We start from the raw sequence: 53,933 nt of genomic DNA on the forward strand, positions 1-53,933 counted from the left end.
CCACCCGATCGCGATGGACGAGGGCCTGCGCTTCGCCATCCGCGAAGGCGGCCGCACCGTCGGCGCCGGCGTGGTGGCCAAGGTCATCAAGTAAGACCAGGGCGGCGACCTCCTCCGGGGTCGCCGTTTCGCATAGGCATCGGCCATAGGCTGGTGCCGGCTACGGACTCGCTGCTATACTTGGCAGCTTGTTGACGATCCCGGTGTTGCAAGGGGTCGATACCGCGAAATGAGGCGCAGGATGTGCTTCGAGTTCGCTGGCCGGGAAGGCCCTCGCAACAGACTCCTAGGTCCGCAGAAGACATTCTGTTGACCTATGTGTGTTGCGCGACTTATAATTTTCTGTCTAGGCGAGCCGATTGTGCTCGCCTAGCTTTTTCGCTCAGTGCGCCGTGGCGTGCCGGGCGGCTCCAGAAGGGTTGTGCGGGGCGGTGAGAAGCCACCCCGAAACAAGCATTTGTTCTTTCGATAACAGGACACGGTTTTATGGCGAACCAGAAGATTCGCATCCGGCTCAAGGCGTACGATCATCGCCTGATCGACCGCTCGGCCAGCGAGATCGTCGAGACGGCCAAGCGCACCGGCGCTACGGTGCTCGGTCCGATTCCGCTCCCGACCAAGATCGAGCGTTACACCATCCTGGTGTCGCCGCACGTCGACAAGGATGCACGCGACCAGTACGAAACCCGTACGCACAAGCGTGTGCTCGACATCGTCGACCCCAACGACAAGACCGTGGACGCGCTCATGAAGCTTGACCTCGCCGCTGGCGTGGACGTCCAGATCAAGCTCGGCTGAGCGATAGACAGGATACGAAGATGAGTATCGGACTGGTTGGCCGCAAGTGCGGCATGAGCCGGCTCTTCACTGAAGACGGACGCTCGATTCCGGTGACGCTGATTGAAGCGACCCCGAACCGCGTCACCCAGCTGAAGACCGAAGACAACGATGGTTACACCGCGATCCAGGTCACTGCGGGCGTCAAGCGCGCTTCGCTGCTGACCCAGCCGGTGAAGGGCCACTACGCCAAGGCGAAGGTCGAGCCGGGTCGTGGCCTGTGGGAGTTCCGCGTCGCTGCCGAAGACCTGGGCAAGTACAGCGTCGGTGCCGAGATCAAGGCGGACGAGATCTTCTCGGCCGGCCAGATCGTCGACGTCGCCGGCGTCTCGAAGGGCAAGGGCTTTCAGGGCACCATCAAGCGCCACAACTTCTCGATGGGCGATGCGACGCACGGTAACTCGCTGTCGCACCGCGCGCCGGGTTCGATCGGCCAGCGCCAGACGCCGGGTCGCGTGTTCCCGGGCAAGAAGATGGCCGGCCACATGGGTGCGGTGAACCGCACGCAGCAGGGTCTGGAAGTGGTCAAGGTCGACGCCGAGCGTCATCTGATCGCGGTCAAGGGCGCGGTGCCGGGTGCAACCGGCGGCGACGTCGTGATCCGCCCGACCACCAAGGGTTGAGGAGAGACGCCATGGAACTGAATGTCATTGGCGCCAAGCCGCTCAGCGTGTCCGACGAAGTGTTCGGCAGCGAGTTCAAGCAGGCCTTGATCCACCAGGTGGTGGTTGCGTACCAGGCTGGCGGTCGCGCCGGCACCAAGGCGCAGCTGTCGCGCGGTGAGATGTCGGGCACCACCAAGAAGTTCAAGAAGCAGAAGGGCGGCGGCGCCCGCCACGGCGACTACCGCGCCCCGATCTTCGTCGGTGGTGGTGTCACCTTCGCGGCCAAGCCGCGCAGCTTCGAGCAGAAGGTCAACCGCAAGGCCTATCGCGTGGCGATCCGCTCGATCCTTTCCGAGCTGAATCGCCAGGGCCGCCTGAAGGTGGTCGAGGGCTTCGGCATCGACGCTCCCAAGACCAAGTCGATGCTCGCCAAGATGGCCGAGCTGGAAGTGTCCGGTCGCGTCCTGCTGGTCAGCGAGGATGCATCCGAGGCGCTGTTCCTGGCCGCGCGCAACATCCCGTACCTGCACGTGCTGGACGTGATGGCGCTCAACCCGGTCAGCCTGGTCGGCTCCGACCACGTGGTGATGACCGCCGAGGCGGTGAAGAAGATCGAGGAGTGGCTCGCATGAGCAACGAACGCATTCTCAATACGCTGCGTGCGCCGCACATCTCCGAGAAGGCTGCGCGCCTTGCCGAGAACAACCAGTACGTATTCGTGGTCGCCCCCGAGGCGACCAAGGCCGATGTCCGCGCCGCGGTGGAACAGATGTTCGACGTCAAGGTCGAGCAGGTGAACCTCGTCAACGCCAAGGGCAAGGTCAAGTCCTTCCGTTTCCGCGCTGGCAACCGCCAGGGCAAGCGCAAGGCCTACGTCCGCCTCGCCGATGGCCAGTCCATCGACGTGTCGGCCAAGGCCTGAGCTCAAGGAGTTGAATTGAGATGGCACTGATCACTCACAAGCCGACCTCGCCGGGCCGCCGCGACGCCGTCAGCGTCCGCACCGAAGGCCTGCACAAGGGCGCGCCGTACGCGGCGTTGACCGAGTCGCAGTCCAAGACGGGTGGCCGCAACCACTACGGTCGCATCACCACGCGTCATCGCGGCGGTGGCCACAAGCAGGCCTACCGCATCATCGACTTCAAGCGCGACAAGGAAGGCATTGCCGCCAAGGTCGAGCGCATCGAATACGACCCGAACCGCACTGCGCACATTGCGCTGTTGTGTTACGCCGACGGCGAGCGCCGCTACATCATCGCGCCCAAGGGCGTGGTGGTGGGTGACCGCCTGGTGTCGGGTTCCGACGCGCCGATCAAGGCCGGCAACAGCCTGCCGCTGCGCAACATCCCGGTCGGTTCGACCATCCACTGCATCGAGATGAAGGCAGGCAAGGGCGCACAGATCGCCCGCAGCGCCGGCGCTTCGGTGCAGCTTGTTGCTCGCGAGTCCGGCTACGCCACGCTGCGCCTTCGCTCCGGCGAGATGCGCCGCGTGCCGGTCGATTGCCGCGCCACCATCGGCGAGGTCGGCAACTCCGAGCACAGCCTGAAGAAGCTGGGCAAGGCCGGCGCCAAGCGTTGGAAGGGCATCCGCCCGACCGTGCGCGGCGTGGTGATGAACCCGGTCGACCATCCGCACGGCGGTGGTGAGGGCCGTACCTCCGGCGGCCGTCATCCGGTCAGCCCGTGGGGCACGCCGACCAAGGGCTACAAGACCCGCAACAACAAGCGCACGCAGCAGTTCATCGTGCGTCGTCGCAAGTAACAGGAAACGATCATGCCGCGCTCCCTAAAGAAAGGTCCGTTCATCGACCTGCACCTCGCAAAGAAGGTGGAAGCCGCCGTTTCCGCCAACAACAAGCGCCCGATCAAGACCTGGTCGCGCCGCTCGATGATCCTGCCCGAAATGGTGGGCCTGACCATCGCCATCCACAACGGTCGCCAGCACGTGCCGGTACTGATCAACGAGAACATGGTCGGGCACAAGCTCGGCGAGTTCGCGGTGACCCGTACTTTCAAGGGCCACGGCGGCGACAAGAAGGGCAAGTAAGATGAGCACCGAAGCCAAAGCGATCCTGCGCAGCGCCCGCATCTCGGCGCAGAAGGCACGCCTGGTGGCTGACCTGGTCCGCGGCATGCCCGTCGGCCGCGCCAGCGACGTGCTCCAGTTCACCAACAAGAAGGCCGCCCACCTTGTCCGCAAGGTGCTGCTCTCGGCCGTCGCCAACGCCGAGAACAACCTCGGCGCCGACGTCGACGAGCTGAAGGTCGCGCGCATTTTCGTGGACGAAGGTCCGGCGATGAAGCGCATGTATGCACGTGCCAAGGGTCGCGGTTCGCGCATCCTGAAGCGCACCAGCCACATCACCGTGGTCGTCGGCGAGTAAGAGGACATAGACGATGGGTCATAAAGTTCATCCCACCGGTATCCGCCTCGGCATCGCCAAGGACTGGAATTCGAAGTGGTACGCCAACAAGGGCGAGTACGCCCAGTACCTCGCGGCTGACCTGAAGGTCCGCGAGATGCTGCGCAAGAAGCTGGCGCAGGCCGGCATCTCCAAGATCCAGATCGAGCGTCCGGCCAAGACCGCCCGCGTGACGATCCATACCGCCCGCCCGGGCGTGGTGATCGGCAAGAAGGGCGAGGATATCGAGAAGCTGCGCAAGGAAGTCAGCGACATGATGGGCGTTCCGGCGCACATCAACGTCAACGAAGTGCGCAAGCCCGAGCTCGACGCGCAACTGGTGGCCGAGTCGATCGCCCAGCAGCTGGAGCGCCGCATCATGTTCCGCCGCGCCATGAAGCGTGCGGTCGGCAATGCGATGCGCCTGGGCGCCTTGGGCATCAAGATCAACGTGTCCGGCCGTCTGAACGGCGCCGAGATCGCGCGTTCCGAATGGAGCCGCGAGGGCCGCGTGCCGCTGCACACCCTGCGTGCCGACATCGACTACGGTTTTGCCGAGGCGAAGACCACCTACGGCATCATCGGCATCAAGGTGTGGGTCTACAAGGGCGAGATCTTCGACCTGGCGGCGGCGTCGCAGGAGTCGAAGGACGAGCAGTCGCAGCCGCGCCGCGAAGGTGGCGAGGGCCGTCGTGAATCGCGTCGCGAGGGCGGTGAAGGCCGCCGCGAGCGGACGGCGAAGTAAGGAGAGTTGCCATGTTGCAACCGAAGCGAACCAAATACCGCAAGCAGTTCAAGGGCCGCAACGATGGCCTGGCCCAGTGCTCGAACCTCGTCAGCTTTGGCGAGTACGGCCTGAAGGCGACCACCCACGGTGCGCTGACCGCGCGCCAGATCGAGGCGGCCCGTCGTTGCATCACGCGTTTCGTGAAGCGCGGTGGAAAGCTGTGGATCCGCGTGTTCCCGGACAAGCCGATCACCAAGAAGCCGATCGAAGTCCGTATGGGCGCCGGCAAGGGTGGTGTCGAGTTCTGGGTCGCCCCGATCCAGCCGGGCCGCATGCTCTATGAAATCGAGGGTATCGACGAGGCAACGGCACGCGAGGCGTTCCGCCTGGCCGCCGCCAAGCTCTCGGTGCAGACCCAATTCGTGACCCGGGCGGTGATGTGATGGCCACCAACGATCTGAACACCAAGTCGGCCGACGAGCTGAAGCAGCACCTGCTGGACCTGCGCAAGGAGCAGTTCAACCTGCGCATGCAGAAGGGCACCGGCCAGCTCAGCCAGCCGCACCAGCTGCGCCGCGTGCGGCGCGACATCGCCCGCACGAAGTTCGTGCTCGGCACGAAGAAGTAAGGGACCGCCGACATGAGCGACAACCAGAAGCAGGCGCGCACCCTCGAGGGTCGCGTCATCAGCAACAAGATGAACAAGACGGTGACCGTCCTGATCGAGCGCCAGGTGCAGCACGGCCTGCTGGGCAAGATCATCCGCCGGTCGACCAAGCTGCATGCGCAGGACGACATTGGTGCGAACGAGGGCGACCTGGTGCGCATCGCCGAGTGCCGTCCGCTGTCCAGGACCAAGCATCATCGCGTGGTCGAAATTGTCACGCGCGCAGCGGTCTAAGGGAGGGGTGCAGACATGATCCAGATGCAGAGCACGCTTTCCGCGGCCGACAACAGCGGCGCCAAGGAACTGATGTGCATCAAGGTGCTCGGCGGTTCCCATCGCCGCTACGCCGCGATCGGTGACGTGATCAAGGTCACCGTGAAGGATGCCATTCCGCGCGGCAAGGTGAAGAAGGGCGAGGTCTACAACGCCGTGGTGGTGCGTACCGCCAAGGGCGTACGCCGCCCCGATGGCTCGCTGATCCGTTTCGACGGCAATGCAGCGGTGCTCCTCAACAACAAGCTCGAGCCGATCGGCACCCGCATCTTCGGGCCGGTCACGCGTGAGCTGCGCGGCGAGAAGTTCATGAAGATCGTCTCCCTCGCGCCCGAAGTGCTTTGAGCGGAGATAAGAACCATGAACCGTATCCGCAAGGGTGATCAGGTCCTCGTGATCGCCGGCAAGAACAAGGGCCAGCGTGGCGACGTGTTGCGCGTGGACGGCGACCGGGTGTTCGTCGCCAACGTGAACATCGTCAAGCGCCACACCAAGCCGAACCCGCAGGCCAACCAGGCCGGCGGCATCGTCGAGCGCGAGGCCTCGATCCATATCTCCAATGTGCAGCCGTTCAACCCGGCCACCGGCAAGGGTGAGCGCGTGGGCACCAAGACGCTCGAAGATGGGCGCAAGGTCCGCGTGTTCCGCTCCAGTGGCGAGCAGCTGGACGCGTAAGGAATCCATGTCATGACGCGCCTTGAAAGCTTTTACAAAGAACAGGTCGTTCCGAAGCTCACCGAGCGCTTCGGCTACGAGAACGTGATGCAGGTCCCGCGCATCACCAAGATCACCCTGAACATGGGTGTGGGTGAGGCCGCCGGCAACAAGAAGATCCTCGAGAACGCCGTGGCGGACATGACCAAGATCGCCGGTCAGAAGCCGATCACGACCAAGGCGCGCGTGTCCGTAGCCTCGTTCAAGATCCGCGACGGCTGGCCGATCGGCTGCAAGGTCACCCTGCGCCGCGCCAACATGTGGGAATTCCTGGATCGCCTGATCAACATCTCGCTACCGCGTACCCGCGACTTCCGCGGTGTGTCCGGTCGCGCCTTCGACGGCCGTGGCAATTACAACTTCGGCATCAAGGAACAGATCATCTTCCCGGAAATCGACTTCGACGCGATCGACGCGATGCGCGGTATGGACATCTCCATCACCACCACCGCCAAGACCGACGAAGAGGCCAAGGCGCTGCTGGAAGCCTTCAGCTTCCCGTTTAGGAACTAAAAGACTATGGCTAAGACCTCGATGGTCAACCGCGACATCAAGCGGACCAAGCTCGTCAAGAAGTACGCCGCCAAGCGCGCCGAACTGAAGGCGATCGTGCTGAACCCGAACGCCTCGTACGACGAGAAGATGGACGCGCAGTCCAAGCTGCAGAAGCTGCCGCGCGATGCCAGCCCAGTGCGTCAGCGCAACCGCTGCGAGCTGTCCGGCCGTCCGCGTGGCGTGTACCGCAAGTTCGGCCTGGGCCGCAACAAGCTGCGCGAAGCGACCATGCGCGGCGACGTGCCGGGCCTGCGCAAGGCCAGCTGGTAAGTCTCCAGGCGACGGACGCTTCGGTGTCCGTCGCTTCTCAGGCGGCTCCGGCCGCCCGGTGCATAAATCGCGCCGACGTTCGCTAAAAGTGGAAATAGCTGCTATAGTCGTCGGTCTGCGCAATGCAGGCTGGCTGCGTTTTGCCAGCTCACAATCTGATTGATTTCCGGTTTTATCGGATATCGGTGCACTCTGAAGGATGTTTTCATGAGCATGACTGATCCCATCGCCGATCTGTTTACGCGCATCCGCAATGCCCAGCTCACGGGCAAGCAGGCCGTAAGCATGCCGTCGTCGAAGCTGAAGTTGGCGATCGCCAACCTCCTCAAGAACGAGGGCTACATCCTCGACGCCAAGACTTCCGATGCGGAAGGCAAGCCGGTGCTCGAGATCAAGCTCAAGTATTTCGAAGGCCGCCCGGCCATCGAGGCCATTTCCCGTGTTTCCCGCTCCGGCCTGCGCGTGTACCGCGGCAAGGACGAGCTGCCGAAGGTGCTCGGCGGCATGGGTATCTCGATCATTTCGACTTCCGCCGGTCTGATGACCGATGCGCAGGCCCGCGCCAAGGGCCTGGGCGGCGAAGTCATCGGCCAAGTGGCGTAAGGAGTTCCCATGTCCCGCGTTGCCAAGAAACCGATCAGCCTGCCGAAGGGCGTGGAACTGAAGTCCGATGCCAGCGGCATCTCCGTCAAGGGCCCGAAGGGCACGCTGTCGATCCATGCCCTGCCGGGCGTGTCGGTCGCCGTGAACGACGGCGTGGCGAGCATTGCGCTGGCCGAGGGCGCCGACGACAAGTTCGGCGGCACCGCCCGTGCGCTGCTTGCCAACATGATCAAGGGCGTGTCCGAGGGTTACGAGCGCAAGCTGGAGCTGGTCGGCGTGGGTTACCGCGCTTCGATGGCCGGCAAGGCGTTGAACCTCAGCCTGGGCTTCTCGCATCCGGTCGTGTTCAATGCGCCGGAGGGCATCACGCTCGAGACGCCCTCGCAGACCGAGATCCTGGTCAAGGGCTCGGACAAGCAGCGCGTCGGCGAAGTTGCCGCCAAGATCCGCGCGTTCCGTCCGCCGGAGCCCTACAAGGGCAAGGGCGTGCGCTATTCCGGCGAGAAGATCACCCTGAAGGAAGCCAAGAAGGCTTGAGTACGCTTTTCCTGCGTGTGGAAGCGGCCATCCATGGCCGCACTACTCACAAGAGCACTGCGTCACTACCGCCGATCCGCTTTCGAGGAACAGACAGATGAACAAGAACGAATCCCGCCTGCGCCGCGCCAAGTCCACCCGCGCCCATATCCGCAAGCTCGCCGTGGCCCGCCTGTCGGTCCATCGCACCGGCCAGCATCTCTACGCCCAGGTGTTCGACGCCTCCGGCGAGAAGGTGGTAGCCGCCGCTTCCACCGTGCAGAAGTCGGTGGCCGAAGGCCTGAAGGGCACCAAGAACCTGACCGCCGCCGCGGCGGTGGGCAAGGCCGTGGCCGAGCGTGCGCTTGCCGCCGGCATCGAGTCGGTCGCTTTCGACCGCTCCGGCTTCCGCTACCACGGTCGCATCAAGGCGCTGGCCGATGCGGCGCGCGAAGCGGGCCTGAAGTTCTGAAGGAACCGGGGGCACGACTCCCGGTCCTTGGCAAGTACAACAACAAGCGGCCAAGCCGCAAGCAAAAGTCCCGGATGGTCCGGGCACACGGAATCGGAACATGTCTTCTAACGATCGCGAAAATTCCGACGGCCTGCTCGAAAAGCTGATTGCCGTCAACCGCGTGGCCAAGACCGTCAAGGGTGGCCGCCAGATGAGCTTCACCGCGCTGACCGTCGTCGGCGATGGCGAGGGCAAGGTCGGTTTCGGCTATGGCAAGGCACGTGAAGTGCCGGTCGCCATCTCCAAGGCGATGGAGCGTGCCCGCCGTAATATGGTGAGCATCGACCTGAACAACGGCACGCTGTGGTACGCCATCAAGGCCAACCACGGCGCCGCGCGCGTGTTCATGCAGCCCGCTTCGGAAGGTACCGGCGTGATCGCCGGTGGCGCGATGCGCGCCGTGCTGGAAGTGGTCGGCGTCAAGAACGTGCTGGCCAAGGCGGTCGGTTCGCGTAACCCGATCAACCTGGTGCGCGCCACCATCAAGGGACTGCAGGCGATTGCCTCGCCGAAGCGCATCGCCGCCAAGCGTGGCAAGACCGTCGAAGAGGTGATGGGCAATGGCTAAAAACAACGACACCGCCACCGTGCGCGTGCGCCTGGTCAAGGGTCTGCGCGGCGTGCAGGGGCGTCACCGCCTGAGCGTCAAGGCGCTGGGCCTGAACAAGCTCAACGACGTCCGTGAACTGAAGGACAGCCCGCAGGTGCGTGGCCTGATCAACACGGTCTACTACCTGGTCCGGGTCGAGGAGTAATCATCATGCGTCTGAACGACATCAAGCCGGCTGCCGGTGCACGCAAGACGCGCCTGCGCGTTGGTCGCGGTATCGGCTCTGGCCTCGGCAAGACTGCCGGCCGTGGCCACAAGGGTCAGCATGCCCGCGCCGGCGGCACCCACAAGTTCGGCTTCGAGGGCGGCCAGATGCCGCTGCAGCGTCGCCTGCCCAAGGTTGGCTTCCGTTCCAAGAAGAAGGCCGAGAGCCAGGAAGTGTTCCTGTACCAGCTGGCCAACCTGAAGGCCGACGTGATCGATCCGATCGCGCTGCACCAGGCTGGCTTGGTCGACAGCAAGGCGAAGAAGATCAAGGTCGTCGCCAAGGGCGAAATCGGCCGTGCGGTCAAGCTCTCCGGCGTGCTCGCGACGGCCGGTGCCAAGGCGGCCATCGAGGCTGCCGGCGGCAGCGTGGAGTAAGACGGTGGCGCAAGCCAAGGGCAATGCGCTCGGCGCGCTCGGCAAGCTGACGGAACTCCGCCAGCGCATCTTCTTCGTGATCGGTGCGCTGGTCGTTTTCCGCCTCGGCTCGTTCATCCCCGTGCCGGGCGTCAACCCGGAAGCGATGACGCGGCTGATCCAGGGCGGCGGCGGCCTGCTGAACATGTTCAACATGTTCTCCGGCGGTTCGCTGCAGCGCTTCTCGGTGTTCGCGCTCGGCGTGGTGCCCTACATCTCCGCCTCGATCGTGGTGCAGATGATGGGCTCGGTGGTGCCGAGCCTGCAGGCGCTGCGCAAGGAGGGCGAGGCCGGTCGTCGCACGATGACCATGTACACCCGCTTCGGCACGGTCGGCCTGTCGGCGTTCCAGGCGTTCGGCATCGCCGCGGCGTTGCAGTCGCAGACGGCGGCCGGTGGCGCGCCGGTGGTCTACACCCCCGGCTTCGGCTTCATCCTGGCGTCCGTCGTCGGCCTCACCGCCGGCTCGATGTTCCTGATGTGGCTGGGCGAGCAGATCACCGAACGCGGCATCGGCAACGGCATCTCGCTGCTGATCTTCGCCGGCATCGTGGCGGGCCTGCCGGGCGCGGTATCCAACACCCTGGGCATGGCCAGCAACGGCGAACTGTCGGTGCTGCGGCTGATCATGGTGGTGGGCCTGGTGTTGGCCGTCACCGCGTTCGTGGTGTTCATGGAGCGCGCCCAGCGGCGCATCACCGTGAACTACGCACGGCGCTCAGGCGGCCAGCGGGCGTACATGAACCAGACCTCGCACCTGCCGCTGAAGATCAACATGTCGGGCGTGATCCCGCCGATCTTCGCCTCGAGCCTGCTGATGTTTCCGGCGACCGCGGTGAGCTGGTTCGGTGCCGGCCACCAGTCGCGCTGGTTGCAGGGCCTGACCCAGGCGATCGCGCCGGGCCAGCCGTTGTACGAGATCGTCTACGCAGTGCTGGTGATCGTGTTCGCCTTCTTCTACACGGCGATCGTCTTCAACTCGCAGGAAACGGCCGACAACCTCAAGCGGTCGGGCGCACTGATCCCGGGCATCCGTCCGGGCCGGGCTACCGGCGAGTACATCGACGGCGTGATGACCAGGCTGACTGGCGTGGGCGCGATCTACCTGGTGCTGGTGTGTCTGGTGCCGACGTTCATGCAGAACTACTGGCACGTGCCGTTCTACTTCGGCGGCACCTCGCTGCTGATCATCGTGGTGGTGGTGATGGACTTTACCGCCCAGGTGCAGGCGCACCTGGTCAGCCATCAGTACGAAAGTCTGCTCAAGAAGGCCAATCTCCGCCGCAACTAGTGGCTGCTGGGGCGAACGGGGTTGGTCACGTTGGAAGGCAGGCGGCACGGCGCCGCGGGGCTTTCCTGTTAGGGTAATTCAGGTTAAAATTGCGCGTTTACCGCGCAAGAAACGCATCGGAGAAAGTACATCATGGCGCGCATCGCGGGTGTCAATTTGCCGGTCCAGAAGCATGTCTGGGTCGGCCTGCAGAGCATCTACGGCATCGGCCGCAGCCGGGCCAAGAAGGTCTGCGCGGATGCCGGGGTGGTTCCGACCACGCCGATCAAGTCCCTCAGCGAGGGCGAGGTGGAGAAACTCCGCCACGAAATCGGCAAGTACGTCGTCGAAGGCGACCTTCGCCGCGAGGTGGGTATCGCGATCAAGCGCCTGATGGACCTGGGTTGCTATCGCGGCCTGCGCCACCGTCGTGGCCTGCCGGTGCGCGGTCAGCGCACGCGTACCAATGCACGCACCCGCAAGGGTCCGCGTCGCGCGATCAAGAAGTAACGGACACCCATTATGGCCAAGCCTGTCAAGACCAAGAAGAAGATCAAGCGCGTTGTCACGGATGCCGTGGCCCACGTGCAGGCCTCCTTCAACAACACCATCGTCACCATCACCGACCGCCAGGGCAACGCGCTGTCGTGGGCGACTGCCGGCGGCGCGGGTTTCCGCGGTTCGCGCAAGTCCACCCCGTTCGCTGCCCAGGTTGCTGCCGAGAAGGCCGGCCGCGCCGCTGGCGACTACGGCGTGAAGACCGTGGAAGTGCGTATCAAGGGCCCCGGCCCGGGCCGCGAGTCGGCCGTGCGTTCGCTGAACGCGCTGGGCTACAAGGTCCTGAACATCATCGACGTCACGCCGATTCCGCACAACGGCTGCCGTCCCCCCAAGAAGCGTCGAGTCTAAGGAGTAACCCATGGCCCGTTATCGTGGAGCTACCTGCAAGCTCGCCCGCCGCGAGGGTGCGGATCTCAGCCTGAAGAGCCCGGCCCGTGCGCTGGACTCCAAGTGCAAGCTGGAGAACAAGCCCGGCCAGCATGGCGCCAACAAGCGCATGCGCATGTCCGACTATGCCGTCCAGCTGCGCGAGAAGCAGAAGGTCAAGCGCATCTATGGCGTGCTCGAGCGCCAGTTCAGCAACTACTACGCCAAGGCGTCGACCCTCAAGGGCAACACCGGCGAGAACCTGCTGCGCCTGCTCGAGAGCCGCCTGGACAACGTCGTCTATCGCATGGGTTTCGCGGTTACCCGCGCCCAGGCCCGCCAGTTGGTCGCGCACAAGGCGATCCTGGTCAACGGCAAGAAAGTCAACATCCCCTCGTACCAGGTCAAGCCGGGCGACGAGGTCGCGCTGACCGAGCGTGCGCGCACCCAGCTGCGCGTGCAGGAAGCGGCGACCGTGTTCGACACGATGGACCTGCGCCCGATCTGGGTCGAAGTCGATGCCAAGAAGTTCACTGGCACCTTCAAGTCGATGCCCGACCGCGGCGACCTGCCGACGGACATCAACGAAGCCCTGATCGTCGAGCTGTATTCGAAGTAATTACCGGAGCCCTGCATGGCAGTTTCGTCAACTAGTGTGCTGCGGCCTCGTGGCCTCAGCGTCGAGCAGCTCGGAGCCAACCGCGCCAAGGTGGTGGTGGAGCCGCTCGAGCGTGGCTTCGGCCACACCCTGGGCAACGCGCTGCGCCGCGTGCTGCTCTCCTCGATCCCGGGCAGCGCCATCATCGAGGTTGAAATCGATGGCGTGCTGCATGAGTACACCACCCTCGAGGGTCTGCAGGAGGACGTGATCGAAGTCCTGCTCAACCTCAAGGATGTGGCCATTCGCCAGCATTCGGGCGACGAGGTCACCTTGACCCTTTCCAAGAAGGGCAAGGGCGTGGTCACGGCCGGCGACATCGTGGTCGACCACACGGTGGAAATCGTCAACCCCGAGCACGTGATCTGCCACCTGACCAAGGACATCGCGCTCAACATGCGCCTGAAGGTGCGTCGCGGCGTCGGCTACCAGCCGGCCAGCGCGCGCCAGCATCCCGATGACGAAGCGCGTCCGATCGGCCGCCTGCAGCTCGATGCCTCCTTTGCGCCGGTGCTGCGCGTGGCCTACGAGGTCGACGCGGCCCGTGTCGAGCAGCGCACGAACCTCGACAAGCTGGTGCTGGACATCGAGACCAACGGCACGATCGGTGCCGAGGACGCGGTCCGCAAGGCTGCCGAGATCCTCAACGACCAGCTTTCGGTGTTCGGCGATTTCTCGCGCCGCGAGAGCGCTTCGGACAAGGCGGAAAAGGGCGGTTTCGATCCGCTGCTGCTGCGTCCGATCGACGACCTGGAGCTGACGGTGCGTTCGGCCAATTGCCTGAAGGCCGAGAGCATCTACTACATCGGCGACCTGGTCCAGAAGACCGAAGTCGAGCTGCTCAAGACCCCGAACCTGGGCAAGAAGTCGCTCACCGAGATCAAGGACGTGCTCGGTTCGCGCGGCCTCGCCCTCGGCATGAAGCTGGAGAACTGGCCGCCGCCGGGCCTTTCGCACGGCATGCAGCTGGGTTGATGTTTTACGGCGGCGATCGGGCGATCGCCGCCGAAGTTTGAGCAAGGCGGGAGCCGCTTCTGCGATCCCGCCACTGTTTTTTGGAGCGGTCGCCTTGACTGCCCTCATGGTCGCCAGGCTTGCGACACCATCAGCGGGTTGTCCTACCGCCAGAGCAATAGACGGCCACTCATGGCCGCACTTCTCACGAGAGCCCGTACTGAAAGGGCTCGAAACAGCGGGTAACCGCGGAAAGCCGGAAACGATTGCCGGTTTTTCATAACAACAGACAGAGAGAGTTTTCGCCATGCGCCACCAGAAATCGGGCCGCAAGCTCAACCGCACCAGCTCGCACCGCGAAGCGATGTTCAAGAACATGGCCGCCTCGCTGATCAAGCACGAGCTGATCCGCACCACCCTGCCCAAGGCCAAGGAGCTGCGTCGGGTCGCCGAGCCGCTGATCACGCTGGCCAAGGTGGACGGCGTCGCCAACCGCCGCCTCGCCTTTGCGCGCCTGCGTGACAAGGAAGCGGTAGGCAAGCTGTTCATCGAGCTGGGCCCGCGCTATCAGCAGCGTCCCGGCGGCTACCTGCGCATCCTCAAGTGCGGCTTCCGGCCGGGCGACAATGCGCCGATGGCCTACGTCGAGCTGGTCGATCGCCCGCAGAATGCCGCGGCTGCCGAGGCCGAGTAAGCCTTAGCATATACGGGCGTCCAGACGTCCAAACGATGAAACCCCGGCCGGGTGACCTGCCGGGGTTTTGTTTTTTGCTGCGCCATGCTGACAGCGGTGCGGCAAGCGGGTAATGTCGGCTTTCCGCAACGCAGCAAACCGCCATGAATCCTCTGCACTGGTCGTATCGCATCAGTTTCCTCGCAGGCTTCCTGATCTGCGTCGCCCTGTTGGGATTCGCGCTGTACACCGAGTATGCCTGGGGCCTGGTGCCGTGCCCGCTGTGCATCTTCCAGCGTCTGGGTTTCCTGGTGATGGCGGCGTTCTTCCTGGTGGGTTGCCTGCACGCGCCGCATCGCGGAACTCGGTGGATCTACACCGGAGGCGTGCTGGTCGGATCGCTTTGGGGTATCGCCGTGGCCGGCCGGCACCTGTGGATCCAGTCGCTGCCGGCCGATCAGGTGCCTTCCTGCGGGCCGCCGCTGGATTACATGTTCGACGCGTTTCCGTTCGCGCAGGTGCTGCGCATGGTGTTCACCGGTTCGGGGGAATGCGCCAAGGTCGAGCCGGTGCTCGGCCTGCCGATGCCAGCGTGGACCCTGTTCTGGTTCGTGTTGCTTGCAATCTTTGCGCTGGCGGCGACCGTGCGTCGTCGGCCTGCCTGACGGGACCTGGCAATGACCGTGAATGACCGCCGCCTCCGGGCGACCGAGCCGCCCGCCGACTGGATGCCTTCCTCCTGGCAGCGGCGCGTGGCGTTGCAGCAGCCCCACTATGAGGATGCCACCGAATTGGCGCGCGCCACGACCCAGCTTGCCGCCTTGCCGCCGCTGGTCACCTCCTGGGAAGTGCTGGCCCTCAAACAGGCACTGGCCGAAGCACAGGAGGGCGAGCGCTTCCTGCTGCAGGGCGGGGACTGCGCTGAAAGCTTCTCCGATTGCACCAGTCCGGTGATCTCCAACCGGCTCAAGGTCCTGCTGCAGATGAGCCTGGTGCTGGTGCACGGACTGAAGAAGCCGGTCCTGCGCGTTGGTCGTTTCGCTGGGCAGTACGCCAAGCCGCGTTCGGCCGATAACGAAACCCGCGACGGCGTGACGCTGCCCAGTTTCCGTGGTGACGTGGTCAACGGTCCGGCCTTCACGGCAGAGGCCCGCCGCGCCGACCCTCAGCGTCTGATCCAGGCGCACGCCCATTCGGCGCTGACCATGAACTTCGTGCGCGCGCTGATCGATGGCGGCTTCGCCGACCTGCACCATCCCGAATACTGGGATCTGGCCTGGGTCGAGCACTCGCCGCTGGCAGCCGAGTACCGCCGCATGGTGGCGGGCATCGGCGATTCGCTTCGTTTCATGGAGACCCTGGCCGGACCGATCGCCAGCTTTTCGCGGGTGGATTTCTTCACGTCACACGAGGCCCTGCTGCTGCACTACGAGCAGGCGCTGACCCGGCAGGTACCGCGCAACCCGGGCTGGTTCAACCTATCCACGCATTTCCCGTGGATCGGCATGCGCACGGCAGCACTGGACGGGGCACACGTGGAGTACTTCCGGGGCATCCGCAACCCCATTGCGGTGAAGGTCGGGCCGTCCGTCACACCGGAGCAACTGCTGCCGCTGATCGATGCGCTCAACCCGCAGGACGAACCCGGCCGGCTGACCCTGATCCACCGCATGGGCAACGCTGGCATCGCCCGCGCGCTGCCGACACTGCTGGACGCAGTGCGGCGGGAAGGACGGCGCGTGTTGTGGGTGGCCGATCCCATGCACGGCAATACCGAGAGCACGTCCAACGGCTACAAGACGCGGCGATTCGACAATATCCGCGGAGAACTGGACCAGGCCTTCGACATCCACGCTGCCGCCGGTACGCGGCTGGGCGGAGTGCACCTGGAACTGACCGGTGAGGACGTCACCGAATGCATGGGCGGCGCGCGCGACCTTTCCGAAACGGATCTGAAGCGCGCCTACAAGTCGATGGTCGACCCGCGGCTCAACTACGAGCAGTCGCTCGAGCTGGCCATGCTGATCGTGCGCAAGTCGGAGGGTTCCGCCGGTTGATGGGCGACTGCGCGTTCGCGCGCGTTGGTGCCATGGCCACCGCAGGCGCACGAGTTCATGAAGCGCCTGCAGCCCCTTCCTCGCCTGCATCGGCGGACACGGCACGTCGGCGAAGGAACGGAGCACAGCAATCACGGGGCCCCTGGGTTTCAGCAGCGCGCCGCAGCCGGGGCAGTCATAGAAGAAGAGGCAGGCATCGGTGGGCATGGTTTCCTCCGATCGATGCCCGCACCCGGGGCACGCCCGCAGTCTGGCGGCGCGGGTCCATGGTCTCAAGGAGCAGTCGCGACCGGCTTGCCGGCCACCGTGTCAAGGAAGCGCGGCGGCTGCCATGCCCTGGCGTGTTGCTCGAAGCCGTAGGCGATCGAGATCAGCTTCGGTTCGCTCCACTTGGCGCCGAACAGCACGATGCCGATCGGCAGGTTGTGCGCGAAGCCTGCCGGCACGGTAATCGAGGGATAGCCCGCGACTGCCGCCGGCTGCGAGGCGCCTCCCACGGTCGGATCGCCGCTGACGATGTGGTCTCCCAGCACCGGGTCGGTAACGAAGGCCGGGCCCCAGGAGGGGGCGAGCAGCGCGTCCAGGTGATATTGGGCCAGCGCGGCGTCGATGCCCCCCGCTCCGGCCAGTCGCTTGGCCTTGGCCTGCGCGTCGGTGTATTTCTTATCGGTCAGCGGCCCCTTGGCCTGCGCCTGCTCGAACAGTTCCTGGCCGAACCAGGGCATCTCCTGTGCGGCGTGCGCCTTGTCGAAGGCGATCAGGTCGGCCAGCGTCCTGACCTCGAGCTTGGGTCGGGTGGCGAGGTAGGCGTTGATGTCGTGCTTGAACTCGTACAGCAGCACGGTCATCTCCGGTCCGCCCAGTTCGGAAAGGTGCGGCACGGTCACCGGGTCGACAATGATCGCGCCCTGCGCCTTCATCAGTGCGATCGCCTGCCCGAGCACGCGGTCGGCATTGGGTTCGGCGCCGGCGAGCTGGCGCACCACGCCGATGCGCTTGCCCTTCAGGCCGTCGGGATCGAGGAAACGGGTGTAGTCGGTCGCGTGCCTGTCGGCGTCGGCCGTGGCCGGGTCGCGCGGATCGCTGCCGGCGATCACGCTGAGCAGCGCCGCGGCGTCGGCCACGCTGCGCGCCATCGGGCCGGCGGTGTCCTGACTGTGCGAGATCGGCACGATGCCGCTGCGGCTGACCAGACCCAGCGTAGGCTTGATGCCGACGATGCCGTTGCTCGCTGCCGGGCAGATGATCGAGCCGTCGGTCTCGGTGCCGATCGCCACGGTCGCCAGGCCCGCCGCCACCGCCGCACCGGAGCCCGCGCTGGAGCCGCACGGATTGCGGTCGAGCACGTAGGGGTTCTTCGTCTGCCCGCCGCGCCCGCTCCAGCCGCTGCTGGCGTGGCTGGAGCGGAAGTTCGCCCACTCGCTCAGATTGGTCTTGCCCAGCACCAGCGCGCCGGCCTTGCGCAGCCGCTCGACCAGCCCGGCGTCGCGCGCCGCGGGTGCACTGGCCAGTGCCAGTGAGCCGGCGGTGGTGAGCATGCGATCACCGGTGTCGATGTTGTCCTTGAGCAGCACCGGGATACCGTAAAGCGGGCCAGGCTTGGCCTTGGCGCGCCCGGCGTCGAGCGCGGCGGCCAGCCCGAGCGCGTCGGGGTTGGTCTCGATCACCGCGCGCAGCGTGGGCCCCGCCTGGTCGATCTGCGCGATGCGGTCGAGGAACTGCCGCGCGAGCGTGCGGCTGTCCAGCGTGCCGGTATCCATCTGTTGCTGGAGCTGGACGATCGATGCCCAGGCCGGCGGCGGGCCCGGTTGCGCAGCCAACGCGTGTCCGGCAAGCAGCACGGTGACAAGCAGGGCAAGGTGGACGGGCGATCGTTTCACGGCAGCCTCCGATGGCTCGGTGTGCAATGGGGATCTACGGTGCGGCATGGTGTCGCGCTGGCGCAGCATAGCCGGTCCCGCTGCGTCGTCGTGCGCGGGACGCTACCTATAATCCAGCCCATGAGCCTGCTTCCCTTTCCGCGCCTGGCGCCGGTATTCCTCGCCGCTGCGTTGTTCACCGGTGCCGTGCACGCCGCCGACGCGTCGACCGTGCCCGACACCCTCAAGCAGCGCATCGCCGCCTGCACCGCCTGCCACGGCGAACACGGACAGGGTACGCCCGAGAGCGGTTTCTTCCCGCGCCTGGCCGGCAAGCCGGCGGGCTACCTGGCGCGGCAGATTCGCAACTTCCAGGACGGCCTGCGCAAGTACGCGCCGATGGAATACACGGTGCGCGGCCTGACCCCCGCGTACATGCACGAGATCGCCGGTTATTTCGCCGCGCAACAGGTTCCGTACGAGCGCTCGCCGGTGCCGCGCGTCGACGCCGACGCGCTCAAGCGCGGACAGCTGCTCGCGACCCAAGGTGACCCCGCCCGCAGGATTCCTGCCTGCGCGGCCTGCCACGGGGCACAGCTGACCGGTGTGGAGCCGGACATTCCCGGCCTGGTCGGACTGCCCTACGACTACATCAGCGCGCAGCTCGGCTCCTGGCGCACCCACACGCGAGCGATGGTGACGCCCGATTGCATGGAGACCATCGCCAGCCGCCTGAGCGAGGCGGACATCACCGCCGTCTCGGCATGGTTGGCTACGCAAGACGTTCCGCCCGACGCGCACGCGCAACCGGCTGGCTCGGTGACGCCTCCGCTCGCCTGCGGCGTGCTCGGTGCGAAGGAGGTGGCGCGATGAAGTGGCTGCTGCGCGGCTTTCTTGCCGTTCTCGGACTTCTTGTCGCCGGGGTGGCCTGGTGGCTGTTCGCCCAGCACCACGCGGCCCTGCCGCCGGCGCGCACCACCGCGGCCAAGCTGCAGGACCCACAGCTGATCGCCCGCGGCGCGTATCTGGCTGCCATCGGCGACTGCGCCGCCTGCCATACCGCCCAGGGCGGCCAGCCCTACGCCGGCGGTCGCGCGCTGCCCACGCCGTTCGGCGACGTGCCGGCGCCCAACCTCACTCCCGATGACGCCACGGGCCTGGGCCAGTGGTCGTTCGATGCGTTCTGGCGCGCGCTGCACGAGGGTGTCGGGCGTGACGGCCACGCGCTCTATCCCGCCTTTCCCTACACCTCCTACACCCGGGTGAGCCGGCAGGACGCGTTCGCGCTGTTCGCCTACCTGAGGTCGTTGCCGCCGGTGCGCAGTGAAACAGGCGCGCCGTCGCTGCGCTTTCCCTACGACCTGCGCGCGAGCCTGGCCACCTGGCGCACGCTGTACTTCCGTCCGGGCGAATTCGTGCCCGATCCGAAGCAGTCGGCCGAATGGAACCGCGGCGCGTATCTCGTGCAGGGGCTGGGCCATTGCAACGAATGCCATGTCGCGCGCGACAACCTCGGCGGCCTGCCCAAGGGCGAAACGCTTACCGGTGGCCAGATTCCCGCACAGAACTGGTATGCGCCGGACCTGAGCACCCGTGCCCACGGCGGGCTGGAAGGCTGGCGCGCGGACGACATCGTGGCCTTGCTCAAGACCGGGCAGTCCGCCAAGGGCGCCGCGTTCGGCCCGATGGCGGACGTGGTCACGCAGAGCACACAGCACATGCGCGACGACGACCTGCGCGCCATCGCCACGTACCTGCAATCGTTGCCGCCGCGCCCTGCGCGCGCGGGTGGCGGCAGCGAGGTGGACGCGACTGCGCTGATCTCCCGCGGCGGCAAGCTCTACGCACAGCAGTGCGCCAGCTGCCATGGCCAGGACGGCCAAGGCGTTGCGGGCGTCTACCCGCCGCTGGCCGGCAACGCATCAGTGACCGAACCGACCGGCATCAATGCCATCCGAGTCGTGCTGCTGGGCGGCTTCGCGCCGTCCACCGCGGCGCATCTGCGTCCGTACTCGATGCCGCCGTTCGCTCAGCAACTGAGCGACGCCGACGTCGCCGCCGTGGTGAGCTACATCCGCCACGCCTGGTCGAATGATGCTTCGCCGGTGATGGAGCGGGACGTGGCGAACTACCGGCACACGCCGGTCGAGTGACGGGCGATCGGGTCCGAAAACCTGGCGCGCGTCACGGAATGTGGCGTAAGTGACGTGTTAGGGCAGCGAGCGAAAAGCCTGCGACGCATCGCGTCAAATTGTGTCTGACCGCACTGACGGCGGCATCGATCGATCATCTCACTCCACTTGAGCGGGGTCGCTCTGCGGCGCGTTTTCTCGTGCCCGCATTCGCATTGGCACGCTCGCTGCTTACGCACGTTCGTCGCGTGAAATCCTAGTGAAGGCGCAGGCAGCGTGTTGCCGGCCCCGCTTCCCCTCTCCGACCACACATCCCTGCCTCGTGGGTCCCGCCGGATCCGCGCCGGCCCACTGCACTTATGGGTAGCAAACGAATGAACAAGATTTATCGCGTCGTGTGGAACCGCGCATTGGGCCAGCTCGTGGTCGCCTCGGAAATGGCGAAGGCGGTGCGTGGCGGAAGCGGTGGGACGGAGGATCGCCGTACGTCGGCCCGCCTGCCGCGCGCGCTGCTGTGCGCAGCCATGGCGCTGGCCGGGATCGGTGCCAGCGGCGGCGTGCATGCTGCCGATATCGCCAACGCGAGCTTCGAGGACGGCACGTTGAACAGCTGGGTCGTGGGCGGCGGCAGCGGTTCGCAGTCACCCAGCTACGGCCAGGAGGGCATCGGTGCTTCGGTGGTTACGGGGATGACGGATTTCACGGCGGTGAGTCAGGGCGGCCCGACCAACACCCATCAGTGGACGGTCACGCCCTACGGGAACTACATGGCCTCGCTGCAGGCGACCAGCGATCTCGTCAACGGTACCAACGATTTCGCGACCGGTGCCGGTGCGCTCGGTCTTACGGTCGACAGCCAGCAGGCGATTGCTACCATGTTGTCGGGCGGTGGCGGCAACGGCGATCCGACCAATGCGTCGTGGCTTTACCAGGACCTCGTGCTCAACGCGGGTGATTCGTTCACCATGGCGTGGCAGTACGTGTCCACCGACTACACGCCCTACAACGATTCGTCGCTCACCTCGCTGGTCAACCTCGGCGACGCGTCGTCGCTGGCGACGGTGAACAACCTGGTCTCCCAGTATGCATTGCTGGGCGCGACCAACCCCGGTACGGGCAGCTATTCGACCGACAGCTTCGGCGCGACCGGCTGGGAGGTCGCCACCTATTCGGTCGCGACCGCGGGCACCTATCGACTGGGTTTCCTGTCGTTCAACCTGACCGACGAGATCAACAGCCCGATCCTGCTGATCGACCAGCAGCCGGGCCAGACCTTCGACCACGGCGTCCCGTTCAATCCGGTCGCGCCCAACGAGGGATCGGGCGCCCCGACCACGTCGACATCGACAACGATCGATTCGACCACCTCGACCACGGACCTGGGCAGCACCGATGGCGCCTTCGACGGCGGCACGCTGGCCGCCGATGGCGACACCACGCTCGACCAGAACTTCACCATCGACGGCAACGGCGGCACGATCGATCAGGCCGGCCACCAGGTGACGGTCAACGGCGCCATCACCGACGCCGACGTGGGAGGCGCCGGCTCGCTCACCATCACCAACAGCGGCAATGGCGGCGGTGTTTCGCTGTCGGGCATCAACACCTACACCGGCACCACGACGATCGATGACGGCGCCACGCTGTCGCTGATCGGCGACGGTTCGATCGCGGATTCGGCCGGTGTGACCGACAACGGCACCTTTGACATCTCGGGCGCCAATGGCGATGCCAGCATCACCACGCTCGACGGCAGCGGCACGGTCGACCTGGGCGGCAACGGCCTCGACCTGACCGACGCCTCCGGCACCTTTGGCGGCACGATCACTGGCACCGGCGGCGTCAACGTCGGCGGCGGCAGCGAGGCCCTCTCCGGCGCCAACACCTACACCGGCACGACCGTGATCGACAGCGGCGCGACGCTCTCGCTCACCGGTGACGGCTCCATCGCCGAGTCGGCGGGCGTCACCGACAACGGCACGCTCGACATCTCGGGCGCCAACGGTGATGCGAGCATCGCAACGCTCGACGGCACCGGCGCGGTCGACCTGGGCGGCAACGGCCTCAACCTGACCGACGCCTCCGGCACCTTCGGCGGCGCGATCAACGGCACCGGCTGCGTCAACGTCGGCGGCGGCAGCGAGGCCCTCTCCGGCGCCAACACCTATACCGGCACGACCGTGATCGACAGCGGCGCGACGCTCTCGCTCACCGGTGACGGCTCGATCGCCGATTCCGCCGGCTTGACCGACAACGGCACGCTCGACGTCTCGGGCGCCAATGGCGATGCCAGCATCAGCACGCTCGATGGCAGCGGCACGGTCGACCTGGGAAGCAACGGCCTCAACTTGACCGACGCCTCCGGTACGTTCGGCGGCGCGATCGCCGGCACGGGTGGCGTCAACGTCGACGGCGGCAGCGAGGCATTCTCCGGCGTCAATACCTACACCGGCACGACCGTGATCGACGGCGGTGCGACGCTCTCGCTCACCGGTGACGGCTCCATCGCCGAGTCGGCCGGCGTGACCGACAACGGCACGTTCGACATCTCGGGCGCCAATGGCGATGCGAGCATCACCACGCTCGACGGCAACGGCGCGCTCGACCTGGGAAGCAACGACCTCAACCTGACCGACGCCTCGGGTACGTTCGCCGGCACGATCGGCGGCACCGGGGGCGTTAACGTCGTCGGTGGCACCGAAGTGCTGAGCGGTACAAACACGTACACCGGCGGCACCACCATCAACAACGGCACCGTGCAGATCGGCAACGACGCCAACCTGGGCGATGCCAGCGGCGGCCTGACCTTCGACGGCGGCACGCTGAACACCACCGGCGACGTCGACAGCAACCGCGACATCACCAAGGACGGCGCCGGCACGCTGGAGCTGGCCGGCACGCTGTCGCACAGCGGCGGCACGACGGTGAACGACGGCACGCTGGTGCTGACCGGCGACAACACCTACACCGGCGGCACCACCATCAACAACGGCACGCTGCAGATCGGCGACGATGCGAACCTGGGCGATGCCAGCGGCAACCTGACCTTCGACGGCGGCACGCTGCACACCACCGGCGATGTCGACAGCAACCGCGACATCACCCTGGCAGGCGACGGCACGATCGACACCGACACCGGCACCGCGATGAGCAATGGCGGCGACGTCGGCGGAAGCGGCGCGCTCATCAAGGACGGCGCCGGCACGCTGGAGCTGGCCGGCACGCTGTCGCACAGCGGCGGCACGACGGTGAACGACGGCACGCTGGTGCTGACCGGCGACAACACCTATACCGGTGGCACCACGCTCAACGGTGGCGCGCTGCAGATCGGCGACGATGCGAACCTGGGAGATGCCAGCGGTGGCCTGACCTTCGACGGCGGCACGCTGCACGCCACGGCCAGCCTCTCGACCGACCGCCAGATCACGCTCGCCGGCGACGGCCGGTTCGACGTCGACAGCGGCACCACGCTGACTGCCACCGATGCGATCGACGGCACCGGCCGCCTGGTCAAGCAGGGTGACGGCACGCTGGTGCTCACCGGCGCCAACACCTACACCGGTGGCACCACGATCGACGCTGGCACGCTGCAGGGCAACAGCACCAGCCTGCAGGGCGACATGGTCGACAACGGCACGCTGGACTTCGTCCAGGCGGGCAATGGCACGTTCGGCGGCACCCTCAGCGGCACCGGCAACCTGGTCAAGGACGGCAGCGGTACGCTGACGATCAGCGGCACGGCCTCACAGCAAGGCGGCATGATCGTCAACGCCGGCACGCTGGTGCTGACCGGCAGCAACACCTACACCGGCGGCACCACGGTCAACGGTGGGAGCCTGCAGGTCAGCCGCGACGCCAACCTGGGCGATGCGTCGTCGGACCTGACCCTCGCCGGCGGCACGCTGCACACCACCGACAGTTTCGAGAGCGGGCGCGACATCGCGCTGGGCGGCGGCAGCTTCGACACCGAGGCCCGGGCCACTTTCACCAGCAACGGCGCCATCGACGGCACCGGGGGACTGGTGAAGAACGGCCAGGGCACGATGGTGGTCAACGGCGTGGCCTCGCATCAGGGCGGCACCACGGTCAATGCGGGCGTATTGATCCTCAACGGCGCCAACACCTACACCGGCGGCACCGTGATCAACGGCGGTTCGCTGCACGTGAGCAATGACGCCAACCTGGGCGATGCGGCCAATGCCCTCACGTTCAACGGAGGCGACCTCACCATCACGCAGTCGATGGCGAGCGACCGCGATATGGCGTTCGAGGCCGGCAACGCTTCGATCACCACGCTGGCCGGCGTTACGTTCACCGCCAACGGCGACATGAGCGGCACCGGCAGCCTGGTCAAGCGCGGTGGCGGCACGCTGGTGGTCAGCGGCAACAACACCTTCAGCGGCGGCACGTTGATCGACGGCGGCGTGATCAAGATCGACAGCGGCTCTTCGCTGGGTACCGGCGTGATCCGGCTGCAGGGGGGCACGCTGCAGACGGTCGAGTCGCTCGGCACCGGCCAGACGGTGCTGGTCAGTGGCGACTCGGGCGTGAACGTCGACGCGGGCAAGACCGCCGAACTGAGCGGCCAGATCCTCACCGACGGCAGCGCGGGCTGCTTCATCAAGAGCGGCAAGGGCACGCTCAACATGACCGGCGCCGCCATGCTGTCCAACGGTACCTGCGTGAAGGAAGGCATGCTTCGCGCAAATGGTGAGCTGACCAGCCAGGTGCAGGTCGACCATCCGGGCACGCTGCGTGGCGTCGGTATCATCGACGGTGCGCTTAATGTGGAAGGTACCCTGGCGCCGGGCAACTCGCCGGGCACGCTGTCGGTCACCGGCGCGGTCACGATGCACCAGGGCAGTGCACTGGAAGTCGACATCGACGGCCATGGCACCGGCACCGGCAAGGGCAACTACTCGCGGCTGCTGGTGGGCGGATCGTTCACCGCCGCGGGCGCGCTCGTGCCGACGCTGCGTGGCATCACCGGCAATGCCTACAATGCCTTCACGCCTGAGCTGGGCGATGTCTACACCGTGGTCGAGGCGACCGGCGGCGTGAAGGGCACGTTCGACGCCCTGCAGCAGCCGACCGCGGGCCTGGCGGACAACACCCGCTTCCAGGTGTTCTACGTCGGCGGCCACGCGGTGGAGCTGTTCGTCACGCCGGCATCCTATGCGACGCTGCTCGAAGGCCACGCCAACGGCAATGCCGTGCGCGTGGGCGGGGCGACGGACCGCATGGTGGCGGCACAGGATGCCGGCACCGACAGCGCCGATCAGCACGGTCTGCTGTTCGCGCTGGCCGGCCTGCGCGCCGCACAGCTGCCGCAGGTGATGCAGGGCCTGGCGGGCGAGACGCACGCGCAGGTGGCCGCCATGGCACGCGAGGCGGGCCTGGGCCTGGCCGGCGACGTCACGCAGCACCTGGCCGAGTCCCCGCTGGACCAGGGCGAGCATGGCGACCGCGCCTGGGCGACCTTGTCGCAGGGCGGCTACCGTGCGCTGTCCGATGCGCAGGCGGCGGGCTTTCAGTCGCAGCAGAGCCGCGCCAGCGCGGGCCTGGACGTCTACCGTGGCGATGCTGGGCAGTGGGGCGTGGGCCTGGCGCACACCGAAGCCCGGCTGGAGAACGTTCCGGCCTCGGGCAACGTGCGTGGTAACGGCGCGCTGCTTTACGGTGAACTGGCGGCCGGCGCGGCTGTGCTCGACGGCAGCGCTTCGTGGTCGAAGGATCGCTGGAGCACCCGTCGCGCCGATGCGCTCGCACCGGCCTCCAGCCTGTCCTCGCAGGCCGATGGCCACTCGATGGTGGCCAGCGTCACAGCACGCTTCCCGCTGCAGCACCAGGGCTTGCACGTCGAGCCCTACGTGCAGGCGTTGTGGCAGCGCGTGGAGCGCGACGGCTTCGCCGAATCGGGCGATGCCTTGAGCGGGCTCACCCTGGACCGCTACGACGCGAGCGGCACCCGCCTGCTGGCCGGCCTCAACCTGGGTTCGGCCGCGCAGGATCCGCTGGCCGCCAGTACCACCTGGCGCATCGGTGCGGCGGTGGGTCGCGACTTCGGCGACACACTCGACCCGGTGGTGGGTGCCTCGCTCGCCGGCGAGTCGTTCCAGCTGCAGTCGCCGTCGATGGGGCGGACCCTGCTCAAGCTCGACGCCAGCGGCACGCTGCGCCTGGGCAAGCAGTCCTGGCTGTACGGCGGCCTGAACTCGGCCAACGCCGACAACCGCGCCAGCTATGGGGTGAACGTGGGCGTACGCGTGCAGTTCTGAGGCCGCGCTTCGTCGCGCGACAGCGCGCCGCCGGAGCGATCCGGCGGCGGCTTTTAAACTTCATCCAGATGCTGTGGACCCACTGCCGCCGTTGCGTCGCCGTCCGCAGGGCAGCGTCCACGGCCGCAACCGAGCCGGTGTGGGGCCATGCCCGTGGAGGCAGGTGTCTTATGCGCGGACCGCATGGAAGCGGAGGGCAAGCGCCCGCCAAGGTCCGAGGTCCCAATGCCCGCGCGCCTGGCCCGACGGCGAGGGCAAAGCGTGGATCTCGATGGTGTCGAGGCGTTCGGGTTGCACGCCGTGCGCGGTGATCGCGCGGCCGAGTGCCGCGCGCGCGGCGGTCTTGCTGGTGAAGGCGAGCAGGCGGGGCTGGTAGTGCGCGAGCTTCGCCTCGAGAGCAGGAACGTCGAAGGCATCGCGTGGCAGGTCGGCGTCGTTGCCGCTGTGGCGCTTGGCCAGGTCGGTCAGCCCGATGCCCAGCTCCAGCAGCGCCGGGAAATCCGGCGGCGAGAAGCGATGCGGCGTGATGCCGGCTTCGTGCAGCGCGCGCCAGAACAGGTTGCCCGGGTGTGCATAGTAGGCGCGTTCGCGAGCCGAACGTTCGCCCGCAGCGGTGCCGCAGAACACCAAGGCCAGGCCAGGCCGCAGCAGGTCCGGCAGGATGTGTTGTTCAGCCGGCCGTTGCATCAAGCAGGAAGTCGGTGAACTGGAAGCGGTCGTCGCGCCGCACCGACTCGCCACGGCGCAGCGGCAGCTCGCGCGCGAACATCGGCCCGCCAAAGCTCAGCGTGTGGAACTCGCCGCGTTCGCCGCAGGGATCCACGGCGGCGGGCAGGCCGTCGAGCAGGGCTCCGTCGTAGGCGCGGCCGCAATAGTCGGCAGGCAGTTGCTGGGTGTCCACGCAGCACAGCACGGCCCGGTGGCCTTCGCCGACGAAGCGGCGCGCGAGAGCTTCGGTATCCTCGCCCCAGATCGGGAACACAGCGCGCCATCCACCACGACCCAACTGCCGTACACGGTAGTCGCGCACGTCCTCCAGAAAGAGGTCGCCGAAGGCGCAGTGGCGGATACCGGGCCAGCGCATGCGCGCTTGAGCCAGTGCGCGCTCGTGCGCGGCCTCGTAGGCCTCGTTGCTGCCGGGCCAGTCCATCGCCACTTCCAGCAGCGGCAGGCCGAGGGCGTCGGCCTGCGCGAGCAGGATGTCGCGGCGCACGCCATGCATGGCGATGCGCTGGTAGGTACGGTTGACGGTGGTCAGCAGCGCGACGACCTGCCACTGCGGATCGGCGCGCAGCCGCTGCAGGGCCATAAGGCAGTCCTTGCCGCCGCTCCAGGCGAGGAGGATGGGCGTGGCGTTCATCGGCCTACTCTACGGCAGCCCTGGACGTTGCGACCATGGCGTGCCCACGCCCCGTGGACGTGCGGGCGGGCAGGGTGGGCTGCATGGCGGACAAACTGCTGGGCATCTGGAACCACCAGCCGTGGACGCGTCTGGGCGTCACGGTCGTCGTGGCACTGCTGGTCGCGATCGTGGTGCACCGGCTGGTGCGCGCGCTGCTCTGGCGCTTCAGCGACGGCCATCCGATGGCGCGCGAGATGCTCAGGCAGGCGCGCGCGCCGATGGGCTGGCTGGTGCCCCTGCTGGTCCTGGTGGTCGCGCTGCGCGCACGGCCGGAAGCGGCGCAATTGCACGTCATCCCCAGCGCCGAACAGGTACTGGTGATTGCGCTGATCGCGGTGGCGACGTGGCTGGGCGTGCGCTGTATCAATGCGGCGGAGTTCTTCTTCTGCCGGCGCTTCCCGGTCGACACCAAGGACAACCTGCGCGCGCGGCGCGTGCTTACGCAGGCGCGCGTGCTGGGACGCACCGGCTCGGTGCTGCTGATCCTGATCGGCCTGGCCGCCTGCCTGATGATGATCCCCGGCGTGCGCCAGATCGGCACCAGCCTGCTCGCCTCGGCGGGCCTGGCGGGACTGGCCGTGGGCCTCGCCGCCAAGCCGGTGCTGAGCAACCTGATCGCCGGCCTGCAGATCGCCATCACGCAGCCGATCCGCCTGGACGACGTAGTCATCATCGAAGGCGAGTGGGGGCGTATCGAGGAGATCACCGGCACCTACGTGGTAGTGCGCATCTGGGACGAGCGACGACTGGTCGTACCGCTGAACTGGTTCATCGAGAACCCGTTCCAGAACTGGACGCGCACCAGTTCGCAGCTGATCGGCACGGTGTTCCTGTGGCTCGACTACCGCGTGCCGCTGGAGCCGCTGCGCGAGGAGGTCAAACGGCTGTGCAAGGAGGCGCCGCAATGGGACGGCCGCGTGTGCGTGCTGCAGGTGACCGACACTACCGATCGCACGCTGCAGATACGCATCCTGGCCAGTTCGCCCGACTCGGGCAGCAACTTCGACCTGCGCTGCCACGTGCGCGAAGGGATGATCAAGTTCGTGCAGCAGCGTTACCCGGACAGCCTGCCGCGGATGCGGGCGGAGCTCCAGGAGTGGCCGGGGAAGACCGCCCCCGGACGCGACGGCCCGGCTGCCTGAGCTGCGGGGTTTGCGCCCGCTTCGCGGAACGTGCCTCAGCCGCCGCTCCACGTCAGCACGGCGCTGACCCTGCCGTCGTCCCATTCGAAATGCAGGCGCATGTCCAGTGCCTCGGCCGCGGCATGCGCGAGGGCCAGGCCCAGGCCGGCGTGCCCGGCATGCGGCAGCTGCTTGCGCCAGAAACGCTGGCCGAAACGCGCCAGGTCCGCCGGCTCCAGCCCGGGCGCCGCGTTGTCGATCCGCAGGCCGCCGGCATCCAGCGTGACATGCACCGTGTCCCCGGGCGGCGCATAGGCGCAGGCGTTGCCCAGCAGATTTCCGACGATCACTTCCAGCAACGCCGGGTCGGTGTGCAGGCTCGGCGGCGGCGTTCCTGCCACGGCGAGCGCTACGCCGCGTTGCGCCGCAGGCGCACGCCGGCGCTGGAACTGCCGCTCCAGCCAGGGCATGGAGTCCAGCGGCTGGCGCTGCGGCTGTTCCAGTCCCGATTGCAGGCGGGTGAGCAGCAGCAGCGCGGAGACGGTCGCTTCCAGCTCGGCGCCGATCTGGCCGATCTCGCCCAGGATCTGCTTGAGTTCGCGACCGCTGGGATAACGCGCCTCCACCTCGGCCAGCGCACGCAGTTCGGCCAGCCGCGTGCGCGTCTCATGCGCCAGGCCGCTGGCGAACTGGCGCTCGCGGGCGAGGCCGTCGTCCATCCGCGCGAGCACGTCGTTGAAGCGCGCCACCAGCGGGTCGAGCTCGCGCATGCCGCTGGCCGGCAGCCGCTGGCCCGGCGCGTGCGGGCCGATGTTGCGCATGCGCTCGGCCAGGGCGCGCACGGGGCGCAGGCCGCGGCGCACGATAAGCGGCACGGCCACCAGCGCGACCAGCATCGCCAGCGCCGGGCCGAGCACGAGGATCCAGTCCAGCGCGGTCAGCAGGCGATCGAACGCGCGGCGGTCCTGCATGAACAACAGCGCGCAGCTGCGCGTGGGCGGGCCGGTGGCGGCCGGAGCCTGGAAGGCGAACATCACCGCGCCGAGCCGGCCGTGCCTGCGGGTAAGGCTGGCAAAGCGCGGCGTGGCGCCGGCAGCCTGCGGCCAGTCGGGAGGGACGGCCGGCGGCGGTGGCGAACTGCGCTGGGCGGGCAGGCCGGCGCAGCGCAGCTCGTACCAGGCGCGGTCGCCCGCCAGCAGCCCGGGCGGGGCATGCGGCGCGCCGGCGGCCTGTTCGATCTCCACCACCGTGGTCAGCGCCTGCGCCTGGGCCAGCAGGTTCTCGCGGAAGCGCGCTTCCATTGCCCGGTCGATGCGCCAGTCCATCAGCAGCGCGCCGCCGCCGAGCAGCGCCAGGCTGCTGGCCACCAGCAGCAGGGTGATGCGCGCGGCGAGCGAAGGCGGCTTCACGGGATCAGGTAGCCGGCGCCGCGGCGGGTCTCGATCAGGCCGGCCAGGCCCGCGGCGTCGAGCTTGCGGCGCAGGCCGAACACCAGCACTTCGACGCTGCGGTCGGACACCTCGGTGTCGCTGCCGGCGGTGCGCTCGAGAATTTCCTGGCGCGTAAAGGCGCGCCCGCGGTGGCGCAGCAGCAGGCCCAGTACGGCGAACTCGCGTGGGGTGAGCGGCAGCGGCTGGCCGTCCACGCTGGCGCAATGGGCCAGCGGATCCCACGCCAGCGCACCGTGGCTGAGCACCACCGGCTGCGCCTGCAGCGGACGGCGTGCCAGCGCGTGCAGGCGGGCGATGAGCTCGTCGAAGGCGAAAGGCTTGACCAGGTAGTCATCCGCGCCGGCGTTGAGCGCCTCGATCCGGTCGCGGACCTGGTCGCGCGCGGACAGCACCAATACGCGAGGCCGGCGCCCGCCGGAGGGCATCGAGCGCAGCACGCCAAGGCCGTCCAGCCGCGGCAGCATCAGGTCCAGCACGACCAGTTCGTAATCGTAGCTGGCCAGGAAACCCTTGGCCTCGATCCCGTCGGCGGCAGCGTCGACGGTGAATCCGGCCCCGCGCAGGCCATGCTGCAGGGTGGTGCGCAGGCGTTCGGAGTCTTCCACCAGCAGAAGTTTCATGGGGCGCCAGTCTAGCCAAAACGGGGCCGGCTCCGGCCCACCGCCCCGCTCGCCGGCTGAAGCCCACCCTACGGGGCATGCGCCGCCGCATCGACAGTTTGCGCACCCAACGGCTATAAAGACCCGAGTCAGCGGGGGTAGGTGTGAGCGAAGAGATCCTGATCAACGTAACGCCCCGTGAAACCCGCGTGGGCGTGGTCGAGAACGGCATGCTGCAGGAGGTGCACGTCGAGCGCGCCTCCCGTCGCGGCTACGTGGGCAACGTGTACAAGGGCCGCGTGCAGCGGGTGATGCCCGGCATGCAGGCGGTGTTCGTGGAGATCGGGCTGGAGCGCGCCGCGTTCCTGCACGCCTCGGACATCGTGCGTCCGCCGCTGCCCGAAGGCGCCGAGCCGCACGGCAATGGCCACACGACCCCCTCGATCAGCGAACTGGTGCACGAGGGCCAGGAGATCGTGGTGCAGGTGGTCAAGGACCCGATCGGCACCAAGGGCGCGCGGCTGTCCACCCACCTGTCGATCCCATCGCGCTACCTGGTGCTGCTGCCGCACGCGCGCACGCTGGGCATCTCCGCGCGCATCGAGGACGAGGACGAACGTGCCCGCCTGAAAGAGGTGCTGGGCGGCCTGATCGGCGAGGACAACCGCCTGGGCTACATCGTGCGCACCAACGCCGAAGGGCAGTCGGCCGAGTCGCTGGCGTTCGACGTGACCTACCTGAGCAAGGTATGGCGCGTGGTGCAGGAGAACATCGCCAGGGCGAAAGTCGGCGAGCGCGTCTACGAGGAATTGTCGCTGCCGCTGCGCAGCCTGCGCGACATGCTCACCGACGACATCGAGAAGGTGCGCGTGGACTCGCGCGAGACGCACGACAAAGTAGTCAAGTTCGTGCACAAGTTCATGCCCAGCCTGGACGACCGCATCGAGCACTACACCGGCGAGCGGCCGATCTTCGACCTCTACGGCGTGGAGGACGAGATCCAGCGCGCGATGAAGAAGGAGGTGCCGCTGAAGTCCGGTGGCTACCTGATCGTCGACCAGACCGAGGCGATGACCACGATCGACGTCAACACCGGCGGCTACCTGGGCACGCGCAACCTGGAGGAGACCGTCTACCGCACCAATCTGGAGGCCGCGCAGGCGGCGGCGCGGCAGCTGCGGCTGCGCAACCTGGGCGGCATCATCATCATCGATTTCATCGACATGAACGACGAGGAGCACAAGCGTCAGGTGATCCGCATGCTGGAGAAGGGCCTCGCCCGCGACCACGCCAAGACCACCGTCTACCCGATGTCGGCGCTGGGGCTGGTCGAGATGACCCGCAAGCGCACCACCGAAAGCCTGGAGCGCCAGCTGTGCGAGCCGTGCCCGGCCTGCGGCGGGCGCGGCACGGTGAAGACGTCCGAAACGGTAACCTACGAAATCTTCCGCGAGATCACCCGCGCGGTGCGACAGTTCAATGCCGAGAAGCTGCTGGTGATGGCCAGCCCCAAGGTCGTCTCGCGCATTCTCGAAGAGGAATCCGCCGCCGTCGCCGAACTGGAGGAGTTCATCTCCAAGAGCATACGCTTCCAGCCGGAAGAGCATTACTCGCAGGAACAATTCGATGTGGTCTTGCTGTAAGCGAAGGATTGCCCGCAACGCCGCCCAGGACGGAACGAGGTGAACGCGCGCTGGCGACAGCGCCTGCACCTGGCATTGCGCGCGCTTGGCTGGAGCGCCGGCATCGTGGTGGTCGCATTGGCCGTGCTGGTGGCGCTGGCGCAACTGCTGCTGCCGCTGCTGGCGCGGCACCCGCAATGGGTCGCGGCACAGCTCTCCGAACGGCTGCACCGGCCGGTGAGGTTCGCCTCGATGGAAGGTTACTGGCGCGGTTCGGGTCCCCTGTTCGTGATGCGCGACGTGACCATCGGCCCCGGCCCCGGGGGTGGCAGCCCGCTGCGCCTGCCCGAGTCCCAGCTCAAGATCGATTTCGGCAGCTGGCTGTTGCCCTCGCGGCACCTGCTCGACCTGCGCGCGCGTGGCCTGGAGCTGGAGCTGAGCCACGACGCGCAGGGCCGCTGGCACGTCAACGGTATCGGCGGCCCGCAAGGTGGCGCGCGCCAGGACTTCTCGATGGGGCCGGTCTCGCTGGGTATCTGGCTGCGTGACCTGCGACTGGTCGTCACCGACGAGGCCAGCGGCCGCCGTTACGCGGTATTGGCCGACCAGTTGCGGCTGAGCCGGCAGGGTGACCGCGTGCGCTTCGGCGTAGTGCTGCAGCGCGAAGGCACCCACGGCCAGTGGCATGGCGCCGGCAGCTTCCACGAAGACGGCAGCGCCGGCCAGCTGTGGCTTGCCGGTGACCGGCTCGACCTGCGCGCGCTGCTCGGTGACGTGGCGATGGACGGCTACACCGCCAAAAGCGGCAGCGGCAACCTGGCCGCCTGGCTGGACTGGCAGGACCGCAAGCTGGTCCACGCCACACTGCGCTTCGACCTCGCCAACCTCACCATCGAAGGGCCGGCGGGAACCGCCCGGGTGCCCGCCCTTCGCGGCCTGGCCGGCATCAGCCAGCGTGCCGACGGCTATGACGTGCGCTACACGGCCGACGACGGCGGAGCCTTGGCGATCGCCCTGCACCAGCCCGACGGGCCGCTGCACGTGGGCCTGGTCGCGCGCAATCTGGAGCTGGCGCCGTTGTTGCCGTGGCTGGCACTCAAGCCGGATCTCTCACCCGGGCTCGGTGCCTGGCTGGGGGGCGGGCACCCGCGCGCCCGGATCATGCAGGCGGCGCTGCAGTGGTCGCGCGCCGACGGCGTGCAGTATCTGCAAGCCGCGTTCGCCGGCGCCGGCATCGATGCGGTCGGTAAGTTGCCAGGCATCAGCCGCCTCGACGGCCACCTTCGCGGTGATGCGGAAGGCCTCGCGCTGGAATGGCCGGCGCAGGCGACCGTGATCGACCTCGCGGGGTTTCGCAACCCGTTGGCGCTGTCCCGGCTGGCCGGCACCGTGGCGGCGTGGCATGCCGATGGGGCGTGGCAGGTCGGTGTCGATCCGCTGGTTTTCGAGGGCGAGGGCTACGCTGGAAGCGCGCGCGGCACGATCGGGCTGCCTGACGATGGCGGGCGGCCGTTCCTCGACCTCTATGCGCACGTCGACCACGCGCAGGTGGTGGCGGCCAAGCAGTTCTGGCCGGTCCACTCGATGTCGCCCCATGCCATTCAATGGCTGGACCGCGCACTGGTTGCCGGCACGGTGGACGAGGGCGACCTGGTCGTGCGCGGCAGCCTCGCCGACTGGCCGTTCCACCACAACGAAGGCCGCTTCGAGGCGCACGCCCGGATCAGCGGGCTTACCCTCGATTACGGCGCGGACTGGCCCCAGGCCAGTGGCGTGGACGTCGAGGCGAGTTTCGTCGACAACGGCATGCTGGCCGAGGCCAGAGGCGGGCAATCGCTCGGTATCAAGCTCGATCACGCGGTCGCGCTGATCCCGGATTTTTCCGACACCACGGTCGACCTCAACGCGCAGGGCAGCGGCAGCGGCGCCAGCCTGCTCGCGTTCCTGCAGCAGAGCCCGATTGCCCGCCACGAGGCCGACACGCTGGCCAAGCTGCGCCTGGGCGGCAGCGGCACGTTCGGCTTCCACCTGTCGCTGCCGGTGAAGGACGCAAAAGCGATGCGCCTCGAAGGCAGCGCACAGCTGAAGGACATGGACGTGGACGCGCCCGAGTGGAGGCTTGCGCTGGGCAAGCTGGGCGGTCCGGTCAGTTTCGACGCCCACGGAGTGCACGCCGGCCCCCTCGCCGGCAGCTTCCGTGGCCAACCCTCGTCGCTGGACCTGGCGATCGCCGATGCCACCGGCCGGCCGGGTACCGTGCTCTCGGCGCGGCTGCAGGGCCGCTACGCCATCGGCGAACTGGTGCAGGGTTACCCGCAGCTGGAGTGGCTGGGCGCCGCGGCCGAAGGGCGCAGCGACTACACGCTCGGCCTCGACATCGCCCATGGCAGCGGCGACACGCTGGTGCAGACGCTCAGCGCCGACAGCACGTTGGCCGGCACTACGCTGAAGCTGCCGGTGCCGCTGTCCAAGTCCGCCGGTGGCACGTTGCCCTTGCACCTGACGCTCGGCTTGCCGGTGAACGGCGCCAGCCTCGAGGTGGCCATGGGAGAGGTGATGCGCGCGCGCTTCCGCCTGCCGACGGGGGACACCCAGTCGCTGGCCGCCACCATCGCCTTCGGCGACGCCATGCCCGACAGCCTGCCGGACAAGGGCCTGCGCATCCGCGGCCATGCCGCCGAGCTGGACGTCTCCGGCTGGGTGCAGCACGCGGTCGCCGGCAGCAGCGGCAACGGTCCCGGGCTGGAGAGCATTGACGTCAGCGCCGACCGCGCGCTCGTGTTCGAACACGACTTCCCCAACATGCACATCAAGGCCGTGCCCGAGCCGGATGCGTTGTCCATCGACGCGGACAGCCCGGCGCTGGCGGGCCACGTGGACGTACCGGCCACCGACCTGCGCAAACGCGGCATCACTGCCCGCCTGCAGCGCCTGTACTGGACGCAGGTCGCGCCGCAGCCCGCCGCCGGCAAGCCGGCGAAGGGCGGGCAGCCGAAGGGCGCTGCGTCCGGACAGCCGCCCGCCGCCACCGCGCCGGCCCGCGCCGAGGCGGCGGCCAATCCGGCCGCCACCGGCATCGATCCGGCCTCGCTGCCCCCCTTCCATCTGTGGGTCGGCGACCTGCGCCTGGGCGCCGCCAAACTCGGCGAGGCGCGGCTGGAAACCTGGCCGACCGCGCAGGGCATGCACATCGACCAGCTGCGTGCATTGTCCAGGAGCGTGCAGCTCAATGCCGGCGGCGACTGGAACGGCGATGCGCAGGACAGCCACACGCACATGCGCATCGACTTCTCGGCACAGGACCTGGGCAGCATGCTCACCGCCTTCGGCTACGAGGGCCTGTTCACCGGCGGCAAGACCCACGCCGTGCTCGATGCGCGCTGGCCGGGCGCGCCCACCTCGTTCGCACTGCCCACGATGGACGGCACGCTCGGCATCGACGTCAGCAACGGCCGCATTCCCGAGGTCGGCCCCGGCGTGGGCCGGCTGTTCGGCCTGGTCTCGGTGGCCGAACTGCCGCGCCGGCTCACGCTCGATTTCGGCGACGTGTTCGGCAAGGGCCTGGGCTTCGATTCGATCAAGGGCGACTTCCGCTTCGCCGACGGCAATGCCACCACCGACAACCTGAAGATCCGCGGCCCGGCCGCCGACATCGACATCAGCGGGCGTACCGGCCTGCGCGCGCGCGACTACGACCAGCAGGTCTACGTGATGCCGCACGTGGGCAACAGCCTGCCGGTGGTGGGCGCGGTGGTCGCCGGGCCGGTCGGTGCGGCCGCCGGCTTCGCCGTGCAGGGGCTGCTCGGCAAGGGGCTGAACAAGGCTGCCAGCGCGCGCTACCACGTCAGCGGCAGCTGGGAAAAACCCGTCTTCACGCTGGTCGAGAAACACGAGGCGCAACCGGCGGCACCCAGCTCGGCGCCGGCGCCAGCGACCAGTACGGCGCACTGAGCCGGCAGACGGGTTCGGCCGAGGCGCTTTCAAAGCGCCCCGCTCGGCCCCATGTGGGATAGTCACTTTATTTTTTCGCCAAGGTTGCCGGCTCCATGGACTCACTCATCGCCCACGTCGAGAACAAGCTGCTGGCCCCTGGTGGCCTTGCCACCACCGACCTGGAGCGTGTGTTCGCGCAATTGATGGGGCCGTCCATCGATGCCGCGGACCTGTATTTCCAGCACTCGCGTAGCGAGTCATGGTTGCTGGAGGAGGGCATCGTCAAGGACGGCAGCCACTCGATCGAGCAGGGCGTGGGCGTGCGTGCGATCAGCGGCGAGAAGACCGGCTTCGCCTATTCCGACGAGATCGTGCTGCCGCAGTTGCTCGAAGCCTCCAGGGCCGCACGCGCGATCGCCCAGGGCGGACAGGGCGCGGGCAGGCCGCTGGCGCTCAACGGTGCGCGCGCGCTCTATCCGGCGCTCGACCCCGTCGAGAGCCTGCCCAATCCGGACAAGATTGCGCTGCTGCGCGAAGTCGACGCCTACGCGCGCTCGCGCGACCCGCGCGTCAAGCAGGTGATCGTCAGCCTGGCCGCCACCATGGACACGGTGCTGGTCGCCGGTGCCGATGGCACCCTGGCGGCGGACGTGCGGCCGCTGGTGCGCCTGAACGTGCAGGTGATTGCCGAATCCAGTGGCCGCCGCGAGCAGGGCAGCGCAGGTGGCGGCGGCCGCTATGGCTATCGGGAGCTGATGGAGAACGGCCGCGCGCTCGCCTTCGCCGACGAAGCGGTGCGCCAGGCGCTGGTCAACCTCGATTCGGTCGACGCGCCGGCCGGACAGATGACCGTGGTACTCGGCCCGGGCTGGCCCGGTGTGCTGCTGCACGAGGCGATCGGCCACGGCCTGGAGGGCGACTTCAACCGCAAGGGCAGCTCCGCCTTCGCCGGCCGTCTGGGGCAGCGCGTGGCCGCGCCGGGCGTGACCGTGGTCGACGACGGCACGCTGCCCAACCGCCGTGGCTCGCTAAGCGTGGACGACGAGGGCACGCCCACCGAATGCACCACGCTGATCGATGACGGCATCCTCACCGGCTACATGCAGGACAAGTTGAACGCCCGCCTGATGGGCATGAAGCCCACCGGCAACGGCCGCCGCGAATCCTTCGCGCAGCTGCCGATGCCGCGCATGACCAATACCTACATGCGTGCCGGTTCGCACGATCCGGCCGAGATCATCGCTTCGGTCAAACGGGGGCTTTATGCGGTGAACTTCGGTGGTGGACAGGTCGACATCACCAGCGGCAAGTTCGTGTTCTCCGCCAGCGAGGCCTACCTGATCGAGGACGGCAAGCTCACCGCGCCGGTCAAGGGCGCCACGCTGATCGGCGCCGGGCCGGAAGTGCTCACGCGAGTCTCGATGATCGGCAACGACCTCAAGCTCGACGAGGGCATCGGCGTGTGCGGCAAGGATGGCCAGAGCGTGCCGGTCGGCGTGGGCCAGCCAACCCTGAAGATCGACGGCATGACCGTCGGCGGCACCGCGGCCTGACCCTCTCCTGAGCTCCTCCTCCGGGGAGAGCCGCGGCCTGACCCTCACGCGCGGATACCTCATCCCTTCGGGAGAGGTTACCGATATGCGGGGCGAGGGTTCGGGCGAAGCGGGGATGCCGGCACCGAATCTTTACCCTGGCCTATCCCGGAGAGGGAAGGCTAAATGGAAAGAAGCGCTGGCTATTGCGCCGATATTTCTTACGGTCCTGGAGCGCAGCCCAGGCGCTACATGGGTTCTTTTCGCGTCGACGGTGGGTGCAAGCCAAAATCAAGGTTCTTCCAACGGACAACCGGCACGCGGCTAGGCCACATAAAAAAACACCGGCCAATGGCCGGTGTTTTCCATTCATGGCAGCCGCCGGATCAGATCGCCAGATCCTTTTCCTTCTTGCCGGCCTTCAGCGCATCGTTGAACCAGCGCGGGCGCTTGCCGCGGCCGGACCAGGTCTGCTCCGGATTGGCCGGGTTACGGTACTTCGGCGCCACCGTGCCGGTGCTGCGGCGGGCCTTGCGGGTGCCGCCGAAGACATCTTCCATGGCGAAGCCTTCGGCCTTGACCATGGCATGGATCTTTTCGCGCAGCTTGGCAACCTTCTCCTTGCGCAGCTCCGTCTGGCGCGTCTGCGCCTTGCTGATCAGTTCATTGAGCTGGTTGTGGTTGAGGTTCTTGATATCGACTGCCATGCGTGGGCTCCCGGATAAGTCTTTCGATTATGTATGTCGCCTCTCGTCACTGAGAGCGGTGCGTCCGTTTCGGGGAAGCATTCTCGCCCAATGGCGGGGGCAATTGCAAAAGGCGATTAACCCGTGGCGGGACGGATAATGCGATCCACCGCATAAACCGCCGGGTCGATTGCCATACCGGGTTGCACAGCAATGACATGCAACCCCAATCGCGACTTACTTTCAGGCCAGCAGTGTGAACAATTCGTCCTCGGTAATGGCGCGGTTTTCGGCTTCGCCGCGGCGGCGGTATTCCAGGGTGCCGCTCGCCAGGCCCCGCTCGCTTACCACCACGCGGTGCGGAATGCCGATCAATTCCAGGTCGGCAAACATCTGGCCCGGGCGCAGGCCGCGGTCATCCAGCAGCGTTTCGACGCCGCGGCCTTCAAGTTTGCGGTACAGCGCTTCGGCCGCCTCGCGCACCTCGGGCAGGTTCTTCGGATTGATGATGCAGACGGCCACGCGCCAGGGCGCCATGGCTTCGGGCCAGATAATCCCGGCCTCGTCGTGCGACTGCTCGATCGCGGCGGCCACGATGCGGCTGACGCCGATGCCGTAGCAGCCCATCATCATTACCTGCGCCTTGCCCTGGTCATCCAGCACGGTCGCGCCCAGTGCCTGGGCATATTTCGGCCCCAGCTGGAAAATGTGGCCGACTTCGATGCCGCGGGCCATCTGCAGCGTGCCGTGGCCGTCCGGCGAAGGGTCGCCCTCGACCACCTGGCGAATATCTTCGACGCGGGTAATGCGGGCGTCGCGCTCCCAGTTCGCACCGGTGTAATGGGTGCCATCGGCATTGCCGCCGCAGACGAAATCGGCAAGCACCGCGGCGCTACGGTCGACGATGACCGGAATGTTCCCGGGCAGGCCGACCGGGCCGATGAAGCCGGGGCGCGTGCCTGTGGCGGAGAGAATCTCCTCTTCCGGGGCCAGTACCGACTCGTCGGGCAATTCGGGCAGCTTGCCTGCCTTCACCTCATTGATTTCGTGGTCGCCGCGCAGGCACAGGGCGACCAGCCCTTCTCGCCCGCGCACCAGCAATGTCTTGACACACTGTTGCGGCGAGACGCCGAGAAACGCGCTGACGTCGGCGATGGTCTTTTGCGTGGGTGTATCCACGCGCTTGAGTTCAGCGCGCGGGGCAGGTCGCTCGCCCGCCGGTGCCAGCGCTTCGGCCTTTTCGATATTGGCCGCATAGTCGGAACGATCGGAAAAGGCGATCGCGTCCTCGCCCGAATCGGCCAACACCTGGAATTCATGGCTGGCGTTGCCGCCGATCGCGCCGGTGTCCGCCTGCACGGCGCGGAACTTCAATCCAAGCCGGCTGAAAATGCGCGAGTAGGTCTGGTACATGACCTCGTACGTTTCATTGAGTGACTCGGGCGAGAGATGGAAGGAATAGGCGTCCTTCATCAGGAACTCGCGCGCGCGCATCACGCCGAAACGTGGCCGGATCTCGTCACGGAACTTGGTCTGGATCTGGTAGAAGTTGATCGGCAGCTGCTTGTAGCTTTTCAGTTCGTTGCGCGCGAAGTCGGTAATGACTTCCTCATGGGTCGGGCCGAAGACGAATTCCTGTTCCTTGCGGTCGCGGATCTTCAGCAGTTCGCTGCCGAACTTGTCCCAGCGGCCGGTCTCCTTCCACAGTTCCTTCGGCTGCACCGCGGGCATCAGCATTTCCATCGCGCCGGCCCGGTCCATTTCGTCGCGTACGACGTTCTCCACCTTGCGCAACACCCGCAGTCCCAGCGGTGACCAGGTGTACAGGCCCGAGGCGAGCTTGCGGATCATGCCGGCGCGCAGCATCAGCCGATGGCTGGTGAGTTCGGCGTCGGCGGGGACTTCCTTGACGGTGGCCAGGTGGAATTGGCTGAGGCGCATGGCGGTATTCCGGGGTAAAGAGGCCGATTATACGTTGGCCATCCCCGGCATTACGCGCCCGTTGCTGCGTGGTTGGCCTACTGGCTGCAGAACTGCTGGTACTGCTGGTCGGCCAGCGCGATCTGCTGGCTGCGCTGGCTTTCGTCCAGCGCCACCGACTTGCCGCCTTCCTCCAGCACGACGGCGCCCTTGCCCTTGAGCAGATCCAGGTTGGCTTTGAGCGAGCTGCACAACCTGGCGCGGTTTTCCGGCGTGTTGGGCATTTCGCTGCTGCCTGCGGAAGCTGGCTTCGCGGCTGCTTCGGATGCCTTGACCGGTGCGGGCGATGCCGGCTGCTCCATGCCATGGGTGTCGATGCGCTTGTACTGCATGCCCTGCGGCGGCGGGGTTTCGGAGTAATGCACGGTACCGTGGGCATCGGTCCACTTGTACACCTGCGCGGCAACCGCCGGTGCGAGCAGCAGCAACACGAAGGCGAGAGGCAGGCGGCGCATGGGATTCTCCTGGAGGCGTTGGGCCCCGGCACTAGTTATCACTGCGGACGGCCGGACTCAAGCGCACGCCGGCCGTTGACGGGCGATGGTTTACACTCTCGCGCATTCCGTCACGGATCGTTGCATGAGCGAGCACCTGCCAGTCCGCACGCCCCGCCACCGGGGCATCTATCTGCTGCCGAACCTGTTCACCACGGCAGCCATGTTCGCCGGCTACTACGCGATCGTGGCGAGCATCGGCGGACGCTTCACCGAAGCGGCCATCGCCGTGTTCGTGGCGGCGGTGCTCGACGGCATGGACGGCCGCGTGGCGCGGTTGACCGGCACACAGAGCGAGTTCGGCGTGCAGTACGACTCGTTGTCCGATCTGGTGAGCTTCGGCCTGGCGCCCTCGCTGGTGATGTACAACTGGTCGCTTTCCTCGCTGCGCGACTTCGGGCCGGTGTGGGGCAAGATCGGCTGGGCCGCGGCCTTCCTCTATGCCGCCTGCGCCGCGCTGCGCCTGGCCCGCTTCAACACCCAGGTCGGGGTGATCGACAAGCGCTATTTCCAGGGCCTGGCCAGTCCGGCGGCGGCGGCGGTGTGCATGTCCTTCGTGTGGACGATGGAGAAGTTCCAGGTGCCCGGCACGAGGCTGTGCTTCCTGACGCTCGCCATGGCGGTGGTGGTCGGCCTGCTGATGGTCAGCCGCTTTCGTTACTACAGCTTCAAGTCGCTGCCGATGGGCGAGCGCGACCGGGTGCCGTTCCTGTGGGTGCTGGTGGCGGTGCTGGTGCTGGTGCCGTTCCTGATCGACCCGCCCCGGGTGCTGTTCGTGGTGTTCACGCTGTACCTGCTGTCCGGTCCGGTGGTGACCCTGTGGGGCCGCGCCGCGCATCGCCGGCGGACCCGTCGCGCCAGGCCATGAGCGCAGCGCCGGCCAGCCGCGGAGGCGTTTCGCGGCGCACGCGGATGCTGCGGGCGCTGGGTGTCACGCCATGGGTGCGCCGCGCGACCACGCTGCCGAACGAGTCTTTGGTGGAGCCCATCGCCGCGCCGGAGGTGGCACCAGCCTCCTGCGTGGTGCTGTTGCCGGACGGCTGCACGGCGCGTGAGCTGGATCTGCTCGGCCGCGCACTGGCCACCTATGGCCCCGAGCTGGCGCGCGCCGGCCGTATCCTGGTCAAGGACGGTCGCCCCGGCAGCGCCGTGCCGCCGGTACGCGCCTACCTGGTGTTCGGCCAGGCACAGGCTCACGCGCTGGGGCGCGAGCTGCCTGCGGCGATAATGAACCAGGCGCAGATCGTGCTGGCCGACGAGCCCTCGCAGCTCGCCGACGGCGGCGGCAAGCGCCGGCTGTGGACCGCGCTGCGCCAGCTGCGGCGCGCCTTGGCGGTGCCAGAGGGCGCATGATGGTCGCGGTGGCCCGTCCATGCGTCGAGATCCGTGCGATGCGCCGCGAGGACCTGGCCGCGGTCAGTGCGCTGGAAAGCGCCTCTTACGATTTTCCCTGGTCGCCCGGCATTTTTGGCGACTGCCTCAAGGCCGGGCATCCATGCTGGGTGCTGTGCAGCGATGGCGAAGTGGCCGGCTACGGCATCCTTTCGGTCGCCGCCGGCGAGGCGCACGTGCTCAACCTGTGCATCGGTCCGGACTGGCGTGGTCGTGGCCTGGGCCGGCATCTGCTCGGCCGCCTGCTCGACGTGGCGCGCTGGAGCGGTGCCGAAAGGGTGTTCCTCGAGGTGCGCCCATCGAACCCGGTGGCGCAGCAGCTGTATGCCTCGGTCGGCTTCAAGGAGATCGGCCGGCGCCCGCGGTACTACCCGGCCAAGGGCGGACGCGAAGACGCCATCGTGATGGCGCTCGGCTGACGCTGCCGCGATCACCTCGCTCGAAGCGGACGCCAGGCTTGCCGCAGAGCCGCGGGCGGGCCTACCGCAATCATCCCAGCTTGCGCGCCTGCTCCCGCAACGCCTCCAGCTGTGTACCCCAGTCGACGATGCGCTGGCGCTCCTGCGCCACGACCTCGGCAGGCGCATTGGCCACGAAGTTGGCATTGCCCAGCTTGCCCTCGCACTTTTTGATCTCGCCCTCGATCCGCGCGATCTCCTTGCCCAGGCGGGCCTTCTCCGCGCCGAGGTCGATCAGTCCGGCCAGCGGGATCAGCACGCGCAGGCTGCCGACCACCGCGGCGGCTGTGGCCGGTTCCTCCGCGCCCGGTTCGATCCATTGCGGTACGTCGGTGCGCGCGAGGAAGGCGATCTGCGCGGCAAACTTGATCGCGCGCGCGCGATCGGGTTCATCACCGTCGGCAAGCAGCAGAGGAATGGTCTTGCCCGGGGCGATGTTCATTTCCGAGCGGATGCGCCGGATGCCCGAAAGCACTGCCTTGACCCATTCGATCTCGGCGCTTGCCGCCACGTCGGTCGGCAGCTCGCGGGCGTCCGGCCATGGCCGTTCCATGATGCCTTGCCCCTGCATGCCGAGCCGTGGCGCCACCGCCTGCCAGATCTCCTCGGTGATGAAAGGAATGATCGGGTGCAACGCGCGCAGCACGGTCTCAAGCACGACCAGCAGGGTGTGGCGGGTGGACGCCGCGGCAGCCGCGTCCTCGCCGCTCAACGCCGGCTTCGACAGCTCGAGGAACCAGTCGCAGTACTCGTTCCAGACGAACTCGTAGAGCGCCTGCGCGAGCAGGTCGAAACGGTAGGTGGCGAAGTGTTCCTCGACGTCGGTGAGCGTTTGCCGGAGGCGCGTGAGGATCCATCGCTCCGCCTCGGTCGACGGTGCGCCAACGGGCGCGTTGATCGTCCCCTCCGGGAGGTTCATCAGCACGAACCGCGCCGCATTCCACAGCTTGTTGCAGAACGCCTTGTAGCCTTCGGCGCGCTTGATGTCGAAGTTGATCGTGCGGCTGTAGCTGGCCAGCGCGGCGAAGGTGAAGCGCAGCGCATCGGTGCCGATCGCCGGAATGCCTTGCGGATAATCCTTGCGGATGCGCTTCTCGACCTTCTCGCGTACCTGCGGGATCAGCAGCGAGCGGGTGGATTTGTCCACCAGTGGTTCAAGGCCGATGCCGTCGATGAGGTCCAGCGGGTCCAGCGTGTTGCCCTTGGACTTGGACATTTTCTGGCCTTCGGCGTCGCGCACGATGGCGTTGATGTAGACCTCGCGGAAGGGCACCTGCTTGGTGAAGTACAGGGTCGCCATGACCATGCGCGCGACCCAGAAGAAGATGATGTCGAAGCCGGTGACCAGCACCGCGCTGGGCAGGAACAGCTTGTCCTGCTCCCAGTTGGCGACCACCTCGCCGCGCTCGTTCTTCACCGGGCCCGTCATCGGCCAGCCCAGCGTGGAGAAGGGCCACAGTGCGGAGGAGAACCAGGTATCGAGCACGTCGTCGTCCTGGCGAAGGGCGCCGACCGGCTCGGTGGTGGCGTGGCGGCGCGCGTCCTGCTCGTCCTCTCCGACGAAGATGTTGCCCGCCTCGTCGTACCACGCCGGAATGCGGTGGCCCCACCAGAGCTGGCGGCTGATGCACCAGTCCTGGATGTTCTCCAGCCACTGCGTATAAGTCGTGGTCCAGTTCTCCGGGACGAAGCGGATCGCGCCCGAGCGCACGGCGTCCAGCGCCGGTTCGGTGATGGCGGTGCGACCGCCCGGGCGGCCGTCGGCCAGCACGTCGGAAGTGAGGTCGACGAACCACTGGTCCGTCAGCATCGGCTCGATCACCGCGTCCGAACGCTGGCTCACCGGCACCTGCAGCTTGTGCGGCTTGGTCTCGACCAGCAGGCCGGTCGCCTCCAGGTCGGCCAGTACGGCCTTGCGTGCCTCGTAGCGGTCCAGCCCGCGGTACTTCTCCGGTGCGTTGTCGTTGATCTTCGCGTCGAGCGTGAAGATGTTGATCGGCTCCAGCCTGTGGCGCTGGCCGATCGCGTAGTCGTTGAAGTCGTGTGCCGGGGTGATCTTCACGCAGCCGGTGCCGAACTCGCGGTCGACGTAGTCGTCGGCGATCACCGGGATCTCGCGGCCGGTCAGCGGCAGGTGCAGCTTCGCGCCGATCAGGTGCGCGTAGCGCTCGTCCTGCGGATGCACCGCGACCGCGACGTCGCCCAGCATGGTTTCCGGGCGCGTGGTGGCGACCACCACGGAACCCGCGCCATCGGCGGTCATGTAGCGGATCGACCACATGTGGCCGTCGCGCTCGACGTTGTTGACCTCCAGGTCCGACACCGCCGTGCCCAGCGCCGGGTCCCAGTTCACCAGGCGGTTGCCGCGATAGATCAGGCCGTCGCGGTACCACTGCACGAATACCTTGCGCACCGCGGCCGAGAGCCCCTCGTCCATGGTAAAGCGCTCGCGCGACCAGTCGGCGGCCACGCCCAGGCGGCGCATCTGGTTGGTGATGGTCGAGCCCGATTCCTCCTTCCATTGCCACACGCGCTCGACGAACGGCTCGCGGCCCAGATCGTGGCGCGACTTGCCCTCGGCAGCGAGCTGGTTCTCCACGATCTTCTGCGTGGCGATGCCGGCGTGGTCAGTGCCCACCTGCCAGAGCGTGTTCATGCCGCGCATCCGCTGGTAGCGGATCAGCATGTCCATCACAGTCTGCTGGAACGCATGGCCCATGTGCAGCGTGCCGGTCACGTTCGGCGGCGGCAGCAGGATGCAGTAGGGCTCGCCCTGGCCGCTCGGCTGGAAGGCGCCGCGCTGTTCCCAGTGGGCATACCACTTCGATTCGATCTGGCCGGGCTCGAAACTTTTTTCCATCGGAGGCTCGCGATGGCGCGCCGTGCGGCGCGCGCGTCATGGAAGGTAAGCCTGCGATTGTACGGGGCGCGCGTGATGGCCCCAAGCGGTGTCCGCGGCGAGCGCAAACCGCCGAACGCCCCCGGCTCGCGCGAGCCGGGGGATCGTGTCCTGACCGCGGCCGGTTTACAGCACGAAGGCGTCGGCGAGCGAGGACGTGCGTACCGCCGGTGCGGCCTGCTGGCGCTCGTGCTCTTCCATCTGCATCCGGGTGAGCCTGGACACGACGAGCAGGAACAGCGCGGCGGCTACCAGGTTCAGTGCCTGCCCGCAGAGCAGCAGCATCTGCTGGGTATGCAGCCCCTCGAAGGTGTGCTCCGGCCGCAGATACTGCGTGACGAACCAGTAGGACAGGTTTCCGGCGATCCAGAAAGCCCACCACGCGGCCAGCAGGCGCGGCGTACCGAGCTTCTGCCAGCGCGCCGGCGCGCGGGACGCGAGCCAGACTTGCGTCATGGCCCGCATCGGCCGCATCAGGTTCATGAAGGGCACGGCATACCAGCCCACCGCCCAGCCGGGCGAGTCATCCAGGCCCTTGGCCCCGAGTGCGCGAACGTTGCAGGCCACCCGGTAGATCCAGCAACCGGCCCAGGCGTAGCAGGCCAGCATCAGCACCAGTTGCAGGCGGAACAGGTTCAACTGCAGTCGGCCGGCGCTGGCCAGCTCGTCCTGGAGCCCTGTACTGATGCCTGCGTCGATGCCTTGCTGGAGCAGTTGCAGTCCGTGGAACATGACCCCCACGACCGCCAGCGTGAGCAGCACGAAGGCCGCCAGCACCCCGCGCACGCCGTTGCCCAGCATTGCTGGTGATTGGAAAACGTACGGTTGCGCAACATCGTTTGCGGCCGAAACCGCCGCGGTGAAAGGACTGATACGCGACATGACGGCACCCCCTGCCTTTTGCCGACCGGCCATTTGCCGGCGGCCCCATCATGCGCCGGAGGTATGGACAGGGCAAGCGGGGGTGTGCTAGGTGGTGGCGCCTGAGCTAGAGGAGCTCGATCCCGAAGCGCCGCACCGCGAGCGCGAACAGCCCGAAGCACGCCACCGTGATGACCGCGCAGGCGAGCAGCGTGAACCAGAAGCCCAGCCGCGGCAGCAGCCCCGGGAAGACCAGGAACATCGGCAGGGTCGGCAGCACGTACCAGAACGTGTACCAGGCGTGGTTGGCGATCTTCTGCTGCGACTGGTGCTCGAGATAGAGCCACACCAGCGCCAGGAGGGTGACCATGGGCAGCGCACCGAGCAGGCCACCCAGCCGGTCGCTGCGTTTGGCCGCCTCGGACACCAGCACCACCACGGCGGCGGTCACCAGATACTTGGTGATGAGCCAGCCCATCAGCGGCCGGCCCGCAGGTGGCGACCGTAGGCGTGCACCTCGTCGACCAGCACTTTGACGTGGTCGGGTTCGACCTCCGGCGTGATGCCGTGCCCAAGGTTGAACACGTGGCCGGGGTGGTTGCCGTAGTTGTCCAGCACGACGCGTGCTTCGCGGCGGATGACCTCGGGGTTGGAGCGCAGCACGGCCGGATCAAGGTTGCCCTGCAGGGCAACCTTGCCCGCCACCGCACGACGCGCGTCGGCCAGGTCGATGGTCCAGTCCACGCCCAGCGCCGAACAGCCCGAGTCGGCCATCTCGGCCAGGTGCTGGCCGGCGCCCTTGGAGAACAGGATCACCGGCAGCTCGCGCGCACGCGCGTCCGCCTTCAGCGCGGCGACCACCTCGCGCATGTAGCGCAGTGAAAACTCGCGAAACGGCCCGGGGCCGAGCAGGCCACCCCAGGTATCGAAGACCATCAGCGCCTGCGCACCGGCGGCGGCCTGGGCCGAAAGGTAGGCGGCCACCGCACTTGCCAGGGTGGCGAGCAGCCGGTGCGCCAGCGCAGGTTCGTTCCAGCACATCGCCTTGAGCGTGGCGAAGTCGCGCGAGCCGCGGCCTTCGACCATGTAGCAGGCGAGCGTCCACGGGCTGCCGGAGAAGCCGATCAGCGGCACGCGGCCGTCCAGCTCCTTGCGGATGAGCCGCACCGCGTCCATCACGTAGCGCAGCTCGCCGTCCATGTCCGGCACGCCCAGCCTCGCGACGTCCGCCGCGCTGCGCAGGGGGCGCGCGAACTGCGGGCCCTCGCCGTGGGCGAAGGACAGCCCCAGGCCCATCGCATCGGGGATGGTCAGAATGTCGGAGAACAGGATCGCCGCGTCGAGCTCGAAACGCTCCAACGGCTGCAGCGTCACTTCGCAGGCGTACTCGGGGTTCTGCGCCAGGCCCATGAAGCTGCCGGCGCGTTCGCGCGTGGCGCGGTATTCCGGCAGGTAGCGCCCGGCCTGGCGCATCACCCAGATCGGCGTCGTGTCGGTGGGCTCGCGCCGCAGCGCGCGCAGGAAGCGGTCGTTCTTGAGCACAGCGGTCATGTCAGCGTCCGTGCGGGCCGTCCAGGCCCTGGGCGAACATCACGCGGAAGCCGCGCTTCAGCTGCGCATCGCGTGCCTTCTCGAACGCTGCGATGGCTGCGTCACGCTCGAGGAACTGCTCGCGCTTGAGCGTGGCCTTGCCGCCCTGCGTGCCGCTTTCGCGGTACAGCGTCCAGCCGCCGAGCAGATCCTGCTCGAGCACGATCTGCACGTAACGCGGCGCCTCGGCCGAAGCGGGCATGGTTTGCAGGTAAAGGCGCATGGTGTCCGTGATGGTGCGGCGGAGGCGCCGCAAGGAGCCCATTCTAGAGGGCCGCCGTGGTGCTGGCGAGGCACGGCGACAACGCGCCCGATCATCGGCGCAGCACTGCGCGAACAAGATGGAGGAAATGGGCGGCTAGCTCGTCCGTGCCCGGGCCTCTTTGAGCGTGGCGAGCACGGCGTCTTCGTCGACCCCGGCCACGATCTCGGCCCGGCCGATGCCGCGCCACAGGATCAGGCGCAACGTACCGGCGGTGTTCTTCTTGTCCAGCCGCATCAGCGCGAGCAGCTGCTCGGGCTCCAGGCCATCCGGCATCGCGACGGGCAGGCCCAGGCGCTCGAGCAGGCGCAGCAGGCGGCCGGTGTCGTCGGCGTGGCTCATGTCCAGCCGTTCGGAGAGCCGCGCAGCGAGCAGCATGCCGATTGCCACCGCCTCGCCGTGCAGCAAGGCCGTGTAGCGACCGGCGGTTTCCAGCGCGTGGCCGAAGGTATGGCCCAGGTTGAGCAGCGCGCGTTCGCCCTGCTCGGTCTCGTCGCGGGCAACCACGCCGGCCTTGTAGCGCACCTTGCGCGCGATCGTTTCGACGATGGCGGCGCTGCCGCGGGCGGCCAGGGTATCGGCATGCGCTTCGAGCCAGGCAAAGAAGTCCGCATCGCCGATCGCCGCGCCCTTCACCACTTCGGCCAGGCCCGCGCGGTATTCGCGATCGGGCAGGGTGGCAAGGGTATCGATGTCGGCCACCACCGCGCGCGGCTGATGGAAGGCGCCGACCAGGTTCTTCCCGGACGGCAGGTTCACGCCGGTCTTGCCGCCGACCGACGAGTCGACCATCGCCAGTAGCGTGGTCGGCACCTGGATGAAATCGATGCCGCGCATCCAGCAGGCAGCGGCAAAACCTGCCAGGTCGCCGACCACACCCCCACCCAGGGCGATCACGCAGGCGTCGCGGGTGGCGCCGAGCAGGGCGAGCGCTTCCAGTGCGCGGCCGACATTGGCAAAACTCTTGTGCGCCTCGCCATCCTCCAGCAGGAAGCTCGACCACTGCAGCCCCTCCAGGCCTCGCGCCAGCCGCTCCAGGTAGAGCGGTGCCACGGTGGTATTGCTGACCACCAGCGCGTGGCGGCCACGCAGGCGCGCGCGCCAGCGGGCGCCATCGCCGAGCAGGCCACGGCCGATCCACACCGGGTAGCGGCGTTCGCCGAGCGCGACTTCGATGGTCTGGACGTCCGTCTCGTTCATGCGGTTCATGCAGCCTGCTGCCGTTGCCAGTGCTGGTCGAGCAGCGCGAGACAGCGTTCGCTCGCCGGCGCCACGTCTTCGTGTTCGCCAGGTATGCGCAAGTCGGCGATCTCGCGGTAGAGCGGCGCGCGCAGTTGCGCCATGGCCTCGAGTTTGCCGCGGCGGTCTTCGCCGGCGAGCAGGGGGCGCCTAATGTCGCGGGCCAGGCGTTCGAGCTGCTGTTCCACGGTGGTGTCGAGCCACAGCACGAAGCCTCGTTCGGCCAGATGACGCCGGTTGGCCGGGTCGAGCACGGCGCCGGCGCCGGTGGCGAGCAGCACGCCGACGCGCGCGCTGAGCGCATCGAGCAGTGCCGTTTCGCGCTGGCGGAAGCCTGCCTCGCCTTCGATTTCAAACACGCAGCGCACGTCCACGCCGCAGTGGCGCTCGATCTCCTGGTCGAGATCCAGGAACGGCAGGCCATAATGCGCGGCGAGGCGTCGTCCGATCGACGTCTTGCCGGCACCGGTCGGGCCGATCAGGAACAGGTTGCACGAGGGGTTCATGCACGCATGCTAGCAACCACGGGCGAACGCGTCTTGCTGGCCGGTTGCGGCGACGTGGGGTTGCGCGTGGCGCGGTTGCTGTGCGCACAGGGGCACGCCGTGTTCGCCTTGCGGCGGCGGCCACCGGCGTCCGGCGATGGCGGCATCCGGTGGCTGGCCGGCGATCTCGCCTCGCCGGCGACGATGGGCGGCCTGCCCGCAGGCATCACCCGGCTGGTCTACCTGCCGGCGCCGGATGCCCGCGACCGCGCGGCGTACGAGGCGGTGTTCCTTGGCGGCCTGCGCACCGTGCTTGCCGCGCTCGATCGCACGGCTTTGCAGCGTGTGTTGTTCGTTTCCTCCAGCGCGGTCTATGGCGACCATGCCGGCGGCTGGGTCGATGAAGACACGCCAGCCCGTCCGCCCGGTTTCAATGGCGCCGTCTTGCTGGAGGCAGAGCAGTGGCTCGGAGCCCAACCGGTGTCTTCCACAGTGGTGCGGCTCGCCGGCTTGTACGGACCCGGACGGCTGCAACTGATCGAGCGCCTGCGCGCGGGGCAGGTAGCGGTGCCGCGCGGGCGGGTCCATTGGGCCAACCGCATCCACGTCGACGATGCTGCTGCGGCGATTGCCCATCTGCTCACCTCGCCCGATGCCGGTGCGCTGTACCTGGGCGTCGACGACACGCCGCTGCCGCTCGATGTGCTGTACGACCACCTGGCCTCACTGATAGGCGCACCGAGTCCGCCGGGAGGACCGCCGCCAGCCGGCGTCGGCAGCAAGCGCCTGTGCAATGCGCGGTTGCGTGCGAGCGGATTCGTGCCGCGCTGGCCGGACGCGCGCCAGGGTTATGCCGCCTTGCTCGGGACGTAGCGCTTGTCCTTTCCTCCAGGTGGGGAGAGGGCCCTGTGCGGGCCTGGCATAGGGGTGGCGGCGAGGCCTGACGCCTTTGCATCGCCGCCGCCTTTTCCCCATGGCAGGACCGAGTAGAGGCGTCAGGCATGGGCCAGGCCCGTGACGTGGCGGTTGTCGTCGAACTCGACCACGCTGTCGGCCAGCGCGGGCAGGGTGGCCAGAGCGTGGCGGCTGAGGCGCTCGAAGTGGGCGAGGAAGCGCACCATCGCCCCGGCGTCCATCGCCAGCGGCGCGTGCCGCGCAAGCAGGGCTTGTTCCTGCTCGCCGCGCCAGCGACGCACCACGTCCCAGTTCGGCGCCTGCAGCACGATCAGCGCGTCGAGCTTGCGCCACAGCGGCTGGTAGGCGCGCAATTGCTTGTTGACCCAGTGGCGCCAGCGGCAGTCCGGGTCCTCCTCGCGCTCCAGCGCGTTCACCGGCGTTTCCAGCGCTGCCTGCAGCTGCGGACGCAGACCCAACGCCCAGCCCTCCAGAATCACCAGCTTGGGCGGGCGCGTGACCTTCGGCCAGCGCGAAGGTGGGATGCGGGTGTCGCGGCCTTTGTCGAAGCGCGGCCAGGTCACCGGCAATTTTTCCGACGCCTGCGGCAGCGCCGCTAGCACCGAAAGCAACAGTTCGATCTCGTGCGTCCCGGGCACGCCACGCGTGCGCAACAGCGGATGCACCTCGCGTGCGAGCGCTTCGCGTTCGCTGCGCGGGTAGTAGAAGTCGTCCAGCGTGAGCACGTCGGTGGGCCAGCCACGCGCCTCGGCCTCCGCCTTCATCACCCGCGCTAGCGTGCTCTTGCCGCTGCCCTGCAGGCCGGACAGGCCCAGGATGTAGGGGCGGCGTGAACGCGCGACGCGCCCGGCGTAATGGTCGAGCAGATGGCCGGCGAGGGCGACATTCTGCGTGCTAGCATCGTTGGTCATCCGCGCATGATGGCGCGGCGCCGCCACGATGCAAGAGTCATGCTCAAACGCGAGATCCTGGACACCTTCCTCGGCCTGCTGGACGAGGCCACCTCCGGCGGCGACCCCGAACCCACCGCGATGAACCTGGCCACCGCCGACGCGGCCGGCCGGGTGAGCTCGCGCATTGTCTTGCTGAAAGGAGCCGACGAACGCGGCTTCCGCTTCCACACCAACTACGAAAGCGACAAGGGCGTGCAGCTCGACGCGCATCCCCAGGTGGCGCTCAACTTCCACTGGAAACAGTTGCGCCAGGGCGTGCAGGTGCGCGTGGAGGGCGTGGCGCGCAAGCTGCTCGCCGAAGAGTCGGATGCCTACTTCGCCAGCCGCGCGCGCGGCAGCCAGATCGGTGCCTGGGCCTCGCTGCAGTCGCAGACACTGCCGGACCGCGAGACCTTCGAGCAACGCGTGGCACGCTGCGAGAAGGAGTTCGAAGGCCGTGACGTGCCGCGCCCGCCCCACTGGGGCGGTTTCGTGGTGGAGCCGGACATGGTCGAGTTCTGGTACGGCGCCCAGTTCCGCCTGCACGAACGCGTACGCTGGAGCCGCCACGGCCAGACCTGGACCAGCCGGCTGCTCTACCCGTGAGCCACGCCCAGCCCGCGCCGCACGTCGTGCAGAGCGGCTTTGCCGTGCACACGCGCGGCCGTGGTTTCTGCGATATCACCGGCAAGGTGGCCGAGGCGATCCTCGCCAGCCACGTGCAGACCGGCATCGCCAACGTCTTCACCCTGCATACCAGCTGCTCGCTGCTGATCTGCGAAGACGCCGATCCGACCGTGCGCGCCGACCTGGAGCGCTGGTTCGCCCGCGCCGTGCCCGACGGAGACAACCTGTTCGAACACGATGCCGAGGGCCCGGATGACATGCCCGCGCACGTGCGCTCGATCCTCACCGGCGTCAGCCTCACCGTGCCGGTGCACGGCGGCAAGCCGCAGCTTGGCACCTGGCAGGGCATCTATCTGTGGGAGCACCGCCGCGAGCCGCACCAGCGCAAGGTCACGGTGACCGTGCTGGGCCACTGATGGACGGGTTTCCGCAACGCATCGTCTGCCTGACCGAAGAGCCGACCGAGGTGCTCTATGCGCTGGGCGAGCAAGGTCGCATCGTCGGTATTTCCGGTTTCACCGTGCGGCCGCCGCGGGCACGCAAGGAGAAGCCGAAGGTGTCGGCGTTCACCAGCGCGAAGATCGGCGAGATCCTCAAGCTCGAACCGGACCTGGCGATCGGCTTCTCCGACATCCAGGCCGACATCGCGCGCGAGCTGATCAAGGCGGGCGTGGAAGTGTGGATCAGCAACCACCGCAGCGTGGATGGCATCCTGGCTTATATCCGGCG

Annotated in this window: 60 protein-coding genes and 1 pseudogene (1 of these 61 running past the window's edge); 44 read left to right on the forward strand and 17 right to left on the reverse strand. The window is 67.6% G+C overall.

Annotated elements, in window-relative coordinates; genetic code table 11:
- From BMZ38_RS16790 to BMZ38_RS16935, 30 genes are all read left to right on the forward strand, one after another.
- A partial coding sequence (locus BMZ38_RS16790) for an EF-Tu C-terminal domain-related protein (protein WP_483863929.1) occupies positions 1 to 94 on the forward strand: 94 nt, incomplete at its 5' end.
- Between the two features lie 392 nt (positions 95 to 486).
- Positions 487 to 798 carry a 30S ribosomal protein S10 gene (rpsJ, locus tag BMZ38_RS16795; protein ID WP_017461875.1) on the forward strand — a complete coding sequence of 104 codons (312 nt, stop codon included), beginning with the start codon at positions 487 to 489 and terminating at the stop codon, positions 796 to 798.
- A 20-nt stretch (positions 799 to 818) separates the two neighbouring features.
- Complete coding sequence (gene rplC, locus BMZ38_RS16800; RefSeq protein ID WP_091340490.1) at positions 819 to 1,460, forward strand: 50S ribosomal protein L3; 642 nt, start codon at positions 819 to 821, stop codon at positions 1,458 to 1,460.
- A gap of 11 nt (positions 1,461 to 1,471) precedes the next feature.
- Positions 1,472 to 2,074: a 50S ribosomal protein L4 gene (gene rplD / locus BMZ38_RS16805; RefSeq protein WP_091340493.1), complete on the forward strand. Its 603-nt coding sequence runs from the start codon at positions 1,472 to 1,474 to the stop codon at positions 2,072 to 2,074.
- A complete protein-coding gene (gene rplW / locus BMZ38_RS16810) occupies positions 2,071 to 2,364 on the forward strand; it encodes a 50S ribosomal protein L23 (protein ID WP_091340496.1) in 294 nt (97 codons plus the stop codon). Before rplD ends, rplW begins: the two co-directional genes overlap by 4 nt.
- A gap of 20 nt (positions 2,365 to 2,384) precedes the next feature.
- Entirely contained in the window at positions 2,385 to 3,206 is an 822-nt protein-coding gene (rplB, locus tag BMZ38_RS16815) for a 50S ribosomal protein L2 (RefSeq protein ID WP_091340499.1), read from the forward strand.
- 12 nt (positions 3,207 to 3,218) lie between these two features.
- Positions 3,219 to 3,491, forward strand: coding sequence for a 30S ribosomal protein S19 (gene rpsS, locus BMZ38_RS16820; RefSeq protein ID WP_091340502.1), 273 nt, complete (start codon positions 3,219 to 3,221; stop codon positions 3,489 to 3,491).
- A gap of 1 nt (position 3,492) precedes the next feature.
- Positions 3,493 to 3,828 carry a 50S ribosomal protein L22 gene (rplV, locus tag BMZ38_RS16825; protein WP_091340505.1) on the forward strand — a complete coding sequence of 112 codons (336 nt, stop codon included), beginning with the start codon at positions 3,493 to 3,495 and terminating at the stop codon, positions 3,826 to 3,828.
- Positions 3,829 to 3,841: 13 nt separating this feature from the next.
- Positions 3,842 to 4,591 carry a 30S ribosomal protein S3 gene (gene rpsC / locus BMZ38_RS16830; protein WP_091340508.1) on the forward strand — a complete coding sequence of 250 codons (750 nt, stop codon included), beginning with the start codon at positions 3,842 to 3,844 and terminating at the stop codon, positions 4,589 to 4,591.
- 11 nt (positions 4,592 to 4,602) lie between these two features.
- The gene (rplP, locus tag BMZ38_RS16835; RefSeq protein ID WP_091340510.1) at positions 4,603 to 5,016 is read left to right on the forward strand and encodes a 50S ribosomal protein L16; all 414 of its coding nucleotides are present in this window, start codon (positions 4,603 to 4,605) and stop codon (positions 5,014 to 5,016) included.
- Positions 5,016 to 5,201 (forward strand): 50S ribosomal protein L29, encoded by a 186-nt coding sequence (gene rpmC / locus BMZ38_RS16840; protein WP_091340512.1) that lies wholly within the window; start codon positions 5,016 to 5,018, stop codon positions 5,199 to 5,201. Before rplP ends, rpmC begins: the two co-directional genes overlap by 1 nt.
- A 12-nt stretch (positions 5,202 to 5,213) precedes the next feature.
- On the forward strand, positions 5,214 to 5,474 hold the full coding sequence (gene rpsQ / locus BMZ38_RS16845) for a 30S ribosomal protein S17 (protein WP_091340514.1): 261 nt from the start codon (positions 5,214 to 5,216) through the stop codon (positions 5,472 to 5,474).
- 15 nt (positions 5,475 to 5,489) lie between these two features.
- Positions 5,490 to 5,858 carry a 50S ribosomal protein L14 gene (rplN, locus tag BMZ38_RS16850; protein WP_014402147.1) on the forward strand — a complete coding sequence of 123 codons (369 nt, stop codon included), beginning with the start codon at positions 5,490 to 5,492 and terminating at the stop codon, positions 5,856 to 5,858.
- 15 nt (positions 5,859 to 5,873) lie between these two features.
- Positions 5,874 to 6,188, forward strand: a complete 315-nt coding sequence (gene rplX / locus BMZ38_RS16855; protein WP_091340517.1) for a 50S ribosomal protein L24 — start codon at positions 5,874 to 5,876, stop codon at positions 6,186 to 6,188.
- Between the two features lie 12 nt (positions 6,189 to 6,200).
- Complete coding sequence (gene rplE, locus BMZ38_RS16860; RefSeq protein WP_091340520.1) at positions 6,201 to 6,740, forward strand: 50S ribosomal protein L5; 540 nt, start codon at positions 6,201 to 6,203, stop codon at positions 6,738 to 6,740.
- 6 nt (positions 6,741 to 6,746) lie between these two features.
- Positions 6,747 to 7,052, forward strand: coding sequence for a 30S ribosomal protein S14 (rpsN, locus tag BMZ38_RS16865; protein WP_091340522.1), 306 nt, complete (start codon positions 6,747 to 6,749; stop codon positions 7,050 to 7,052).
- Positions 7,053 to 7,259: 207 nt separating this feature from the next.
- Positions 7,260 to 7,655 (forward strand): 30S ribosomal protein S8, encoded by a 396-nt coding sequence (gene rpsH, locus BMZ38_RS16870; RefSeq protein WP_091340525.1) that lies wholly within the window; start codon positions 7,260 to 7,262, stop codon positions 7,653 to 7,655.
- A gap of 9 nt (positions 7,656 to 7,664) precedes the next feature.
- Complete coding sequence (gene rplF, locus BMZ38_RS16875) at positions 7,665 to 8,192, forward strand: 50S ribosomal protein L6 (RefSeq protein ID WP_091340528.1); 528 nt, start codon at positions 7,665 to 7,667, stop codon at positions 8,190 to 8,192.
- A 97-nt stretch (positions 8,193 to 8,289) separates the two neighbouring features.
- A complete protein-coding gene (rplR, locus tag BMZ38_RS16880) occupies positions 8,290 to 8,643 on the forward strand; it encodes a 50S ribosomal protein L18 (RefSeq protein ID WP_091340530.1) in 354 nt (117 codons plus the stop codon).
- 100 nt (positions 8,644 to 8,743) lie between these two features.
- Complete coding sequence (gene rpsE / locus BMZ38_RS16885; protein WP_091340533.1) at positions 8,744 to 9,253, forward strand: 30S ribosomal protein S5; 510 nt, start codon at positions 8,744 to 8,746, stop codon at positions 9,251 to 9,253.
- Positions 9,246 to 9,440: a 50S ribosomal protein L30 gene (gene rpmD, locus BMZ38_RS16890; RefSeq protein WP_091340536.1), complete on the forward strand. Its 195-nt coding sequence runs from the start codon at positions 9,246 to 9,248 to the stop codon at positions 9,438 to 9,440. The genes rpsE and rpmD overlap by 8 nt, the downstream gene beginning before the upstream one ends.
- The gene (rplO, locus tag BMZ38_RS16895) at positions 9,440 to 9,877 is read left to right on the forward strand and encodes a 50S ribosomal protein L15 (protein ID WP_175483825.1); all 438 of its coding nucleotides are present in this window, start codon (positions 9,440 to 9,442) and stop codon (positions 9,875 to 9,877) included. The genes rpmD and rplO overlap by 1 nt, the downstream gene beginning before the upstream one ends.
- 4 nt (positions 9,878 to 9,881) lie before the next feature.
- Complete coding sequence (secY, locus tag BMZ38_RS16900) at positions 9,882 to 11,207, forward strand: preprotein translocase subunit SecY (RefSeq protein WP_091340541.1); 1,326 nt, start codon at positions 9,882 to 9,884, stop codon at positions 11,205 to 11,207.
- Positions 11,208 to 11,339: 132 nt separating this feature from the next.
- Positions 11,340 to 11,696, forward strand: a complete 357-nt coding sequence (gene rpsM, locus BMZ38_RS16905; RefSeq protein WP_017461853.1) for a 30S ribosomal protein S13 — start codon at positions 11,340 to 11,342, stop codon at positions 11,694 to 11,696.
- Positions 11,697 to 11,708: 12 nt separating this feature from the next.
- Positions 11,709 to 12,095, forward strand: a complete 387-nt coding sequence (gene rpsK, locus BMZ38_RS16910; RefSeq protein WP_007513384.1) for a 30S ribosomal protein S11 — start codon at positions 11,709 to 11,711, stop codon at positions 12,093 to 12,095.
- 10 nt (positions 12,096 to 12,105) lie between these two features.
- Entirely contained in the window at positions 12,106 to 12,732 is a 627-nt protein-coding gene (gene rpsD, locus BMZ38_RS16915; protein WP_091340544.1) for a 30S ribosomal protein S4, read from the forward strand.
- A 15-nt stretch (positions 12,733 to 12,747) separates the two neighbouring features.
- Complete coding sequence (locus BMZ38_RS16920; protein ID WP_091340547.1) at positions 12,748 to 13,746, forward strand: DNA-directed RNA polymerase subunit alpha; 999 nt, start codon at positions 12,748 to 12,750, stop codon at positions 13,744 to 13,746.
- 286 nt (positions 13,747 to 14,032) lie between these two features.
- Complete coding sequence (rplQ, locus tag BMZ38_RS16925; protein WP_091340550.1) at positions 14,033 to 14,419, forward strand: 50S ribosomal protein L17; 387 nt, start codon at positions 14,033 to 14,035, stop codon at positions 14,417 to 14,419.
- 143 nt (positions 14,420 to 14,562) lie between these two features.
- The gene (locus tag BMZ38_RS16930) at positions 14,563 to 15,063 is read left to right on the forward strand and encodes a disulfide bond formation protein B (protein WP_091340551.1); all 501 of its coding nucleotides are present in this window, start codon (positions 14,563 to 14,565) and stop codon (positions 15,061 to 15,063) included.
- Between the two features lie 12 nt (positions 15,064 to 15,075).
- Entirely contained in the window at positions 15,076 to 16,455 is a 1,380-nt protein-coding gene (locus tag BMZ38_RS16935; protein ID WP_091340554.1) for a class II 3-deoxy-7-phosphoheptulonate synthase, read from the forward strand.
- Between the two features lie 93 nt (positions 16,456 to 16,548).
- Here the strand turns inward: BMZ38_RS16935 and BMZ38_RS18100 are convergent.
- Together BMZ38_RS18100 and BMZ38_RS16940 are read right to left on the reverse strand one after the other, a co-directional pair.
- A pseudogene (locus tag BMZ38_RS18100) lies at positions 16,549 to 16,731 on the reverse strand (GDCCVxC domain-containing (seleno)protein); the annotation flags it as partial.
- Entirely contained in the window at positions 16,728 to 18,335 is a 1,608-nt protein-coding gene (locus BMZ38_RS16940; RefSeq protein WP_091340627.1) for an amidase, read from the reverse strand. The gene BMZ38_RS16940 and the pseudogene BMZ38_RS18100, both read right to left, overlap by 4 nt.
- 120 nt (positions 18,336 to 18,455) lie before the next feature.
- Between BMZ38_RS16940 and BMZ38_RS16945 the strand changes: the two genes are divergently transcribed.
- The 3 genes from BMZ38_RS16945 to BMZ38_RS18105 all read left to right on the forward strand — a co-directional run bounded on the left by BMZ38_RS16945 (position 18,456) and on the right by BMZ38_RS18105 (position 26,724).
- Positions 18,456 to 19,187 (forward strand): c-type cytochrome, encoded by a 732-nt coding sequence (locus BMZ38_RS16945; protein ID WP_091340556.1) that lies wholly within the window; start codon positions 18,456 to 18,458, stop codon positions 19,185 to 19,187.
- A complete protein-coding gene (locus BMZ38_RS16950) occupies positions 19,184 to 20,467 on the forward strand; it encodes a c-type cytochrome (RefSeq protein ID WP_091340559.1) in 1,284 nt (427 codons plus the stop codon). The genes BMZ38_RS16945 and BMZ38_RS16950 overlap by 4 nt, the downstream gene beginning before the upstream one ends.
- Before the next feature lie 353 nt (positions 20,468 to 20,820).
- Positions 20,821 to 26,724, forward strand: a complete 5,904-nt coding sequence (locus tag BMZ38_RS18105) for an autotransporter-associated beta strand repeat-containing protein (protein WP_175484753.1) — start codon at positions 20,821 to 20,823, stop codon at positions 26,722 to 26,724.
- 168 nt (positions 26,725 to 26,892) lie between these two features.
- Here BMZ38_RS18105 and BMZ38_RS16960 read toward each other — a convergent pair whose 3' ends face one another.
- Both BMZ38_RS16960 and BMZ38_RS16965 read right to left on the reverse strand, forming a co-directional pair.
- Positions 26,893 to 27,411 carry a mismatch-specific DNA-glycosylase gene (locus tag BMZ38_RS16960; RefSeq protein ID WP_091340564.1) on the reverse strand — a complete coding sequence of 173 codons (519 nt, stop codon included), beginning with the start codon at positions 27,409 to 27,411 and terminating at the stop codon, positions 26,893 to 26,895.
- Positions 27,395 to 28,084, reverse strand: a complete 690-nt coding sequence (locus tag BMZ38_RS16965; RefSeq protein WP_091340566.1) for a Dph6-related ATP pyrophosphatase — start codon at positions 28,082 to 28,084, stop codon at positions 27,395 to 27,397. The genes BMZ38_RS16960 and BMZ38_RS16965 overlap by 17 nt, the downstream gene beginning before the upstream one ends.
- Positions 28,085 to 28,167: 83 nt before the next feature.
- Between BMZ38_RS16965 and BMZ38_RS16970 the strand changes: the two genes are divergently transcribed.
- Entirely contained in the window at positions 28,168 to 29,268 is a 1,101-nt protein-coding gene (locus BMZ38_RS16970; protein ID WP_091340568.1) for a mechanosensitive ion channel family protein, read from the forward strand.
- 35 nt (positions 29,269 to 29,303) lie between these two features.
- Here the strand turns inward: BMZ38_RS16970 and BMZ38_RS16975 are convergent, their stop codons facing one another.
- Entirely contained in the window at positions 29,304 to 30,656 is a 1,353-nt protein-coding gene (locus BMZ38_RS16975; protein ID WP_091340571.1) for an ATP-binding protein, read from the reverse strand.
- Complete coding sequence (locus BMZ38_RS16980) at positions 30,653 to 31,318, reverse strand: response regulator transcription factor (RefSeq protein WP_091340573.1); 666 nt, start codon at positions 31,316 to 31,318, stop codon at positions 30,653 to 30,655. Before BMZ38_RS16980 ends, BMZ38_RS16975 begins: the two co-directional genes overlap by 4 nt.
- A gap of 143 nt (positions 31,319 to 31,461) precedes the next feature.
- On the opposite strand from BMZ38_RS16980, the gene rng reads away from it, so the two are divergent.
- The 3 genes from rng to tldD all read left to right on the forward strand — a co-directional run bounded on the left by rng (position 31,462) and on the right by tldD (position 38,405).
- Positions 31,462 to 32,940, forward strand: coding sequence for a ribonuclease G (gene rng, locus BMZ38_RS16985; RefSeq protein ID WP_091340575.1), 1,479 nt, complete (start codon positions 31,462 to 31,464; stop codon positions 32,938 to 32,940).
- 39 nt (positions 32,941 to 32,979) lie between these two features.
- Positions 32,980 to 36,870 carry a YhdP family protein gene (locus BMZ38_RS16990; protein ID WP_091340577.1) on the forward strand — a complete coding sequence of 1,297 codons (3,891 nt, stop codon included), beginning with the start codon at positions 32,980 to 32,982 and terminating at the stop codon, positions 36,868 to 36,870.
- A 95-nt stretch (positions 36,871 to 36,965) separates the two neighbouring features.
- Complete coding sequence (gene tldD / locus BMZ38_RS16995) at positions 36,966 to 38,405, forward strand: metalloprotease TldD (RefSeq protein WP_091340579.1); 1,440 nt, start codon at positions 36,966 to 36,968, stop codon at positions 38,403 to 38,405.
- 365 nt (positions 38,406 to 38,770) lie between these two features.
- On the opposite strand, the gene BMZ38_RS17000 is transcribed toward tldD, so the two are convergent.
- From BMZ38_RS17000 to BMZ38_RS17010, 3 genes are all read right to left on the reverse strand, one after another.
- The gene (locus BMZ38_RS17000) at positions 38,771 to 39,091 is read right to left on the reverse strand and encodes an H-NS histone family protein (protein ID WP_091340581.1); all 321 of its coding nucleotides are present in this window, start codon (positions 39,089 to 39,091) and stop codon (positions 38,771 to 38,773) included.
- 222 nt (positions 39,092 to 39,313) lie between these two features.
- On the reverse strand, positions 39,314 to 41,011 hold the full coding sequence (locus BMZ38_RS17005; RefSeq protein ID WP_091340582.1) for a proline--tRNA ligase: 1,698 nt from the start codon (positions 41,009 to 41,011) through the stop codon (positions 39,314 to 39,316).
- Between the two features lie 77 nt (positions 41,012 to 41,088).
- Positions 41,089 to 41,505 (reverse strand): DUF4124 domain-containing protein, encoded by a 417-nt coding sequence (locus tag BMZ38_RS17010; protein ID WP_091340585.1) that lies wholly within the window; start codon positions 41,503 to 41,505, stop codon positions 41,089 to 41,091.
- A gap of 124 nt (positions 41,506 to 41,629) precedes the next feature.
- Here BMZ38_RS17010 and pssA point away from each other — a divergent pair, with 124 nt between their 5' ends.
- From pssA to rimI, 3 genes are read left to right on the forward strand one after another with little or no spacing between them, the layout of a single operon-like run.
- Positions 41,630 to 42,412 carry a CDP-diacylglycerol--serine O-phosphatidyltransferase gene (gene pssA, locus BMZ38_RS17015; protein WP_091340588.1) on the forward strand — a complete coding sequence of 261 codons (783 nt, stop codon included), beginning with the start codon at positions 41,630 to 41,632 and terminating at the stop codon, positions 42,410 to 42,412.
- A complete protein-coding gene (locus BMZ38_RS17020; protein ID WP_091340630.1) occupies positions 42,409 to 42,897 on the forward strand; it encodes a P-loop NTPase family protein in 489 nt (162 codons plus the stop codon). Before pssA ends, BMZ38_RS17020 begins: the two co-directional genes overlap by 4 nt.
- Positions 42,897 to 43,355: a ribosomal protein S18-alanine N-acetyltransferase gene (rimI, locus tag BMZ38_RS17025; RefSeq protein WP_091340590.1), complete on the forward strand. Its 459-nt coding sequence runs from the start codon at positions 42,897 to 42,899 to the stop codon at positions 43,353 to 43,355. The genes BMZ38_RS17020 and rimI overlap by 1 nt, the downstream gene beginning before the upstream one ends.
- A 70-nt stretch (positions 43,356 to 43,425) precedes the next feature.
- Here the strand turns inward: rimI and BMZ38_RS17030 are convergent, their stop codons facing one another.
- The 7 genes from BMZ38_RS17030 to BMZ38_RS17060 all read right to left on the reverse strand — a co-directional run bounded on the left by BMZ38_RS17030 (position 43,426) and on the right by BMZ38_RS17060 (position 50,751).
- Positions 43,426 to 46,254: a valine--tRNA ligase gene (locus BMZ38_RS17030; protein ID WP_091340593.1), complete on the reverse strand. Its 2,829-nt coding sequence runs from the start codon at positions 46,252 to 46,254 to the stop codon at positions 43,426 to 43,428.
- Between the two features lie 165 nt (positions 46,255 to 46,419).
- On the reverse strand, positions 46,420 to 47,094 hold the full coding sequence (locus tag BMZ38_RS17035) for a DUF4328 domain-containing protein (protein WP_175483824.1): 675 nt from the start codon (positions 47,092 to 47,094) through the stop codon (positions 46,420 to 46,422).
- Between the two features lie 187 nt (positions 47,095 to 47,281).
- Complete coding sequence (locus BMZ38_RS17040; RefSeq protein ID WP_091340598.1) at positions 47,282 to 47,632, reverse strand: DUF3147 family protein; 351 nt, start codon at positions 47,630 to 47,632, stop codon at positions 47,282 to 47,284.
- Entirely contained in the window at positions 47,632 to 48,705 is a 1,074-nt protein-coding gene (hemE, locus tag BMZ38_RS17045) for a uroporphyrinogen decarboxylase (protein WP_091340599.1), read from the reverse strand. The genes BMZ38_RS17040 and hemE overlap by 1 nt, the downstream gene beginning before the upstream one ends.
- Before the next feature lies 1 nt (position 48,706).
- Positions 48,707 to 48,967, reverse strand: a complete 261-nt coding sequence (locus BMZ38_RS17050) for a WGR domain-containing protein (RefSeq protein WP_091340633.1) — start codon at positions 48,965 to 48,967, stop codon at positions 48,707 to 48,709.
- Between the two features lie 135 nt (positions 48,968 to 49,102).
- Positions 49,103 to 50,206 (reverse strand): 3-dehydroquinate synthase, encoded by a 1,104-nt coding sequence (gene aroB, locus BMZ38_RS17055; RefSeq protein WP_091340636.1) that lies wholly within the window; start codon positions 50,204 to 50,206, stop codon positions 49,103 to 49,105.
- A gap of 5 nt (positions 50,207 to 50,211) precedes the next feature.
- Entirely contained in the window at positions 50,212 to 50,751 is a 540-nt protein-coding gene (locus tag BMZ38_RS17060) for a shikimate kinase (RefSeq protein WP_091340602.1), read from the reverse strand.
- 6 nt (positions 50,752 to 50,757) lie between these two features.
- On the opposite strand from BMZ38_RS17060, the gene BMZ38_RS17065 reads away from it, so the two are divergent.
- Entirely contained in the window at positions 50,758 to 51,603 is an 846-nt protein-coding gene (locus BMZ38_RS17065; RefSeq protein WP_091340604.1) for an NAD-dependent epimerase/dehydratase family protein, read from the forward strand.
- A 122-nt stretch (positions 51,604 to 51,725) separates the two neighbouring features.
- On the opposite strand, the gene BMZ38_RS17070 is transcribed toward BMZ38_RS17065, so the two are convergent.
- Positions 51,726 to 52,556, reverse strand: coding sequence for a kinase (locus BMZ38_RS17070; RefSeq protein WP_091340639.1), 831 nt, complete (start codon positions 52,554 to 52,556; stop codon positions 51,726 to 51,728).
- 39 nt (positions 52,557 to 52,595) lie between these two features.
- Here BMZ38_RS17070 and pdxH point away from each other — a divergent pair, with 39 nt between their 5' ends.
- The 3 genes in view from pdxH to BMZ38_RS17085 are tightly spaced (each overlapping or abutting the next) and all read left to right on the forward strand, a layout consistent with a single transcriptional unit that may run on beyond the window.
- Positions 52,596 to 53,183 (forward strand): pyridoxamine 5'-phosphate oxidase, encoded by a 588-nt coding sequence (pdxH, locus tag BMZ38_RS17075; RefSeq protein WP_091340607.1) that lies wholly within the window; start codon positions 52,596 to 52,598, stop codon positions 53,181 to 53,183.
- Complete coding sequence (locus tag BMZ38_RS17080; protein WP_091340609.1) at positions 53,180 to 53,620, forward strand: secondary thiamine-phosphate synthase enzyme YjbQ; 441 nt, start codon at positions 53,180 to 53,182, stop codon at positions 53,618 to 53,620. The genes pdxH and BMZ38_RS17080 overlap by 4 nt, the downstream gene beginning before the upstream one ends.
- A protein-coding gene (locus BMZ38_RS17085; RefSeq protein ID WP_091340612.1) for an ABC transporter substrate-binding protein crosses the window boundary here: on the forward strand, positions 53,620 to 53,933 show its 5' end (the start). It continues 484 nt past the right edge of the window; only the first 314 of its 798 coding nucleotides appear in the window; its start codon is at positions 53,620 to 53,622; its stop codon lies beyond the right edge, outside the window. The genes BMZ38_RS17080 and BMZ38_RS17085 overlap by 1 nt, the downstream gene beginning before the upstream one ends.

This window comes from Frateuria terrea, from assembly GCF_900115705.1.
Lineage (GTDB): Bacteria > Pseudomonadota > Gammaproteobacteria > Xanthomonadales > Rhodanobacteraceae > Frateuria_A > Frateuria_A terrea.

Excerpts from the sequence above, each read along its gene's own strand:
- rpsJ (WP_017461875.1), top strand. The coding sequence starts at position 487 with ATGGCGAACCAGAAGATTCGCATCCGGCTCAAGGCGTACGATCATCGC.
- rplC (WP_091340490.1), top strand. The coding sequence starts at position 819 with ATGAGTATCGGACTGGTTGGCCGCAAGTGCGGCATGAGCCGGCTCTTC.
- rplD (WP_091340493.1), top strand. The coding sequence starts at position 1,472 with ATGGAACTGAATGTCATTGGCGCCAAGCCGCTCAGCGTGTCCGACGAA.
- rplW (WP_091340496.1), top strand. The coding sequence starts at position 2,071 with ATGAGCAACGAACGCATTCTCAATACGCTGCGTGCGCCGCACATCTCC.
- rplB (WP_091340499.1), top strand. The coding sequence starts at position 2,385 with ATGGCACTGATCACTCACAAGCCGACCTCGCCGGGCCGCCGCGACGCC.
- rpsS (WP_091340502.1), top strand. The coding sequence starts at position 3,219 with ATGCCGCGCTCCCTAAAGAAAGGTCCGTTCATCGACCTGCACCTCGCA.
- rplV (WP_091340505.1), top strand. The coding sequence starts at position 3,493 with ATGAGCACCGAAGCCAAAGCGATCCTGCGCAGCGCCCGCATCTCGGCG.
- rpsC (WP_091340508.1), top strand. The coding sequence starts at position 3,842 with ATGGGTCATAAAGTTCATCCCACCGGTATCCGCCTCGGCATCGCCAAG.
- rplP (WP_091340510.1), top strand. The coding sequence starts at position 4,603 with ATGTTGCAACCGAAGCGAACCAAATACCGCAAGCAGTTCAAGGGCCGC.
- rpmC (WP_091340512.1), top strand. The coding sequence starts at position 5,016 with ATGGCCACCAACGATCTGAACACCAAGTCGGCCGACGAGCTGAAGCAG.
- rpsQ (WP_091340514.1), top strand. The coding sequence starts at position 5,214 with ATGAGCGACAACCAGAAGCAGGCGCGCACCCTCGAGGGTCGCGTCATC.
- rplN (WP_014402147.1), top strand. The coding sequence starts at position 5,490 with ATGATCCAGATGCAGAGCACGCTTTCCGCGGCCGACAACAGCGGCGCC.
- rplX (WP_091340517.1), top strand. The coding sequence starts at position 5,874 with ATGAACCGTATCCGCAAGGGTGATCAGGTCCTCGTGATCGCCGGCAAG.
- rplE (WP_091340520.1), top strand. The coding sequence starts at position 6,201 with ATGACGCGCCTTGAAAGCTTTTACAAAGAACAGGTCGTTCCGAAGCTC.
- rpsN (WP_091340522.1), top strand. The coding sequence starts at position 6,747 with ATGGCTAAGACCTCGATGGTCAACCGCGACATCAAGCGGACCAAGCTC.
- rpsH (WP_091340525.1), top strand. The coding sequence starts at position 7,260 with ATGAGCATGACTGATCCCATCGCCGATCTGTTTACGCGCATCCGCAAT.
- rplF (WP_091340528.1), top strand. The coding sequence starts at position 7,665 with ATGTCCCGCGTTGCCAAGAAACCGATCAGCCTGCCGAAGGGCGTGGAA.
- rplR (WP_091340530.1), top strand. The coding sequence starts at position 8,290 with ATGAACAAGAACGAATCCCGCCTGCGCCGCGCCAAGTCCACCCGCGCC.
- rpsE (WP_091340533.1), top strand. The coding sequence starts at position 8,744 with ATGTCTTCTAACGATCGCGAAAATTCCGACGGCCTGCTCGAAAAGCTG.
- rpmD (WP_091340536.1), top strand. The coding sequence starts at position 9,246 with ATGGCTAAAAACAACGACACCGCCACCGTGCGCGTGCGCCTGGTCAAG.
- rpsM (WP_017461853.1), top strand. The coding sequence starts at position 11,340 with ATGGCGCGCATCGCGGGTGTCAATTTGCCGGTCCAGAAGCATGTCTGG.
- rpsK (WP_007513384.1), top strand. The coding sequence starts at position 11,709 with ATGGCCAAGCCTGTCAAGACCAAGAAGAAGATCAAGCGCGTTGTCACG.
- rpsD (WP_091340544.1), top strand. The coding sequence starts at position 12,106 with ATGGCCCGTTATCGTGGAGCTACCTGCAAGCTCGCCCGCCGCGAGGGT.
- BMZ38_RS16920 (WP_091340547.1), top strand. The coding sequence starts at position 12,748 with ATGGCAGTTTCGTCAACTAGTGTGCTGCGGCCTCGTGGCCTCAGCGTC.
- rplQ (WP_091340550.1), top strand. The coding sequence starts at position 14,033 with ATGCGCCACCAGAAATCGGGCCGCAAGCTCAACCGCACCAGCTCGCAC.
- BMZ38_RS16930 (WP_091340551.1), top strand. The coding sequence starts at position 14,563 with ATGAATCCTCTGCACTGGTCGTATCGCATCAGTTTCCTCGCAGGCTTC.
- BMZ38_RS16935 (WP_091340554.1), top strand. The coding sequence starts at position 15,076 with ATGACCGTGAATGACCGCCGCCTCCGGGCGACCGAGCCGCCCGCCGAC.
- BMZ38_RS16945 (WP_091340556.1), top strand. The coding sequence starts at position 18,456 with ATGAGCCTGCTTCCCTTTCCGCGCCTGGCGCCGGTATTCCTCGCCGCT.
- BMZ38_RS16950 (WP_091340559.1), top strand. The coding sequence starts at position 19,184 with ATGAAGTGGCTGCTGCGCGGCTTTCTTGCCGTTCTCGGACTTCTTGTC.
- BMZ38_RS18105 (WP_175484753.1), top strand. The coding sequence starts at position 20,821 with ATGAACAAGATTTATCGCGTCGTGTGGAACCGCGCATTGGGCCAGCTC.
- BMZ38_RS16960 (WP_091340564.1), bottom strand. The coding sequence starts at position 27,411 with ATGCAACGGCCGGCTGAACAACACATCCTGCCGGACCTGCTGCGGCCT.
- BMZ38_RS16965 (WP_091340566.1), bottom strand. The coding sequence starts at position 28,084 with ATGAACGCCACGCCCATCCTCCTCGCCTGGAGCGGCGGCAAGGACTGC.
- BMZ38_RS16970 (WP_091340568.1), top strand. The coding sequence starts at position 28,168 with ATGGCGGACAAACTGCTGGGCATCTGGAACCACCAGCCGTGGACGCGT.
- BMZ38_RS16980 (WP_091340573.1), bottom strand. The coding sequence starts at position 31,318 with ATGAAACTTCTGCTGGTGGAAGACTCCGAACGCCTGCGCACCACCCTG.
- tldD (WP_091340579.1), top strand. The coding sequence starts at position 36,966 with ATGGACTCACTCATCGCCCACGTCGAGAACAAGCTGCTGGCCCCTGGT.
- BMZ38_RS17000 (WP_091340581.1), bottom strand. The coding sequence starts at position 39,091 with ATGGCAGTCGATATCAAGAACCTCAACCACAACCAGCTCAATGAACTG.
- BMZ38_RS17005 (WP_091340582.1), bottom strand. The coding sequence starts at position 41,011 with ATGCGCCTCAGCCAATTCCACCTGGCCACCGTCAAGGAAGTCCCCGCC.
- BMZ38_RS17010 (WP_091340585.1), bottom strand. The coding sequence starts at position 41,505 with ATGCGCCGCCTGCCTCTCGCCTTCGTGTTGCTGCTGCTCGCACCGGCG.
- pssA (WP_091340588.1), top strand. The coding sequence starts at position 41,630 with ATGAGCGAGCACCTGCCAGTCCGCACGCCCCGCCACCGGGGCATCTAT.
- BMZ38_RS17020 (WP_091340630.1), top strand. The coding sequence starts at position 42,409 with ATGAGCGCAGCGCCGGCCAGCCGCGGAGGCGTTTCGCGGCGCACGCGG.
- rimI (WP_091340590.1), top strand. The coding sequence starts at position 42,897 with ATGGTCGCGGTGGCCCGTCCATGCGTCGAGATCCGTGCGATGCGCCGC.
- BMZ38_RS17030 (WP_091340593.1), bottom strand. The coding sequence starts at position 46,254 with ATGGAAAAAAGTTTCGAGCCCGGCCAGATCGAATCGAAGTGGTATGCC.
- BMZ38_RS17035 (WP_175483824.1), bottom strand. The coding sequence starts at position 47,094 with ATGCTGGGCAACGGCGTGCGCGGGGTGCTGGCGGCCTTCGTGCTGCTC.
- BMZ38_RS17040 (WP_091340598.1), bottom strand. The coding sequence starts at position 47,632 with ATGGGCTGGCTCATCACCAAGTATCTGGTGACCGCCGCCGTGGTGGTG.
- hemE (WP_091340599.1), bottom strand. The coding sequence starts at position 48,705 with ATGACCGCTGTGCTCAAGAACGACCGCTTCCTGCGCGCGCTGCGGCGC.
- BMZ38_RS17050 (WP_091340633.1), bottom strand. The coding sequence starts at position 48,967 with ATGCGCCTTTACCTGCAAACCATGCCCGCTTCGGCCGAGGCGCCGCGT.
- aroB (WP_091340636.1), bottom strand. The coding sequence starts at position 50,206 with ATGAACGAGACGGACGTCCAGACCATCGAAGTCGCGCTCGGCGAACGC.
- BMZ38_RS17060 (WP_091340602.1), bottom strand. The coding sequence starts at position 50,751 with ATGAACCCCTCGTGCAACCTGTTCCTGATCGGCCCGACCGGTGCCGGC.
- BMZ38_RS17065 (WP_091340604.1), top strand. The coding sequence starts at position 50,758 with ATGCTAGCAACCACGGGCGAACGCGTCTTGCTGGCCGGTTGCGGCGAC.
- BMZ38_RS17070 (WP_091340639.1), bottom strand. The coding sequence starts at position 52,556 with ATGACCAACGATGCTAGCACGCAGAATGTCGCCCTCGCCGGCCATCTG.
- pdxH (WP_091340607.1), top strand. The coding sequence starts at position 52,596 with ATGCTCAAACGCGAGATCCTGGACACCTTCCTCGGCCTGCTGGACGAG.